This is a genomic window from Enterococcus mundtii (genome assembly GCF_013394305.1).
Lineage (GTDB): Bacteria > Bacillota > Bacilli > Lactobacillales > Enterococcaceae > Enterococcus_B > Enterococcus_B pernyi.
Genome location: NZ_AP019810.1, coordinates 2,543,015 through 2,600,685 on the forward strand (window position 1 = coordinate 2,543,015; position 57,671 = coordinate 2,600,685).

At 36.0% G+C, this 57,671-nt stretch carries 56 protein-coding genes, 1 tRNA gene and 1 riboswitch (2 of these 58 running past the window's edge); of the genes, 50 read left to right on the plus strand and 7 right to left on the minus strand.

Annotated features, from left to right (window positions below):
* The 8 genes from HZ311_RS12240 to HZ311_RS12275 all read left to right on the plus strand — a co-directional run.
* Nucleotides 1–114, plus strand: partial view of a PTS sugar transporter subunit IIB gene (locus HZ311_RS12240; RefSeq protein WP_010735963.1) — the end only. 204 nt of this gene lie to the left of the window's left edge; 114 of the gene's 318 nt are visible here — the last part of the coding sequence; the start codon falls outside the window, past its left edge; its stop codon occupies nucleotides 112–114.
* Between the two features lie 26 nt (nucleotides 115–140).
* The gene (locus tag HZ311_RS12245) at nucleotides 141–461 is read left to right on the plus strand and encodes a PTS lactose/cellobiose transporter subunit IIA (RefSeq protein WP_010735962.1); all 321 of its coding nucleotides are present in this window, start codon (nucleotides 141–143) and stop codon (nucleotides 459–461) included.
* A gap of 109 nt (nucleotides 462–570) precedes the next feature.
* Nucleotides 571–2,031 (plus strand): PTS sugar transporter subunit IIC, encoded by a 1,461-nt coding sequence (locus HZ311_RS12250; RefSeq protein WP_010735961.1) that lies wholly within the window; start codon nucleotides 571–573, stop codon nucleotides 2,029–2,031.
* Between the two features lie 108 nt (nucleotides 2,032–2,139).
* The gene (locus tag HZ311_RS12255; RefSeq protein ID WP_010735960.1) at nucleotides 2,140–2,361 is read left to right on the plus strand and encodes a hypothetical protein; all 222 of its coding nucleotides are present in this window, start codon (nucleotides 2,140–2,142) and stop codon (nucleotides 2,359–2,361) included.
* A gap of 23 nt (nucleotides 2,362–2,384) precedes the next feature.
* Entirely contained in the window at nucleotides 2,385–2,567 is a 183-nt protein-coding gene (locus HZ311_RS12260; protein WP_010735959.1) for a DUF3188 domain-containing protein, read from the plus strand.
* A complete protein-coding gene (locus tag HZ311_RS12265; protein ID WP_010735958.1) occupies nucleotides 2,567–2,980 on the plus strand; it encodes a DUF3284 domain-containing protein in 414 nt (137 codons plus the stop codon). The genes HZ311_RS12260 and HZ311_RS12265 overlap by 1 nt, the downstream gene beginning before the upstream one ends.
* Nucleotides 2,981–3,240: 260 nt before the next feature.
* Nucleotides 3,241–4,419, plus strand: coding sequence for a GNAT family N-acetyltransferase (locus HZ311_RS12270; RefSeq protein ID WP_023519360.1), 1,179 nt, complete (start codon nucleotides 3,241–3,243; stop codon nucleotides 4,417–4,419).
* A 34-nt stretch (nucleotides 4,420–4,453) separates the two neighbouring features.
* Nucleotides 4,454–4,732, plus strand: a complete 279-nt coding sequence (locus HZ311_RS12275) for a zinc ribbon domain-containing protein (RefSeq protein WP_023519361.1) — start codon at nucleotides 4,454–4,456, stop codon at nucleotides 4,730–4,732.
* A 291-nt stretch (nucleotides 4,733–5,023) separates the two neighbouring features.
* Here the strand turns inward: HZ311_RS12275 and HZ311_RS12280 are convergent.
* Nucleotides 5,024–5,097 (minus strand) — tRNA-Arg (locus HZ311_RS12280).
* Nucleotides 5,098–5,219: 122 nt separating this feature from the next.
* Here HZ311_RS12280 and HZ311_RS12285 point away from each other — a divergent pair.
* Nucleotides 5,220–5,384: a hypothetical protein gene (locus HZ311_RS12285; protein WP_010735955.1), complete on the plus strand. Its 165-nt coding sequence runs from the start codon at nucleotides 5,220–5,222 to the stop codon at nucleotides 5,382–5,384.
* Between the two features lie 60 nt (nucleotides 5,385–5,444).
* Here HZ311_RS12285 and HZ311_RS12290 read toward each other — a convergent pair whose 3' ends face one another.
* The gene (locus HZ311_RS12290; protein WP_023519362.1) at nucleotides 5,445–6,677 is read right to left on the minus strand and encodes an aminopeptidase; all 1,233 of its coding nucleotides are present in this window, start codon (nucleotides 6,675–6,677) and stop codon (nucleotides 5,445–5,447) included.
* A gap of 260 nt (nucleotides 6,678–6,937) precedes the next feature.
* Here HZ311_RS12290 and HZ311_RS12295 point away from each other — a divergent pair, with 260 nt between their 5' ends.
* Entirely contained in the window at nucleotides 6,938–7,507 is a 570-nt protein-coding gene (locus HZ311_RS12295; protein ID WP_010735953.1) for a TetR/AcrR family transcriptional regulator, read from the plus strand.
* A 161-nt stretch (nucleotides 7,508–7,668) separates the two neighbouring features.
* On the opposite strand, the gene HZ311_RS12300 is transcribed toward HZ311_RS12295, so the two are convergent.
* Complete coding sequence (locus tag HZ311_RS12300; RefSeq protein ID WP_010734358.1) at nucleotides 7,669–8,964, minus strand: ISL3-like element ISEfa11 family transposase; 1,296 nt, start codon at nucleotides 8,962–8,964, stop codon at nucleotides 7,669–7,671.
* 178 nt (nucleotides 8,965–9,142) lie between these two features.
* Nucleotides 9,143–9,586 carry a flavodoxin gene (locus tag HZ311_RS12305; RefSeq protein ID WP_010735952.1) on the minus strand — a complete coding sequence of 148 codons (444 nt, stop codon included), beginning with the start codon at nucleotides 9,584–9,586 and terminating at the stop codon, nucleotides 9,143–9,145.
* A 162-nt stretch (nucleotides 9,587–9,748) separates the two neighbouring features.
* On the opposite strand from HZ311_RS12305, the gene map reads away from it, so the two are divergent.
* The 27 genes from map to HZ311_RS12440 all read left to right on the plus strand — a co-directional run bounded on the left by map (nucleotide 9,749) and on the right by HZ311_RS12440 (nucleotide 40,867).
* Nucleotides 9,749–10,513 (plus strand): type I methionyl aminopeptidase, encoded by a 765-nt coding sequence (gene map / locus HZ311_RS12310; protein WP_019722607.1) that lies wholly within the window; start codon nucleotides 9,749–9,751, stop codon nucleotides 10,511–10,513.
* A 332-nt stretch (nucleotides 10,514–10,845) separates the two neighbouring features.
* Nucleotides 10,846–11,769 (plus strand): YihY/virulence factor BrkB family protein, encoded by a 924-nt coding sequence (locus HZ311_RS12315; RefSeq protein WP_010735950.1) that lies wholly within the window; start codon nucleotides 10,846–10,848, stop codon nucleotides 11,767–11,769.
* A gap of 77 nt (nucleotides 11,770–11,846) precedes the next feature.
* Nucleotides 11,847–12,977, plus strand: coding sequence for an MraY family glycosyltransferase (locus HZ311_RS12320; RefSeq protein WP_010735949.1), 1,131 nt, complete (start codon nucleotides 11,847–11,849; stop codon nucleotides 12,975–12,977).
* The gene (locus HZ311_RS12325) at nucleotides 12,977–13,777 is read left to right on the plus strand and encodes a glycosyltransferase (RefSeq protein WP_010735948.1); all 801 of its coding nucleotides are present in this window, start codon (nucleotides 12,977–12,979) and stop codon (nucleotides 13,775–13,777) included. Before HZ311_RS12320 ends, HZ311_RS12325 begins: the two co-directional genes overlap by 1 nt.
* Nucleotides 13,777–14,604: a glycosyltransferase gene (locus HZ311_RS12330; RefSeq protein ID WP_023519363.1), complete on the plus strand. Its 828-nt coding sequence runs from the start codon at nucleotides 13,777–13,779 to the stop codon at nucleotides 14,602–14,604. Before HZ311_RS12325 ends, HZ311_RS12330 begins: the two co-directional genes overlap by 1 nt.
* A 4-nt stretch (nucleotides 14,605–14,608) precedes the next feature.
* Entirely contained in the window at nucleotides 14,609–15,319 is a 711-nt protein-coding gene (locus HZ311_RS12335; RefSeq protein WP_023519364.1) for a glycosyltransferase family 2 protein, read from the plus strand.
* Nucleotides 15,320–15,417: 98 nt separating this feature from the next.
* Nucleotides 15,418–16,284: a glucose-1-phosphate thymidylyltransferase RfbA gene (rfbA, locus tag HZ311_RS12340; protein ID WP_010735945.1), complete on the plus strand. Its 867-nt coding sequence runs from the start codon at nucleotides 15,418–15,420 to the stop codon at nucleotides 16,282–16,284.
* A gap of 13 nt (nucleotides 16,285–16,297) precedes the next feature.
* A complete protein-coding gene (gene rfbC, locus HZ311_RS12345; protein ID WP_010735944.1) occupies nucleotides 16,298–16,870 on the plus strand; it encodes a dTDP-4-dehydrorhamnose 3,5-epimerase in 573 nt (190 codons plus the stop codon).
* 23 nt (nucleotides 16,871–16,893) lie between these two features.
* The gene (gene rfbB, locus HZ311_RS12350) at nucleotides 16,894–17,922 is read left to right on the plus strand and encodes a dTDP-glucose 4,6-dehydratase (RefSeq protein WP_010735943.1); all 1,029 of its coding nucleotides are present in this window, start codon (nucleotides 16,894–16,896) and stop codon (nucleotides 17,920–17,922) included.
* Between the two features lie 450 nt (nucleotides 17,923–18,372).
* Nucleotides 18,373–19,224: a dTDP-4-dehydrorhamnose reductase gene (gene rfbD / locus HZ311_RS12355; RefSeq protein ID WP_023519366.1), complete on the plus strand. Its 852-nt coding sequence runs from the start codon at nucleotides 18,373–18,375 to the stop codon at nucleotides 19,222–19,224.
* A 46-nt stretch (nucleotides 19,225–19,270) separates the two neighbouring features.
* On the plus strand, nucleotides 19,271–21,286 hold the full coding sequence (locus tag HZ311_RS12360) for a DUF7657 domain-containing protein (RefSeq protein ID WP_178946729.1): 2,016 nt from the start codon (nucleotides 19,271–19,273) through the stop codon (nucleotides 21,284–21,286).
* Nucleotides 21,287–21,404: 118 nt separating this feature from the next.
* On the plus strand, nucleotides 21,405–22,634 hold the full coding sequence (locus HZ311_RS12365) for an EpaQ family protein (protein WP_178946730.1): 1,230 nt from the start codon (nucleotides 21,405–21,407) through the stop codon (nucleotides 22,632–22,634).
* Between the two features lie 338 nt (nucleotides 22,635–22,972).
* The gene (locus HZ311_RS12370) at nucleotides 22,973–23,779 is read left to right on the plus strand and encodes an ABC transporter permease (protein WP_019722596.1); all 807 of its coding nucleotides are present in this window, start codon (nucleotides 22,973–22,975) and stop codon (nucleotides 23,777–23,779) included.
* Nucleotides 23,780–23,790: 11 nt separating this feature from the next.
* Nucleotides 23,791–25,011: an ABC transporter ATP-binding protein gene (locus HZ311_RS12375; RefSeq protein ID WP_010735938.1), complete on the plus strand. Its 1,221-nt coding sequence runs from the start codon at nucleotides 23,791–23,793 to the stop codon at nucleotides 25,009–25,011.
* Nucleotides 25,001–26,587, plus strand: a complete 1,587-nt coding sequence (locus HZ311_RS12380; RefSeq protein WP_023519369.1) for a class I SAM-dependent methyltransferase — start codon at nucleotides 25,001–25,003, stop codon at nucleotides 26,585–26,587. The genes HZ311_RS12375 and HZ311_RS12380 overlap by 11 nt, the downstream gene beginning before the upstream one ends.
* Before the next feature lie 31 nt (nucleotides 26,588–26,618).
* The gene (locus tag HZ311_RS12385; protein ID WP_023519370.1) at nucleotides 26,619–28,757 is read left to right on the plus strand and encodes a glycosyltransferase family 2 protein; all 2,139 of its coding nucleotides are present in this window, start codon (nucleotides 26,619–26,621) and stop codon (nucleotides 28,755–28,757) included.
* Between the two features lie 212 nt (nucleotides 28,758–28,969).
* Nucleotides 28,970–30,361, plus strand: coding sequence for a sugar transferase (locus tag HZ311_RS12390; RefSeq protein ID WP_137072083.1), 1,392 nt, complete (start codon nucleotides 28,970–28,972; stop codon nucleotides 30,359–30,361).
* 29 nt (nucleotides 30,362–30,390) lie between these two features.
* Nucleotides 30,391–31,215, plus strand: coding sequence for a glycosyltransferase (locus HZ311_RS12395; RefSeq protein WP_023519372.1), 825 nt, complete (start codon nucleotides 30,391–30,393; stop codon nucleotides 31,213–31,215).
* A 33-nt stretch (nucleotides 31,216–31,248) separates the two neighbouring features.
* Nucleotides 31,249–32,103: a LicD family protein gene (locus tag HZ311_RS12400; RefSeq protein ID WP_080674323.1), complete on the plus strand. Its 855-nt coding sequence runs from the start codon at nucleotides 31,249–31,251 to the stop codon at nucleotides 32,101–32,103.
* Nucleotides 32,100–32,801: an IspD/TarI family cytidylyltransferase gene (locus HZ311_RS12405; protein ID WP_023519374.1), complete on the plus strand. Its 702-nt coding sequence runs from the start codon at nucleotides 32,100–32,102 to the stop codon at nucleotides 32,799–32,801. Before HZ311_RS12400 ends, HZ311_RS12405 begins: the two co-directional genes overlap by 4 nt.
* Before the next feature lie 3 nt (nucleotides 32,802–32,804).
* Complete coding sequence (locus tag HZ311_RS12410; protein WP_023519375.1) at nucleotides 32,805–33,866, plus strand: NAD-dependent epimerase/dehydratase family protein; 1,062 nt, start codon at nucleotides 32,805–32,807, stop codon at nucleotides 33,864–33,866.
* Nucleotides 33,867–34,841 (plus strand): glycosyltransferase family 2 protein, encoded by a 975-nt coding sequence (locus HZ311_RS12415; RefSeq protein ID WP_023519376.1) that lies wholly within the window; start codon nucleotides 33,867–33,869, stop codon nucleotides 34,839–34,841. It begins immediately after the preceding gene.
* 56 nt (nucleotides 34,842–34,897) lie between these two features.
* Nucleotides 34,898–36,328: an O-antigen ligase family protein gene (locus HZ311_RS12420; RefSeq protein WP_023519377.1), complete on the plus strand. Its 1,431-nt coding sequence runs from the start codon at nucleotides 34,898–34,900 to the stop codon at nucleotides 36,326–36,328.
* A 34-nt stretch (nucleotides 36,329–36,362) separates the two neighbouring features.
* Complete coding sequence (locus HZ311_RS12425) at nucleotides 36,363–37,187, plus strand: LicD family protein (protein ID WP_023519378.1); 825 nt, start codon at nucleotides 36,363–36,365, stop codon at nucleotides 37,185–37,187.
* A gap of 111 nt (nucleotides 37,188–37,298) precedes the next feature.
* Nucleotides 37,299–38,270 carry a glycosyltransferase gene (locus HZ311_RS12430; protein WP_137072087.1) on the plus strand — a complete coding sequence of 324 codons (972 nt, stop codon included), beginning with the start codon at nucleotides 37,299–37,301 and terminating at the stop codon, nucleotides 38,268–38,270.
* A 10-nt stretch (nucleotides 38,271–38,280) separates the two neighbouring features.
* Nucleotides 38,281–39,705, plus strand: coding sequence for a lipopolysaccharide biosynthesis protein (locus HZ311_RS12435; RefSeq protein ID WP_023519381.1), 1,425 nt, complete (start codon nucleotides 38,281–38,283; stop codon nucleotides 39,703–39,705).
* Between the two features lie 202 nt (nucleotides 39,706–39,907).
* Nucleotides 39,908–40,867 carry an NAD-dependent epimerase/dehydratase family protein gene (locus tag HZ311_RS12440; protein ID WP_023519382.1) on the plus strand — a complete coding sequence of 320 codons (960 nt, stop codon included), beginning with the start codon at nucleotides 39,908–39,910 and terminating at the stop codon, nucleotides 40,865–40,867.
* 111 nt (nucleotides 40,868–40,978) lie between these two features.
* Here HZ311_RS12440 and HZ311_RS12445 read toward each other — a convergent pair whose 3' ends face one another.
* Nucleotides 40,979–42,133 (minus strand): serine hydrolase domain-containing protein, encoded by a 1,155-nt coding sequence (locus HZ311_RS12445; RefSeq protein ID WP_023519383.1) that lies wholly within the window; start codon nucleotides 42,131–42,133, stop codon nucleotides 40,979–40,981.
* 216 nt (nucleotides 42,134–42,349) lie between these two features.
* On the opposite strand from HZ311_RS12445, the gene mltG reads away from it, so the two are divergent.
* The 10 genes from mltG (at nucleotide 42,350) to HZ311_RS12495 (ending at nucleotide 54,255) form a co-directional block, all read left to right on the plus strand.
* Entirely contained in the window at nucleotides 42,350–43,525 is a 1,176-nt protein-coding gene (gene mltG, locus HZ311_RS12450) for an endolytic transglycosylase MltG (RefSeq protein ID WP_010735923.1), read from the plus strand.
* A 139-nt stretch (nucleotides 43,526–43,664) separates the two neighbouring features.
* Nucleotides 43,665–44,144 (plus strand): transcription elongation factor GreA, encoded by a 480-nt coding sequence (gene greA / locus HZ311_RS12455; RefSeq protein ID WP_010735922.1) that lies wholly within the window; start codon nucleotides 43,665–43,667, stop codon nucleotides 44,142–44,144.
* A 180-nt stretch (nucleotides 44,145–44,324) separates the two neighbouring features.
* On the plus strand, nucleotides 44,325–45,056 hold the full coding sequence (liaF, locus tag HZ311_RS12460; RefSeq protein WP_010735921.1) for a cell wall-active antibiotics response protein LiaF: 732 nt from the start codon (nucleotides 44,325–44,327) through the stop codon (nucleotides 45,054–45,056).
* Nucleotides 45,053–46,126, plus strand: a complete 1,074-nt coding sequence (liaS, locus tag HZ311_RS12465; protein ID WP_019723158.1) for a two-component system sensor histidine kinase LiaS — start codon at nucleotides 45,053–45,055, stop codon at nucleotides 46,124–46,126. The genes liaF and liaS overlap by 4 nt, the downstream gene beginning before the upstream one ends.
* Entirely contained in the window at nucleotides 46,123–46,755 is a 633-nt protein-coding gene (locus tag HZ311_RS12470; protein WP_010735919.1) for a response regulator transcription factor, read from the plus strand. Before liaS ends, HZ311_RS12470 begins: the two co-directional genes overlap by 4 nt.
* Nucleotides 46,756–47,044: 289 nt before the next feature.
* Entirely contained in the window at nucleotides 47,045–50,125 is a 3,081-nt protein-coding gene (locus tag HZ311_RS12475) for an N-acetylmuramoyl-L-alanine amidase (protein WP_023519386.1), read from the plus strand.
* Nucleotides 50,126–50,209: 84 nt separating this feature from the next.
* Nucleotides 50,210–50,385: riboswitch (M-box (ykoK) riboswitch) on the plus strand.
* A gap of 144 nt (nucleotides 50,386–50,529) precedes the next feature.
* A complete protein-coding gene (gene mgtE, locus HZ311_RS12480) occupies nucleotides 50,530–51,921 on the plus strand; it encodes a magnesium transporter (RefSeq protein ID WP_023519387.1) in 1,392 nt (463 codons plus the stop codon).
* 186 nt (nucleotides 51,922–52,107) lie between these two features.
* Complete coding sequence (locus tag HZ311_RS12485; protein ID WP_010735916.1) at nucleotides 52,108–52,773, plus strand: potassium channel family protein; 666 nt, start codon at nucleotides 52,108–52,110, stop codon at nucleotides 52,771–52,773.
* A 15-nt stretch (nucleotides 52,774–52,788) separates the two neighbouring features.
* Entirely contained in the window at nucleotides 52,789–53,091 is a 303-nt protein-coding gene (locus HZ311_RS12490; protein ID WP_010735915.1) for a HesB/YadR/YfhF family protein, read from the plus strand.
* A 216-nt stretch (nucleotides 53,092–53,307) separates the two neighbouring features.
* Nucleotides 53,308–54,255, plus strand: coding sequence for a phosphoglycerate dehydrogenase (locus HZ311_RS12495; protein ID WP_041684179.1), 948 nt, complete (start codon nucleotides 53,308–53,310; stop codon nucleotides 54,253–54,255).
* A 55-nt stretch (nucleotides 54,256–54,310) separates the two neighbouring features.
* Here HZ311_RS12495 and HZ311_RS12500 read toward each other — a convergent pair whose 3' ends face one another.
* Nucleotides 54,311–55,117 carry a DUF1189 domain-containing protein gene (locus HZ311_RS12500; RefSeq protein WP_010735913.1) on the minus strand — a complete coding sequence of 269 codons (807 nt, stop codon included), beginning with the start codon at nucleotides 55,115–55,117 and terminating at the stop codon, nucleotides 54,311–54,313.
* A 188-nt stretch (nucleotides 55,118–55,305) separates the two neighbouring features.
* On the opposite strand from HZ311_RS12500, the gene HZ311_RS12505 reads away from it, so the two are divergent.
* From HZ311_RS12505 to HZ311_RS12515, 3 genes are all read left to right on the plus strand, one after another.
* On the plus strand, nucleotides 55,306–55,779 hold the full coding sequence (locus HZ311_RS12505; RefSeq protein ID WP_010735912.1) for a GtrA family protein: 474 nt from the start codon (nucleotides 55,306–55,308) through the stop codon (nucleotides 55,777–55,779).
* A gap of 81 nt (nucleotides 55,780–55,860) precedes the next feature.
* The gene (locus tag HZ311_RS12510) at nucleotides 55,861–56,463 is read left to right on the plus strand and encodes a superoxide dismutase (RefSeq protein ID WP_010735911.1); all 603 of its coding nucleotides are present in this window, start codon (nucleotides 55,861–55,863) and stop codon (nucleotides 56,461–56,463) included.
* Nucleotides 56,464–56,591: 128 nt separating this feature from the next.
* On the plus strand, nucleotides 56,592–56,792 hold the full coding sequence (locus tag HZ311_RS12515) for a cold-shock protein (RefSeq protein WP_010735910.1): 201 nt from the start codon (nucleotides 56,592–56,594) through the stop codon (nucleotides 56,790–56,792).
* 98 nt (nucleotides 56,793–56,890) lie between these two features.
* Here the strand turns inward: HZ311_RS12515 and HZ311_RS12520 are convergent, their stop codons facing one another.
* A protein-coding gene (locus HZ311_RS12520; RefSeq protein ID WP_010735909.1) for a helix-turn-helix domain-containing protein crosses the window boundary here: on the minus strand, nucleotides 56,891–57,671 show its 3' portion. 677 nt of this gene lie beyond the right edge of the window; the window shows 781 of its 1,458 coding nt (coding positions 678–1,458); its start codon lies off the right edge, out of view — the gene reads right to left on this strand; the stop codon is at nucleotides 56,891–56,893.

A 57,671-nucleotide genomic window follows, 5' to 3' on the forward strand; every position in this document is an offset into this window, starting at 1 on the left:
TTTGAACAAAAATTAGCGCCAAAAGGAATTCCATTGGATGTTATCAATATGCAAGATTATGGCATGATGAACGGTGCAAAAGTACTTGAACAAGCTGAAAAATTAATGAAATAATCAATCGTGAAGCTGGAGGTAGAATAGTGGAAGATCAACAAAATCTAGAAGCCATCATGGGATTGATCATGTATGGTGGAAATGCAAAAAGCGATGCAATGGAAGCGATTTCCGCGGCGAAAAAAGGAGATTTTGATTTAGCGGAGCAAAAAATCCGCGATGCTGAAGCCTCTCTGGTAGAAGCGCATCATTCACAAACTCAAATGCTCACGCAAGAAGCACAAGGAAATCATATGCAAGTAACGCTGTTGACTGTGCATAGTCAAGATCACTTGATGACATCGATCGCATTTACAGACCTTGCAAAAGAAATCATTGATTTATATCGTAGAACTTACGTTGAATAACCATAACACTTCTTTTTTGAACGGAAGAAGAAAAAAATTTTTGAACGGATTTTTTTTATTTGGTATAAGGAGTTATTCTTTATATAAAAACTTATAGGAGGAAGTAATAATGAATGGATTAACAAGTTGGATGGAAAAATACATCCTTCCAGTTGCCGGAAGAATCGGCGCGCAAAAGCACTTAGTGGCATTGCGTGACGCTTTTATCGGTACGATGCCTGCAACAATGGCTGGATCAGTAGCTGTAATGATCAACGCAATTATTCGTGATTTACCACAGCAATTTATTAGTACGTATGCTGACAGCTTAGCAGCAGACAAAGGTTTTTTTGCTGTATTGAATGTGATCATCGGCATCAATGGGTTCGTTTGGAATGGTACCTTAGCGATCGCCGGACTGATCTTTGCCTTTTCATGGGGATATAATTTAGCCCGTGCATATGGCGTGAATGATTTAGCAGGAGGGATCGTTGGTTTAGCAACACTGATCCAAGGAATCGCTTTTGGCCCGTCATTATCAGCTGCATTGAATGTCAATGTTCCACAAAATGTGGCAGATGCGATTAATGGCTCGGAAATTGGGGCAACGATTGCTGATGGCACTCTATCAGTTGGTTTGTGGGGATGGTTGAAATTAGATCATTTAAACGGTAACGCCTACTTTACAGTAATGATCATGGGTGCAATCTCTGTTATCATTTTCTGTAAATTGATGCTTGCTAATATCACGATCAAAATGCCTGACTCAGTACCACCCGCAGTTTCTAAAGCATTTGCAGCAATCCTACCAGCAACGATTTCATTATATGTCATCGCTATCATTAATTATGTTGTTGGACGTGTGGCAGATGGTCAACTGATCATTGATTTAGTACAAAAATATATTGCAGAACCTTTCTTAGGCTTATCACAAGGTATTGGTGCTGTATTAATCGTTACGATCTTCGTTCAGATTTTCTGGTTCTTTGGTATCCATGGTCCGAACGTATTAGCACCAGTATTAGAAGGTATTTGGGGTCAAGCACAATTGATCAACATCGATATCTTCCAAAAAGGTTACAATGGCAAAACAGGAACACCTGCAGTATTAGATGCGATTGAAGATGGTAAAGCTTACATGTGGGTACGTGGCTCATTTGATGCGTTTGCATGGTTTGGTGGATCAGGTGGAACAATCGTTCTATTGATCGCTATCTTACTATTATCAAAACGTGCAGACTACTTGACTGTAGCAAAACTTTCGATTGGACCTGGTATCTTCAATATCAATGAACCAGTGATGTTTGGTTTACCAATCGTCTTGAATGCGATCATGTTTATCCCATTCTTGGTTGCGCCGGTTGTTGCAACAACAATTGGTTGGGTAGCTACTTATCTAGGATTAGTCGCACCGGTATCCCAACAAGTGACTTGGGTCGTCCCACCGTTCTTGCTATCGTTCCTTGCAACAGGGGCAGACTGGCGGGCGCCGATTGTCACATTAGTATGTATGGTTGTGACCTTCCTGATCTGGGCACCATTTGTGATGTCAGCAAATAAAATGGATCCAGCAGCAGGAGAACCTAAATAATCAGTTGAAGTAGGGGCTATGGGCGATGACGATCCGTCAAATCCCTAGCCCTCGCTTCATTCGAGTGAAACTAAAAGTAATCAATAAAAAAAGAAAAGAGGAGAACAAATGATTTCAATCGCTAGTGCTATGCAACAAGATGCAATCAAAGAATTATTAGAAGGATACAACGAAGAAGGCATGACCTTTACATTCAAAGAAAAACAAGGAATCAAATTATTCTTTGAAACAAGTGCAGAAGATAAAGAAGCAGCTGCCAAAACAGCAAAAGAATTGATCAAAGCTCAACCATGGGGCACGGTATTATATTTCCAAGCAGCAGCAGTCTAAGAAACAAGATAAGGGTGGTTCAAATGATAAAAAATGGATTGTTTTTGTGTAGTATTGGTTCACTGATCATACTATATAGTTTAAATCCGGGAACACAACAATATGACATTTATAGTATGGTCACTGGGTTGTTTTTTGCAGGACTAGGGATTTACTTCTTTTTAAAAGGTAAGAAAAAAGAAGAAGCAAAGGAGAAAAAGAACTAATGGAAATAATTAAAACACTAAACATTCCGGCATCGTTTTTCTATGATAAAGTGATGGATTCTGTTCTTTTTGATGTCCGCAAAGCCACTGGGAAATCAGTGACACGCAAACAATTAAAGAATCTTGAATACGTCAAACAATTCTCTCAAAATAATCGTGCACGCATTATCATTGAGGAAGTCATTGATAACCAATCTTATAAATTTCGTACCTCAACGACTAAAAATGATTTTGTCGTTCATTATCAAATCAAACCAATTGATGAAAAATCGTGTGAAGTCCACTATACAGAACAAATGGAATCACACGGTATGTTGCAGAAAATGAATGATATGATCTTAGGAACGATGTTGATGTATTTTAAAAAGAGACGTTTTAAAAAGATGCTAGGGATGATTGAAGAATCCTATTAAAAGAGGATGGTAAATCAAATCGTCCATCCAAGAGGATAACTAATGATCAAAATAAGAATAAGTTGTGGAAACAACGTTTGGATCAAAAAAATGAAGCGCTAAAAACCAAAATCGTTTGTTCTATTTTGGCTTTTTAGCGCTATTTTTTGTAAATCATTTTTTGAGAGATACTACTTTGTGAAAGTAATGAAGGTCCGCTTGCTATTATAAAGAAAATAATAGTACAATTGGTATAGATATTTAAAGGGAGAAGGGAAAGTATGACGAATGTTATAAAAGAATTAGGGAACCAAGCGCTAGAAGAAATGTACGCTTTAGCAACCTATGCTTTTAATTCACAAGATACAGACGAACGACGTGAACGATTTAAAATGATTGTTGAGAATTCATGGAACTACGGCTTTTTAGATCCAGAGGGCCATTTGACAAGTCAAGTAATGGCCACACCTTTTTCAGTGGATTTCTATGGAAAAAATTACTTGATGGCTGGGATTGGATACGTTGCTTCCTATCCTGAAGCGCGAGGACAGGGCGGTATCAATCGGATCATGGAAAAAATCCTTGAAGACTGTCGAGAAAGAAATGTCACGCTGTCTTATCTAGCACCATTTTCTTATCCTTTTTATCGTCGCTATGGCTACGAACAATTATTTGATCGAATCAGCTATGAGTTGGCGAGCCGTGATATGCCAGCTGTAAAGAAAACAACTGGTTATATGAAACGGACAAGTTTTGAAGAATCAGTGGATGCCATACGATCCATTTATACAAATATGCCGGAGAGTACGCGAGGCGGTTTGGTCCGAGAAGAATGGTGGTATTCCTACAAGTTTAAACAACGAAAAGAGAATCAATATGCACTGTATTACGACCGTGAGGGGAATGCTACAGGATATGTCGTTTATAAATTAGCCGCCCCTACATTTATCATCGTCGAAATGGGTTATCTGAATCATGAAGCATTGAAAGGATTGATGCGTTTCATTGGTTCGCATAGTGGCGCATTTGATTCGTTTGAGTATACATGTGGTTTTTCTGGCTACAGTAAAAATTATTTATTGGATAATCCATTTGCTAAAACCACGATCACGCCTTATATGATGGGAAGAATCGTAGATGTTGAGAAATTTATGCAGACTTATCCATTCCGACATGCAATCAACTTTTCTATCCATGTGACAGAAGATCCGTATGCAAAATGGAACGAAGGATTTTTTGATATTTCTTATGTCAATGGAGTACTTGAAGTAAAGAAAGTCCAACAGACAGAATTACCTGTGGTCAGTGGAACGATTCAAAGCTTGACACAATTATTGTTAGGATATCAAACAGTTGAAGAGCTTGATTTCCATGAAAAAATCAAAGTAGAAGGCGCATTGGTGGCTGAACTTAGTCAATCACTGCCTAATCAACAACCAATTCTCAATGATTATTTCTGAGTGAAGACAATCAGATGATAGGAGGAACATAGAAATGGAAGCAATGACGAATTGTCAAAGTTGTGGAATGTCACTTGATTCAGTTGAGATTTTAGGGACAAACAAAAACAATAGCAAGAGTGAAGAATATTGCATTTACTGCTACAAAGATGGCGCATTTTTAACTGATTGTACAATGGATGAAATGATTGAAGAGAGTGTCCAGCACATGAATGAATCAGGCATGCTGAAAGAACAAGGCAAGACAAAGGAAGAAGCACGTGAATTCATGCATCAATTTTTCCCAGATTTAAAAAGGTGGAAACATCAATAAAGTTTATTCCAATAGCAAAAAATGGATGCTACCTCATTATCGAATAAAATGACTTCACATAATGTATTTGGTAATAAGTAAAAAATGGAATTTTATTTTTGTCGCTATTTTTTAAAGAGCAGAAATATAATAGGGGATTGTGACTTGAGGGATCTCATGATTATTAAAACTGAATAAACAGTGTCCATAAGAAATAAGCCCGTCCCCCAAAATACAAGAACAAATTTCTGGGGAGCGGGCTTATTTCTCGGAGCTGAACATCACTATCACAAACTCATGATAAGTTTAAGACGTTCCTGACTGGAATCGAACCAGCGACCTATCGCTTAGGAGGCGATCGCTCTATCCTACTGAGCTACAGGAACAAGCATCAATACTATTATTTTAGCGCTTTGAAGGCATACATGCAAGCTGATTTTTAGAGCAAAACGTTTCCAATAAAGGAATCCTGAGTGGTAGAATGAGGGTGATAAAGGGGGTTTTGATTATGTCTGATAAGCCAAAAGAAGAAGTAATTGCAGAACGTTTAGATGAAGCAAAAAGAGAACGTGAAGAAATTACGAAAGAGGCAATCCAAAAACACGAAGAAGAAAAACCTGTAGAAAAAGAAAGTCGCAAATTTACGTTTACTAAAAAAGAAGATTTATTATAAACATATCTATGGAAAAACAAAAAAAGTTCTGGGATTTCCAGATCTTTTTTTGTTTTATTATTACGCCCAGTCGCCATTTCTGAAGATCGGCACGCGTGAGCCATCTTCGCGGATACCATCAATATCCATTTTATCTGAACCAACCATGAAATCCACATGCGTCTGGCTTCGATTCAAGCCTGCAGCTGCCAATTCTTCATCGGTCATTTCTGTTCCACCTTGCACACTAAACGCATAGGCTGAACCAAGTGCTAAATGGTTTGAAGCATTTTCGTCGAATAATGTGTTATAGAAAATGATACCAGATTGTGAAATCGGTGAAGGATCAGGAACTAGAGCAACTTCGCCTAAACGACGTGCACCTTCATCGGTATCTAGTAGTTTTGCCAAGACTTCTTGTCCTTGTTCCGCTGAAAAATCAACGACTTTACCGTCTTTAAATGTAAATTTCATTCCAGTAATGGTCGTTCCTGCATAACTTAAAGGTTTCGTACTTGAGATATACCCATCCACGCGATGACTATCAGGTGCGGTGAAGACTTCTTCTGTTGGCATGTTTGCCATGAATTTTTCATCACGAGCATTATAGCTTCCAGCGCCTTCCCACAAGTGATTTTTCGGCAAGCCAATTACGATATCTGTCCCTGGGGCAGTATAATGTAAAGCTGTAAATTGTTCTTTGTTCAATTCTTCTGCTTTTGTCGCTAGTTTTTCATCGTGATTTTTCCAAGCAATTACAGGATCAGATTCATAAATGCGAGTCGTTTTGAAAATCTCATCCCATAATGCGTCGACTTGTTCTTCCCCTGGTAGATCAGGGAATACTTTTGCTGCCCACTGTTTCCCAGCAGCTGCGACAACTGTCCAACTTACTTTATTTGATTGTGTCGCTTTTCTTAGATTCATCAATGCTTTTCCAACTGCTGATTGATAAGTGGCTACACGATCATTGTCAACTCCTGCGAATGCATCTGGATCAGAAGAAACAACGCTGATTCTGCTCGCACCTTTTTCAATCCAATCATCTGCTTGATCGATTTTATATTGTGGAACTGTAGAGATTCGATCATCTGCAGCGTGAGTCAAGAATTCTTTTTGAATGATATCATCTGTCCATTGAACGATCACCTCATCTGCACCTAATTGGTAAGCCTCTTTCGTGATCAATCGGGCTAATTCCGCTTGCTCTACATTGATTTGTAAGACTACTGTGTGCCCTTTCGATACATTGACCCCTGTTTCTGCAATTAAACGGGCGTATTTTTTTAAATTAACATTAAAATCAGCTAACATAATTAAATTCCTCCTCATCGTATTTTTTGTAATTCCTCATTGTATGATAACATTTTATTAGAAGTGAAACAAATAAACATCTGATAAAATAATCATTTGTTTTTAATTAGAAAACACAAAAAAGCGTTGATATCCGAGTATAATGACAGAAAAATTTGTAAAAAATAAAAAAACAAGTTTTGCTTATTGAAAAAAAATGGTACAATAGTATTAATCAATGGTGGAAGCGTTATAAAAAATTTCAAGGAGATTAGAAAATTATGGCAAGAAAAAAAACGATAACAAAGGAGCAGATTTTGGCAGCCGCCTATGAAGTTGCTGCCAATGAAGGATTTTCAAAATTCACTGCGAGAAACATTGCAAATAAAATGAACTGTTCTACTCAACCAATCTATCTAGAGTTTAAAAATATGGATGATTTGAAACACGCGCTATTTGAGCAAATCTACGATTATCTAAAATACGAAGTCTTTCCTGTAGAACATACCGGCAATACGATTGTCGATCTAGCGTTGAATTACATCCATTTCGCAAATCGTGAAAAGAAATTATATAGCTCACTTTACTTGGAAGAGTATGGCGGCGGAAGAGAGATGCAAAATTTCTCCTATAATTACTTTATGGACGTAGTGAAAGAAGATCCAAAATACATGGACTTGTCAGATGATAAACTAGTCTCGCTTCACAATGGGACTTGGATCATTGCAACAGGTATCGCAGCTTTGATGTCATCGAATATCATCCATCCGACGGATACACAAATCGAGAAGATGATCCAAGATAGCATCAATGCCATTTTAAGCTTAAAAGATCCGATTGAAGTAGACTGATCTGCTTATTTGAAAAATTGATCGACCCCATTTGATAGTAATGCCTTGATTTACAAAACGTAATGCTTCTAAATAAAAAGGCTCTTTGTCAATAAGGACTGATGAGTTGTGCAAAATCAAATCTGGGTCAGAATGAACCTCATTCTGGCTCAGATTTTTTGTTATCTTACTTTGATTAATTGATTGATCAAAAAGATTCTAATTCTCATGTTCTCGAATGATTTAAATCCGTAGGATACTCGTTTCATTGTCTTTATGTGGGTATTCTTCGCTTCTATTTTTCCATTGGAATAAGGATAGATCATTGCGTTGGTGATGCCTTCTTCATAGGTCAGAAGGTTTTGAAGCTTTTCCCGAAAGCTGTCATCCAACGTTTCGGGAAGTTCTGCTAATAAGGAGAAAAATAAGTCAGGGTCTTTGTCTCGAAAGGCTTCAACTAATTCATGAAAAAAGGGATACGCCTCCTTTAGGGGCGTAGAAAACTCAAGCAATCGATCAATCATCATTGCTTCAGTAAGAAATGGGTATTTTGGTGCTCGGAAACTTTTCCATGTTTTGTATTCATAATGGTTGATGTTTGCACGATTTTTTAGCAAAAAGCGCCAGTTCTTTTTCAGTTTTTCTGCCTGGCTTTTCTGTCCTGCTTTACGAAGTTCATTCATTTCACGGATACGCAACTCATTGAACGCTTGATTCATGTGTTTGACAATATGAAACCGATCAATCACTATTTTCGCATTTGGCAGAACACGTTTGGTGAGCTGGAAGTAGGCGGCGTTCATGTCTGTCACCAAGAATTCTACTTCTTCTGGATTGGTACACTTTAAGAAATAGCTTGTTAATCGAGGTAATTTACGCGTAGGCAAAACATCTATTAATTTTCCTGTTTCGCCATCTGCGCAAATAAAGCTCATTTTATCTTCTATGGAAGCATGCGAACGAAATTCATCAACCATCAATACTCTTGGGAGAATCTTCTTAGATTGCTTTGGTAAATAGCTTTTAAACTCTTTCAATGTACGAATAACAGTGGTCAAAGATACCTGACAGCTTTTCGCAATAAAAGATAAAGATACTTTTTCAGTCAGTAAAGAAGCAATTTTATATCTAACATGATTTGCGATTGAATGTCTGGATTGGACAAAATAACTTTGAGCAGTCCAATGGGTTCGGCAGTTTTTACAGGTATAGCGCTGCTTTTTTAGGCGCATAACCAAAGGCATATGATTGTATTGTTCAAAACGGACAATCGTTTCTTTTTTTCCATTTTTCACTATAATTGCTTTCCCGTTTCCATCTACCACAGTAGAACCACAACTTCTACAAGCACGAGGAGTAGGCGAGAGAACAGCATCGACGACCAACGTCTTTTTCTTCTGAAGGGTCTCGTAAGAGACCTCTGTAATCATCAAATCTTTCTCTATTATTCTCAGCATTTTTTTGATAGAATCATTCATATAGCATATCGTCCTCTCAGTTGTTTATTTTGTGGTGATTTAATCATACTAGAGAACGATATGTTTTTTAATACCTAAAATGAAAATGGGACTGAAGAATCAATTCTGATTCATCAGTCCCATAAATTATAGAGCCAATAAAAAGAAGGATGTGGTAAACACATCCTTCTTTTTGTGATTAAGATAACATGGATACAAGAGATTTTGCGAACGCTTCAAGATTTTCAATATCTTCTTCCTCAGCGTTTAAATCAACTTTCACGCTTTCGGCACCTTTAACAGCACCAGTTTTTGCAAAGGCAGCATCAAAATCGTCCACTGACTTACAAAACTCATCATAGAAAGTATCTCCAGAGCCACACACACCGTAGATTTTTCCAGGTAATTCAAGTTCTTGTAAATCTTCATAAAAATCAACGATTTCGTCCGGTAGATCACCGTCATCGTATGTATAAGTAGCAACTACGCAAATATCTGCTTCTTGAAAGTCTTCTGCATCTACTTGTGTGCATTCATTGATTTCAACATCGATATCCATATTTTCCAGAGCCTCTGCAACAATATCGGCGATTTCTTCCGTGTTACCAGTCATACTTGCATAAACGATTTTTGCTAAAGCCATAAGGCGCCTCCTAAATTTTAATGAATAGCATTTCAACAACTACCAATTATACCAAAAGTTTGAGAAAAAGGAAGCAAGATTTATAAAGGTACTATGGGATTTGGCTAAATACTTCCTACTATGTTAAAATAAAAAGGATTTGTAAAAAGGAGACGAGAATAGATGATAACATTAAAATCAGCACGTGAGATCGAAGCAATGGCAGAGTCTGGTGCATTATTAGCAGATGTCCATAAAAATCTGCGAGACTTCATTAAACCAGGAGTAACTAGTTGGGATATCGAAGTATTTGTACGTAATTATATCGAAAGTCATGGCGGAGTCGCTGCCCAAATTGGATTTGAAGGATATGAATATGCGACGTGTATCAGTATCAATGATGAGATCTGTCATGGTTTTCCTCGGAAAAAACCACTTAAAAGTGGCGACTTAGTGAAAGTGGATATGTGTATTGACTTAAAAGGCGGAATCTCTGATTCTTGCTGGGCATATGTGGTGGGTGAATCCACACCTGAAATTGATCGATTGATGGAAGTGACAAAAAAAGCACTATATATCGGCATTGAGCAAGCGCAAGTTGGTAATCGTATTGGGGATATTGGTCATGCGATCCAAACGTACGTCGAAGGAGAAAATCTAGGAATCGTACGAGACTTTGTTGGACATGGAGTAGGACCAACGATCCATGAAGAACCAACTATTCCTCACTATGGTGAACCAGGTAAAGGATTACGTTTAAAAGAAGGTATGGTCATTACGATCGAGCCAATGGTCAATACAGGAACATGGAAAATGAAAATGGACCCAAATGGTTGGACAGCTTATACCAGAGATGGTGGATTATCTTGCCAATATGAACACACATTGGCTATCACCAAAGATGGTCCAAGAATCTTGACTTCTCAAGGTGAAGAAGGAACTTATTAAGTTCTTCTTTCAACGAACAGTTTGCAAACTGTTTAATTAAATGGAGAAAGTTGTGGATGACCTTCTTCTTCAAATAATGGATAAAAGTTGTAGGAAAGCTAGTAACTAAGATAGTAGGGTGGCAATTGGAAAAATATGTCTATTATTTTCTGGTTTGCCACCCTTTTCCTCAGTGTTATTAGCTTTTTTTACAACCTAGATAAACGGTGTTCGAAAAGCTGACCTTCAACATTAAGCTAAAAAATCAAAAAATATGGGGAGCTATTTTCTGATTTTCTATCTTACTGCTCAGGTCAAAGCGCTTTTCTCACAACCTTGAACAGGAGATTACTATGAATATTTTGAATAAAATAAAACAACATAAGAATTTAATGCGTTTTATTGAGACGACGCAAAAGAGGATCGTTGATTCTGAAATGGGAACGACTTCAGTAGTTGTGGCTTATTATTTACTCTTATCTTTGTTTCCATTGATTATTGCGCTTGGAAATATTCTACCGTATCTTCAAATCGATCAAGAAACTGTCTTGACTTATATTCGCCAAGTGATTCCTGAAACGATCTATCAGTTTATTGGACCGGCGGTAAAAAATTTGTTGACACAAAGTTCTGGTAGTTTGTTGTCATTGTCAGCTATTGCAGCTTTATGGTCAGCTAGTCAGAGTATCAATGCATTACAGATTGCCATGAATAAAGCGTATGGAGTTGAAAATAGAGAAAATTTCATCATTGTCCGTTTCTTTTCCTTAATAGTTATCATCTTGTTCATGATTGCGATTAGTGGTGTCACTTTAGTGCTTGGATTAGGACAAATGATTTTAGAGGCGATTCAACCGATCTTTAAAATACCTGTAAACTTTATTGACCAATTCCAAACATTGAAATGGCCGATTACTTTGGTGGCTTTATTTGTGATCATGTTTATGATTTATTGGATTGTACCAAACGCGCAATTGAAATTTAAAGCAGTGATTCCTGGTGCTGTATTTGCAACGACTGGTTGGATGTTGTTGTCACAAGTTTTTGGAATTTATGCTCGTTATTTTGCAACGCGTGTGAGCGGTTATCAAATCATCGGAAGTTTTATCGTTTTGATGCTTTGGTTAAACTTTGCTGCGACGATCATTATTCTTGGTGGAATCATCAATGCTGTTGTGCAAGAGTACATAACAGGAAACGAAATAAAAGAACGAAGAAGCATCACATCAACATGGCTTGGTAAACTAAAAAATAAATTTTCTCAAAAAAAGAATTAGAAACACGAGTTCTTATTGTAAAATAGCGACAGTGTTTTATAATTATTAATGACTCTTTAAATAAAGTAGGTGCCCGTATGCTGGTTTCTTTTAGTATTGTAATAAAGATTTTTTTGACAATTTTATTGTCTTTGATATTGACCCCCATTTTTAAAATAATTTCAGTTCAAACTGGAATGGTCGATAAACCGAATGAACGACGAATAAACAAAGTGCCGATGCCTTCAGCTGGTGGCTTACCTATCTTTGTTTCCTTCGTGATATCTAGTTTGTTTTTATTCAAAGATATCATCCCTAAATTTTATATTCTACCTATATTATTGGCTGCGTCCGTCATCGTATTGACCGGATTACTTGATGACAAATATGAACTTTCACCTAAGCAAAAAAGTATTGGTATTTTATTAGCGGCTTTGATCATCTATTTTGTCGCTGATATCAGGATCGATTCTTTTACCTTACCGTTCTTAGGATATATCCAATTAGGTTGGCTTAGTTTTCCTGTCACCATTTTTTGGATTTTTGGGATCACTAATGCAGTCAATTTGATTGATGGTTTAGATGGCTTAGCAGCAGGGATATCTTTGATTGGCTTGATGACCATTGGTATTATTGGTTACTTTTTTTTACATGCCTCAACAGTTTATATACCTATAGTTATTTTTTGTTTAGTCGCAAGTATCATCGGCTTTTTTCCTTACAATTTTTATCCTGCCAAAATTTATTTAGGGGATACAGGTGCACTTTTCTTAGGCTTTATGATGGCGGTTTTATCATTGCAAGGATTAAAGAATGTTACTTTCGTTTCATCGATTTCTTTGTTGATCATCATGGGGGTACCTGTTACAGATACTTTTTTTGCAATCATTCGTAGAAAAGCGAATCGAGTATCATTTTCTACGGCAGATAAGAAGCATTTGCATCATCGATTGCTCGCTTTAGGCTTTACCCATAAAGGAGCTGTTTTGACGATCTACTCCATCGCTTTGATGTTTTCATTTACTGCAATGATCATGAATTATACGGGAAGTCTTGGAACGATTGCTTTGTTCTTAGTGATGCTATTTGCTGCTATTTTATTATTTGAATTGATCGGATTGATCAATGAAAAATACCAATTCATTCTAAAAACATTACGGTTTTTAGGGAATAAAGAATACCGTACACAAGTGATGCAGAAATACTTTAAGAAATGGAAAAGACCTTAATGGAGAACAATAAAAAAAAGCCGATTTTAATTAGCATTGTGACAGCAAATAGTAAAAAAATATTCCAGACATTAGATACGATCATTGCGACGATCGGTGAAGAACCGGCAATTGAATTTCAAATTTTTGATAATAACTCGACACCTGAATACCAAGAACGATTACGCGAATATTTAAAATATCCGTTCATGAATATTTATTTCAATAATGAAAACCGAGGCTTTGGATTTGGTCATAACCATACCTTGCTCCAAAGCGCTGCAAAATATGCGGTGATTTTTAATCCAGATATTTTAGTAGATGAGCAGACGGTGATCGACCTGGTTGCGCTCTTAGAAACGCATCCTGAATGTGCGATGTTGGCACCTAAAATCTTGAATGAAGATGGGACGACTCAATACTTGATTAGACAGCGTTTAGCTCTATTCGACTATGTACTACGTTTCATTCCTTTCAAATTTGTCAAAAAAATGTTTGATCGGCGATTGAATCGCTTTGAATGTCGTGATTTGCCAGAGGATCGTGATTCTTATGTGCGCATGATTTCTGGTAGTTTTATGGTAGTAGATGTTGCGAAATTTAAATCAATCAATGGGTTTGATACTCGCTACTTTATGTATTTTGAAGATAATGATCTTTGTTTAAGTTTTGAAAAAGCAAACGAAAAGATCCTTTATACGCCACGTTATAGTGCCATCCATCTATATGGAAAAGGGGCGCATCGTAACTTCAAACTTTTTCGAATATTTTTAAATTCAATGATGAAATTCTTCCATAAGTGGGGGTGGACTTTCTTCTAATGACACCAGAAATAGCAGTAGTGATCGTATTGTATCACCAAAAAATCAACCAATCGCCTTCTTACGATTATTTAAAAGCAGCTATCCAAGCTGGGACAGTGGAGTTAGTTATTTTTGATAATAGTCCTGTTGCACATGCTGATGTGCTTTATTCAGAAAAGAACGTCCATTATCATCATGATCCAGCAAATCCAGGCCTAGCGGTTGCTTACAATTATGCAATTGACCACATTTCAGATACGGTACAGACACTTATAACATTAGATCAGGACACTCAGTTAGGTACTGATTATTTGGAAACTGTAGCCGAACTCACTTGGACAAAGGAGCGAGTAGCTGCGGTCCCCTTAGTATTTTCTGGTACAAAACAAATCTCTCCGGTGTGGGCAGACCACTATATCAATCGCCACTTCGAAGTGATCGAAGAGCCAGTAGTAACACGTCAACGGATTATGGCAATCAATTCTGGCGCGGCATTCTCGCTCACATTTTTAAGAGAGATCAATGGCTATAATACAGTGTTCCCACTCGATTTTTTAGATCATTGGCTTTTTTGGCAAATCAAACAATTAAACAAAGAAATTGTAGTTTTAGCCACTAGCATGACTCATGATCTCTCAGTATTAGATTATAAAAAAGTTAACGTAACACGCTATCAGTCGATATTGGCTGCTGAGTCGATCTTTTACCAAGAATACGACCGTCAGCATTTAATGCAACATCGGAAGCAGTTAGTATTAAGAATGACAAAGCAATTTTTGACTGTCAAGAATCGTCAAATCTGGCGAATGACTTTACGTTCGTTTGTTGATAATTGGAAGGTGTGAAATGATGCGATCGGTTTGTATAGCAACCTTTAATGGTGGCGCGTATTTAAAAGAACAATTGGATAGTATCTTAAAGCAACTTTCTCCAGAAGATGAAGTGATTATTTCGGATGATGGTTCAGTCGATGATACTTGGTCGATCTTAACAGAATATGCACATAATGATCCACGTATCAAACTTTTTGAAGGTCCCAAACAAGGTTTGATCAAAAATTTTGGCTTTGCGATTGAACAAGCTCAGGGAGACCTGATATTTTTAGCAGATCAAGATGATGTATGGTTAGATGGGAAAGTAGAGAAAATCACACAATACTTTAGCCTTCATCCAAAACAACTAGTAGTTATTTCAGATTTAGTGATCGTAGATAGCCAGTTGAATGAGATCCATTCCTCATACTTTACCTTTAGGAGATCCAAAGAAGGCTGGTTGACGAATTTGATTCGTAGTAACTATATCGGTGCAGGGATGGCTTTTCGCTCTTCATTAAAAGAGACGATCTTACCGATACCTGACAATGTACCGATGCATGATATGTGGATCGGTTTGCTGGCGGGGAATCATGCGGGCTTTATTCGAGAACCGCTGACTCTTTATCGGCGACACGATTTTAATGCAAGTGAAATTGAAACGAAGAGTAGTTGGCGCCAGAAAATCACTTGGCGGATTCATTTGATCCAAGCACTCATTCAGCGGAAATGGAAAAAATATCCCTAAAAGATATTGTTAAATTCTCAAGAAATCCATGACAAATAGTAGGATTGATGAGATAATAACGAAAGTGAAAATTTAAAGAAAAAGGAGCGCTTATATTCATGAAAGGAATCATCCTTGCGGGAGGAAGCGGAACACGCTTGTATCCACTAACAAAGGCAACCTCGAAACAGTTGATGCCAGTCTACGATAAACCAATGATCTATTATCCAATGTCTATTTTGATGTTGGCAGGTATCAAGGAGATATTGATTATTTCAACACCTCAAGATACCCCACGCTTTAAAGAATTATTTGGAAATGGGCATGATCTAGGTATTCACCTTGAATATGCGGTTCAAGAGAGTCCCGATGGCCTAGCTCAAGCTTTTATCATTGGGGAAGAATTTATTGGCGATGATAGTGTTTGTCTTGTTTTAGGAGATAATATCTACTATGGTGGCGGACTATCAAAAATGTTGCAACGTGCTGCCTCTAGAGAAAGTGGAGCGACTGTTTTCGGGTATCATGTTAATGATCCGGAACGTTTTGGTGTGGTCGAATTTGATGAAAATATGCAAGCTCTCTCTATTGAAGAGAAACCAACAGAACCAAAATCAAATTATGCTGTCACAGGACTTTATTTCTACGACAACGATGTGATTTCAATTGCAAAAGAAATCAAACCATCTGAGCGTGGCGAACTAGAGATCACTGACGTCAACAAAGCATATTTAGAAAGAGGAAAACTTTCTGTAGAGATTATGGGACGTGGTTTTGCTTGGTTAGATACAGGTACGCATGAATCTTTACTTGAAGCCTCTACATTTATTGAAACGATTGAAAAGCGTCAAAACTTAAAAGTTGCTTGTTTAGAAGAGGTGGCTTATCGAATGGGCTATATCGACAAACAACAATTAGCTGTTTTGGCAGAACCACTGAAAAAAAATCAATATGGTCAATATTTATTAAGATTGGCTGCTGAATAAGGAGTTTTTAGTGATGAAAGTGACGGATACTAAATTAACAGATGTTAAAATTATCGAAATGGATGTTTTTGGGGACCATCGTGGTTTCTTTACAGAAAGCTATTCAAAAGCAAAATTTGCGGAACATGGATTAGATTTTGATTTTGTCCAAGACAATCACTCTCTATCTGCTGAAGCCGGAGTGATTCGTGGTTTGCATTTTCAAAAAGGGGCATCCGCTCAAACAAAATTGATCCGTGTCACTTCAGGAGCAGTCTTAGATGTGATCGTCGATATTCGTAAAGGTAGTCCAACCTATGGACAGTGGGAAAGTTATATCTTATCTGAACATAATCATCGTCAATTACTTGTACCCAAGGGATACGCACATGGGTTCGTGACATTGACACCAAATGTGAATTTCCTTTATAAATGCGATAATTATTATGATGCCGCAGCAGACGGTGGGATCGCATTTGACGATCCAGAGTTAGCGATTGATTGGCCAATCGATCTTTCAAAAGCGATCATGTCTGAAAAAGATCATAATCATCCTACACTGAAAGAATTTGAAGCAGAAAACCCATTTGTTTATGGTGAAATCTAACATTTGATGAGGAGAAATATTAAATGAAAAATATCATTGTTACTGGTGGAGCAGGCTTCATTGGATCAAATTTTGTACATTATGTTGTACAAAACCACCCAGAAGTACATGTGACAGTCTTAGATAAATTAACTTATGCAGGAAACAAAGAAAATCTAGCAGGATTGCCAACTGATCGTGTGGAGCTAGTTGTCGGAGATATTGCAGATGCAGAATTAGTCGATCGATTAGTGGAAAAAGCAGATGCAGTGGTTCATTATGCTGCTGAATCACATAATGATAATTCTCTTAAAGATCCGTTTCCGTTTGTACACACGAACATCATTGGTACGTATACATTGCTAGAAGCTTGCCGTAAGTACGATGTTCGTTATCATCATGTTTCTACGGATGAAGTCTATGGTGACCTACCATTACGTGAAGATTTACCAGGTCATGGAGAGGGTGAAGGTGAGAAGTTCACTGCGGAAACACCTTACAACCCGTCCAGCCCCTATTCTTCAACAAAAGCTGGTTCTGATTTATTAGTGAAAGCTTGGGTTCGTTCATTTGGACTAAAGGCGACAATCTCAAATTGTTCCAATAACTATGGACCTTATCAACACATTGAAAAATTCATTCCACGTCAAATCACCAATATTTTAAGTGGTATCCAACCTAAGTTATACGGAGAAGGAAAAAATGTTCGTGATTGGATCCATACGAATGACCACTCTTCTGCCGTATGGTTGATCCTAACCAAAGGGAATATTGGGGAAACCTATTTGATTGGCGCTGATGGCGAGGAAGACAACAAAACCGTATTGGAAATGATCTTAGAAATGATGGGTCAGCCTAAAGATGCCTATGAACATGTCAAAGATCGTGCTGGCCATGATTTGCGTTATGCGATCGACTCAACCAAGCTTCGACAAGAACTTGGTTGGCAACCAGAGTTCACTAATTTCCGTGATGGTTTAGCAGAAACTATCAAGTGGTACGAAGAGAACCAAGAATGGTGGCAAAAAGAGAAAGAAGCAGTTGAAGCAGCTTACGCTAAAAATGGACAATAAGAGGCGAGAAATCGAATTCCCTCGAACAAGCTGCGTAGATAAGAGTCAGAGACTTCCTCTTATCAGATGTTTTTCTTGCTTGAATAGATAGCTTGAGAGACTCAACCTCTTTTTAAATAGTCATTGAAGGGGCACTGCGTTTAACTGACGCTGCCCTTTTTTCATGAAAAATTTTTTAAGAACGCTGGATGGATGCTCATCCTCTCGAAAAGCGAGAACCGATATGGTAGAATAAGCTTGGTTCTTAGAACGTGGTTGGCACATAAGTGTTCTGCCGTTGTTTGGGGATAAGGGGAAATAATGAGACCGTTATTTTTGTCCAATACTCCGAACAAACAGTTGAATGAATCGAACTTCAAAGATAAAGCGTTCATTAAAGACAACATGATAGCTAATGATATTTTTACAAAAAAAAGTTTAAAAATAAATAAATCAAGGAGCGATTGCGTTATGTTTTTATTAACAGGTGGAAATGGTCAACTTGGTACCGAGTTACGTCATTTATTAGATGAGAAAGGGTTAGATTATGTTTCGACTGACGCCCAAGAACTGGATATCACGGATGCAGAAAAAACAATGGCTTATATCACAGACTTAAAGCCTGAAGTCATCTTCCATTGTGCAGCCTATACTGCTGTCGATAAAGCAGAAGACGAAGGAAAAGAATTAGATGAAAAAATCAATGTAGACGGAACGAGAAATGTTGCATTGGCAGCGAAAGCAGTGAATGCAACATTGATTTATATCAGTACCGATTATGTCTTTGATGGTAAAAAAGAAGATGAAGAATATCTAGAAGATGATGCAACGAATCCATTGAATGAATATGGTCGTACAAAACTACTAGGCGAACAAGCAGTGCAGGAAATTTTAGAAGATTATTATATTATTCGTACGTCATGGGTATTTGGTGTATATGGTCATAACTTTGTTTATACGATGCAACGTTTGGCACAAACCCATGATCGATTAACAGTGGTCAATGACCAATTTGGACGTCCGACATGGACACGCACACTGGCCGAATTTATGGTTTATGTAATCGAAGAAAAAGTACCATATGGTGTCTATCATCTATCAAACGAGAATAGTTGTTCATGGTATGAATTCGCAAAAGAAATCTTAAAAGATACAGCAGTAGAAGTAGCTCCTGTTACTTCAGCCGAATATCCACAAAAAGCAACACGTCCACAATATTCAGTGATGAGCCTGAAGAAAACGGAAGATCTTGGTTTTGTTATTCCAACGTGGCAAGAAGCACTTGAACAAATGTTACAAGCTTCTGAAAAATTAAACAAATAAGGTTTTTCCTTAGAAAAAAGAAACAACGAAGAAATTGGAGAATTTTATGGAAAAACAAACAAGAAGTGCAAGGCGAGATAAATCACGAGAACCGGAGACAGAACAGACGAATCTATTTTTAGATATCCTATTGAAATTACGTTATGTGATTGGCTTATTGGTGATCGTTATCGTTGTGACCTTCAACTTGAATGGTAGCTCGATCGGTAGCTGGGATAACTATGTATCCCAAAGAGATGACGGGAAAAAGACGGATGTTATTTTTGGTCAAAATCGAGAAGTTCGTTCAGATGAATGGCTAGTCCAAACGCCTTTTTATTTCTCTCAAGCAGAATCGGGTTATCCGGTCATCAACGAAGATTATTCGTTGAATGGTCAAAATATGATTATTGCCTACAATTCACCAGTAAAAGATATCACTGTTATCGGTAAACCATTTAACTGGGGATTCTTCTTTTTGGGAAGGGATCGAGGATTGTCCTTTTATTGGGCAATGAAACTGGTAGTCATGGTCCTGTTAGGATTTGAACTCCTGATGATCTTAACGAAAAGAAACAAGCCACTTTCGTTGATTGGGTCATTTGCATTGACCTTCTCACCAGCTGTTCAATGGTGGTTCATGCAACACGTTGGCGATTTGATTTTCTTTACAATTGGTTTAATGGTCGCCTTTTATCATTATTTTTATCAACATGAAAAAAAGTGGCTGCGTGCATTGATGATGTTATTAGTGGTCATATTCGGTCTCGGATTTATCTTAGTTATCTATCCGGCCCATCAAGTGATGCTCGCCTATCTATTAGTTTTTTATTTTGTCGGTTTACTGATCTATTACCGCAAAAAAATACAATGGGATTGGTTTGACGCTGTATTGATTACTGCTGCGTTGTTGTTTATTGGTATTGTCATGTGGCATTTTTGGTCAATTTCTAAAGATGCGTTACTCGTCTCTTTGAATACGTTGTATCCTGGGAATCGAGTAAGTACAGGTGGTAAATGGAAATTTAGTGAATTTTTCTATTTCTTAACGAACTGGAAAATCCCATTCGAGGATATCAGTTTCTCAAATAATTCAGAAGTAGCACTATTTTACCATTTCTTCCCAACTGTCTTTTTAGCAAGTCCATTTGTCTTGTTTGGAAAAAAAGACGACGATCAAAAAAATATTGGTCGGATCTTAATGCTCTTTTGTCTCTTCGCGATTTTTTGGATCACCATTGGCTTACCTAGAACGATGGCTCAATTGACCTTGTTATCATTTGTCCCACCATTTCGTGCGATCTTAACTTTCAGCTTTGCTGCCTTTCTATTATCGATTTGGTTTATCGCGTACATTTGGAAACACGATGTCATCCCAACGTGGTATAAATTCGTCTTATTGATTGCTAATGCAGGTATCTATTACTATGCGTTACAAGGTTCCAAGATGGAAGGCTATTTCTCTGGCTTTGAGTTAATCAGTGTGATTGTTTTGGGAACACTCCTTTTAGCATTTGCACTGTTTCGACAACGCGTCTTTTTCTACCTTTCATTTAGTGCATTGATCATTGCTTCTGGTTTCTTTGTGAATCCAGTTGTCCAAGGAACAGGTGCGATTTTTGAAAAAACGTTAGCCAAGGAAATCCAAAAAATCGATCAACAGGATCCAGGTCAAGTATGGTTAACCGAAGATGAGCTCTATAATTTCACACCGGCTTTAGGGGTAAAGGCATTCAATACGGTCCGCTTTTATCCAGACAAAGCTGCATGGCAATTGATTGATCCAGAATGGGAATATGAGCGTTTCTACAATCGTTATGCCCATACTAGAGCTTTTATTGCCAAAGAAGATACAGCCTTCAAGCTAGATCGTCCAGACATGTTCTCAGTGACTTTGAATTTTGATGATGCTGAAAAGTTAGGCATCAAATATGTCGTAACCAAGCGTCCATTAGATGACTATAATCAGCGTAATGAAGCGCAGTTCACTAAATTATATGGACCAGACGACGATGGGCACATGATCTATGAAGTAGCGTATCCAAACTATGCTACTTGGCAAACACAGTCTACTGGTCAATAAAAAACTTTTAGTTTGAAGAAGATGTGTGCAAAAAAAGAGGATATTGGATCAGTTAGAAATCATCGTGATAACGCTGATCCAATGATCCGTTTTTAAAAAGTATTATTTGGAAGAGGAGGTGGAAACCATTCAAACATTTGTCGAAAAATTCATAAATAAAATGAGTACTGGGATCTTGTTAATGATGCTAATCGCTCTTTTTTCTGTCTGGACGATCGGTATAGGCACACCAGCTACTTTATTTTTATATGAACATAGCGCACAGTTCGTCACTTTTGGTGTATTTGTCTTAACAGGACTGAATATCTATAAAGCAAGAGGATTTGACTTTTTTTATCTAGGAGCAGCAGTTGTAATCTTCGGTTTCTATACGTATTTCAGTGGAATACGAGAAGGTTCTTTGGCAGGTAATCTGTTGATCCCGATTTTGATTCTGATTGGATTGAGTGTAAAGTGGATCGAATTTGACAAAGTAGATCGGGGAATTTATTTGCTTGTCTTCTCATTTTTCCTTGCTGTGACGGTATATCGAGTATTTACAGAGATTCAAGTACCTGAAGGACAAAGTATATGGAACCAAGATAATAAATTATCCGATATTTGGATCAATACAAATACGATTGGCAGCTCGTTGATGATGCTTGGACTACTGATCAGTGGTTTCGCCAGTTCATTTGAACGTTGGTATATTCGGATCCTTGGAGTACCAGCGATCATTGCTGCATTTTTAGGAATCTGGGTATGTCAATCACGCTCGGCATTGATTGCGATCATCATTTTTGCTTTATTGGATATCTGGCCTAAAAGATTCTTTAAATTTATTCGTGCCCCTTTTATCGGCTATTTAGCTATTTTTAGCTTGGCGCTACCGATATCCTATTTAGCTGCCAATTCTGAAGAGATCAATCTCTTCACTGGAAGAGAGGGCATATGGCTGAAATTTTATCAAACGATTTCCGAGAGTACAGAGCAACTACTGGTTGGAATGAAGCCTTTTCTTTATTTTCGTGGGAATGAGGTTTTAGGTAATCACAATAGTTATAATTCTATTTTGAATTTATATGGATTGATAGGAATCGCAATTGTAGGGATTTTATTACTTGTTTTTGTTGGAAGACTAACACTGAAAGCTGATTATTCGAATGGACAGCTTACGTTCTTATGGGCATTCATGGCAGTAATGATCCAATCGTTTATGGAAGATACATTGACTTCTTTCCCTTGGGTACCTATCGGCTACTTGTTGTTAGCGATGGCAAGTCATCGTTACGATCAGCCACCAGGTAAGCAAATAAAAATACAAGAGGAAAATCAACTGTCAACTTCAAGACTTGCACGCTATCACTGAATTTGAAAATAAGGGGTGTGAGACAACAGCAACAATTATTTTGTCTGTCACCTTAGAATCGAATAAATGGTGGAAACAGGAGCAAGCACTTCGGAAATAAGGCTATACACTTCTGTCCCAATCTCAATCAAAAAAATAAAAACGTGGGTAAGCCTTTTTTGGCAGGCCCACGTTTTTTGCTTCATTGCAATTAAGTATCATCTTTTGTAAAATAGTAACGTTGACAAAAAGTTTGCTTAATAGAAAATTAAGAAACAACGAATATCGCAGTCCTTGGCTCAATATGTGGTAAAATGGCTGTTGACTGTAATTAATTGAAACTGCTTGGAGGAACACAAATGTTGAAAGATTTGTTTTTATTTATGAAGGATATCTATCAAAATCGAAAGCTATTACTTCAATTCTCGTTAAACGATTTTAAATCGCGTTTTGCGGGTTCATTTTTAGGGATTTTATGGGCGTTCATCAATCCCGTGTTTACGGTTCTCATTTACTGGTTAGTCTTTGGCTTCGGCTTGAAAGCGGCAATGACTGACGGGAAGTATCCGTTTATCGTCTATCTGATCACAGGGATGGTCCCATGGTTCTTTTTCTCAGATGCGTTTACCTCTACAACACTTGTTTTCCGAGAATACACCTATTTAGTGAAAAAAGTGGTATTCAATATCCGTATCTTACCAACAACTAAAATCCTTTCAAACTTGTACTCACATATGTTCTTTATTTTGATTGGTTTAGTCGTAACAATGGGACATGGTATTTTTCCAACGGTCATGTCTTTACAATTGATTTATTATCTATTTTGTATGGTTGCTTTTTTGACCGGATTGACGTGGTTGACCGCATCGATTCAACCTTTTATACCAGATATCATGCAATTTATCACAATTTTGCTACAGCTGATTATGTGGACATTGCCGATTCTTTGGAGTCCTAGTCAATTTAATCCAGCAATCATAAAGATTCTAAAATTAAACCCACTGTATTATGTTGTTCAAGGTTACCGTGAATCATTTTTAAGTCAAGCTTGGTTCTGGGAACATGGTACTTATACAATCTATTTTTGGGTAGTTACATTAATCATGTTCGTAATCGGTTCCTTAGTGTTCCGTAGATTGAAACCACATTTTTCAGATGTGCTGTAAGGAGTATAGTTATGACAGAATACGCAATTAAATTAAACAACATCACTAAATCATACAATATGTATGCGAAACCGACGGATCGTTTTAGAGAAGCTTTGAATCCTTTCAAGAAATCGTACCATGATGTGTTCTATGCATTGAAAAATATTGATGTAGAGATTAAAAAAGGTGAAATGATTGGTTTTGTCGGTGAAAATGGTTCTGGTAAATCAACGATGCTCAAAATCATTACAGGCGTTTTGACTCCAACAAGTGGAACCATGGAGATCGAAGGAAAGATTTCTGCCTTACTTGAATTGGGTTCAGGTTTTAATCCAGAATATTCTGGGTATGAAAATATTTATTTAAATGGAATGGTTCTTGGCTTTTCACGTGAAGAAGTCGATGCGATGGTGGATGACATCATTGATTTCGCAGATATCGGAGACCACGTTTATCAACCAGTTAAAACTTACTCAAGTGGGATGTTCGTACGCTTAGCTTTTGCGGTAGCGATCAATGTCAATCCAGATATTCTGATTGTTGATGAGGCACTCGCAGTAGGTGACTTGGAGTTCCAATTGAAATGTATGGAAAAATTTACGGAAATCAAAAATTCTGGGAAGACGATTTTATTTGTTTCCCATGATATCAGCTCGATCCGTCGTTTCTGCGACCGTTCTTACTGGCTAAAAAATGGTGAAGTTGTAGAATTTGGTGATACGATGGATGTGACAACCAATTACGAAAACTTCTTAAAGAAAAAATCAGTAAAAACAGTAGATCGTAACAAAAATCAAGTGGAGCGCTTTGCTGCCCCAGATATCGTCGATGTGTTAAGTGCTGAGTTACTAGATGAAAACAAGCAACCAATCGATATGTTAGAACAAGGGGAAGATCTTTATGTCAAGGTTACTTATGAAGTGAAAGATGATACCATCAAAAAACCTGTATTAGGGATTGCCCTACGAACGGTCGATAATTTCTATGTCTGTGGCTTGAATACCTTACTGGACGATATCACGATTCCTTGGGAAAAAGGAAAAAACGTCTTTTATCTCAAGTATAAGAAGTTAGGCTTACTTGCTGGCGAATACTATTTCGATGTGGCGGTTTTTGAAGAAAATGCCACTGTTCCATTAGTTTATAAAACGAAGTATATGAACTTATTTGTGACGGGTTCTTATATTGGTGAAGGGATCGTGGTCTTGGATCACCAGTGGAAAGAAGGAGATCAAAACAATGAAGTATGATTTCGAAATGGATTTAGATGAACAAAGTAGCGTAGGTAAGATTGTCGGACAAATTAAACCAGGAAGTAAAGTCTTGGAATTTGGTCCAGGCAATGGACGCATGACGAAACATTTGATCGGTGCAAAAAACTGTGAAGTAAGCATCGTTGAACTGGACAAAGAACTATTTGATTACGTCAATGAAATTGCACAAGATGGTTTTTATGGCGATATTGAAAGTTTTGAATGGGCAAAATATTATGCTGGTCAAACGTTTGATTATATATTATTTGCAGATGTCTTGGAACATTTAGTGGATCCTTTGAAGACATTAAAAAAAGTCAGAGAGTTTCTAAATGAAGAAGGCGAGATTTTGATTACTTTTCCTAATCTCGTGCATAACTCTGTATTGATCCACCTCTTTAATAACGAATTGCCGTGGGCTTCGTTTGGGCTACTAGATGAAACACATAATTCATTTTATACCCACGAAGGCTTTCAAAAAGTATTTGCAAACGCTGATCTGCACATCAACATTGAAGATTATTTATATCTAGCAGTAGGGGATACTGAATTGAAGTCGGCATATACTGACTTACCAGAAGCAGTTCGTTATGATTTCAAAATGCGCCCATTTGGCGAAGTGTATCAATACTTCTTTTCATTGAAAAAACACCCAAATGTGGAAGCTAAAATCAATTCACCGCAAAATTCAAATTATGTCAAAATGATGGAAATCATCAAAAAGAGTACGCAAGAAGAAACATTACAGATCCCGTTCAATAATTATACGGGAGAAAACCAAGTATTGACTTTTCCACTGACAGAAGAACCGGTAAGTTTTATTTTTCAATTTGAAAAGCAACCAAGTTATCTTGAGTTCAGTGTTGAAGTAGACGGAGTAAAGCTTGATTTTATCGCATCGAATGCGGTCATCAAAACAGCGACAGACTGTTATATCTTTGATGGATCAGAAGCACCAAGACTAGAATTGACCGATATAAGTGGAGAAACGATCAAAATCTCTTGCCATTATCGATTCATTGGTGAATTACCAGCAACGATGACTGAAGTCCTTAGAGAAATCAAACCTATGGCTGCTGTTCAAAAAGAACTATCTGCTGAAAACGAGAGATTAACAAAAGAAAACCAGCACTTGCAAATAGAGAATAAAGAGCTGACGAAAGTCTTGAAGACTACGGCTGATCGATATTTTGACTTGTTGCAGCCTAACAATTGGGCAATAAAGCCAAAAGGACGATTAGGGAGACCAAAAGAAACGGCAAAAAAAATCCAAGCCAAAGATCTTTCTCTTTGTATCGACGAAAAAAATTGGGATCCAGAAACAAAATTACTCAAAATCATTGGATGGGGAATTTCAAATGCGGAACGTAAACCTTTATCTTATAAGTTGTCTGTAGATCAATCACCATTCTTCGAGGTTCAGCAGATTGAGCGAGCCGAAGTGAATGAAGCCGAAAAACTTCCTCCCCACACAAAAGCTGGTTTTGAGATACAGATAGCGTGTGAACAAGAAAAATCATTTTTGATTGAATTGATTGCAGAAAATGGGCAGTCTTGGCTAGTTGAAATATAAATAACTTATTAGGTAAAGGAGTACCAAACCAGTGCAAAAAAAAGAAATTGCTGTATTTATCGATAAAATCACTCGTGAGCGGGCGACCGGCGATTTATTGATCGTTGGTTGGGCAATCGATGAAGTAACGAAAGAAATACCGACGATCCAAGTTGAAAAAGAAAATATTATAGCAAAAAATACACCAGTCGTGCGTTTAGATATCAATCATCTTTATGATTTGGATGTAAAAACGCAAAGTGGTTTTAATCTTCGATTATCTGGAAAGATGAAGGGAAAAGCAATTTTAGATTTTCAAACGAAAGATCATCAAAATGGGATAGCCGTCAAATTGAATGGACGCTATCCTTATGATGATGGCATCGAGTCGAGTTTGGAAAAGAAAAAACGATTGTTAAAAAAAGGCTTGAACTATGCTCGAACGCATGGCCTAAAAAAGGCTGTACGTCGTGTGAAAATGGAATTGAAACCAGGTTCGATCGACTATGCACAATGGATCGCTAAGCATGAACAAATCGACGTTGCAGCACAAAAAACAAAAGCGCAAGCCTTTGCCTATCGTCCGTTGATTTCTGTCGTGATGCCAGTTTATAACGTAGAAATCAAATGGCTAGAAAAATGTATCGATTCTGTGATTGCTCAAACATATGACCATTGGGAATTATGTATCAGTGATGATGCCTCTACCGATCCTAAAATCCATAAATGTTTAGAACGTTATCAGCAAAAAGACTCACGGATCAAAGTTGTCTTTCGTGAGGAAAACGGACATATCAGTTTAGCCACGAACTCTGCACTTGAGATCGCTGAAGGGGAATTCATGGCATTACTTGATAATGACGACGAACTTCCTGTCAATGCATTGTTTGAAGTAGTCAATGTCTTGAATGATCGGCCAGAACTTGATTTGATTTATAGTGATGAAGATAAGATCGATGCTGATGGCAATCGCTTCGATCCTCATTTTAAAGCAGACTGGTCACCCAATACTTTGATGGGAAATAACTATATTTCTCATTTAGGCGTCTATCGATTAAGTATCGTCAAAGAACTAGGTGGGTTCCGAAAAGGCTATGAAGGTTCACAAGATTATGACCTAGTTCTTCGTTTTACAGAAAAGATCCCCGCAGATCATATTTATCATATCGATCGTGTCCTTTACCATTGGCGTACGATTCCAGGATCAACAGCTAGTAGTGGAGAAGCTAAAAGTTATATTTACGATTCTGGTGTGAAAGCTTTGACGGATGCATTAGCTCGCAGGAATATCAAAGGCCAAGTGCGTCCAGGAAGAATCTCAGGGTTTTATGAGATCAATTATGATGTCTTACAAGAGGATCTAGTCAGCGTCATCATCCCAACCAAAAATGGGTATGACGATTTGAAAATGTGTATTGATTCGATCATCGAAAAAACGACTTATCCTAACTACGAGATCATTGTAGCTGATAATGGTAGTACTGATCCGAAGATGCAAAATCTTTTCGACTCATATAAGGAACAACTAAAAGAACGCTTTATTGTCGAATTGATCGATATCCCATTCAACTATTCTCGTATCAATAACCTTGCGGCTGAAAAAGCTAGTGGAAAGTATTATTTATTCTTGAACAATGATACGGAAGTGATCGCTCCTAATTGGATGACAACGATGGTCTCATATGCTCAGTTTGATTCAATTGGCTGTGTGGGTGCAAAACTTTACTATCCAGATGATACGACGCAACATGCGGGTGTACTCGTTGGCATTGGTGGCGTCGCTGGTCACGCGTTGAATAATTATGACCGCACACATTGTGGCTATTTCGGACGATTAGTGATCGACGTCGATTATTTAGCAGTGACCGCCGCTTGTATGATGGTCAAAGCGGATGATTTCAAAGCGGTGGATGGCTTCGATGAGACATTACAAGTTGCCTTCAATGATGTAGACTTATGTCTTAAAGTCTATGAACTGGGCAGAAACAATGTGTATGCTCATCAGGTTGAACTATATCACTTTGAGTCAAAATCTCGCGGGTACGAAGATACGCCAGAAAAGCAGAAACGCTTTGCGGGTGAAATCAAAAAAATGCAAGATAAATGGCCCAAATATATCGCACATGATCCTTTCTATAATGACAATTTGACCAAACAAGGAATTGGCGATTTTTCATTACGGCCAGATTAAAGAGTAGTTGATATACCTTAGGAAAGACTTGGAGAATATTCAAGTTTTACTTAAGGTATATTTTTGTATGCCCCATTTTTATAGCAGAATCAAGCACATAAATCTGTCGTGAAAAACTTTGAATTTAGGTTACAATTTGGTTATTCACTATGTTTTTAAAGTGTGCTATGGTAAGATGATAGAGGTATTATTTTGTGGTTAGGAGTGTATACATGAATAAAAATGGAGAATGGAATGTTGCTCGTCGGATATTCATTATCATGCTGGATGTCTTAGTTTACAATGCAGCGATATATATAAGTTTTTTATTGAAATTTCAAGGAGAAATTCCCACACGGAATTTTGAGACCTTTCAACATTCTGCAGTGTTTATATCTATCATCTTTATCGTCTTGAATATTTTATTAGGGGCATACGTCTTCTATAATCGGATGATCAGTGACATTATATTTGTGACTGTAATAGGGCAAGTATTGATGTCTTTAGGTGTAATGGTGGTGACTTTCGCTGGTAGATGGTTTGCCTTTCCACGGGCAGTTATTCTTTTATCTTTGGTAGTAGGAACAGTTTTACTGAGCTTATACCGCATCTTGGTCTACAAATTATATTTGAAAGTCAGTAGAGACAAGAAAGTAGTGATCGTTGGACTTGAAAAAGATGTTGCTCCAGCAATCCAAAATTTCCAATCTAAAAAAAATAATAAACATAAAGTTGAAGCGGTCGTTATCGATAACTATTATGAAAACATCAAGAAGATGATCGATACAATCGATATCGTCTACTTGTCATCACATATTGAAGAAAATGAAAAAATCAAGATTTATCAATTAGTTACTAAGAAGGAAAAAAAATTATTTTTGAATACGACTTTTGAGAATTTAACAATGATCAATCCAAACATTATGAACTTTGAAGATGAAAGTATCATTGAAGCTTCTGGTTTCAAGATACAACCAGAAGATGAATTGTTCAAACGCTTATTCGACATTATCATTTCCTTTATCTTACTGATCCTTGCATCACCTTTCATGTTGCTTACAGCAATACTAGTCAAAGTGACTTCACCAGGACCAGTGATCTATAAACAAGTCCGTATCACTAAAAATCAAAAAGAATTTTCAATCTATAAATTCCGGTCAATGACAGCGACAGCGGAAGCAAAATCAGGACCTGTCTTAGCGAAAAGTAATGATGCTCGAGTAACACCAGTCGGTAAATTTATCCGTGCTGTACGTTTTGATGAATTGCCACAGATTTTTAATGTGTTAAAAGGCGATATGTCGATCGTCGGTCCACGCCCAGAAAGACCTTTCTTTGTGGATCAATTCAATGCAGAAAATCCTTATTATTATTTGAGACATAATGTCCGTGCAGGCATCACCGGCTATGCTCAAGTATATGGGAAATATGTTTCTGACTATAACAGCAAGTTACGCTTTGATTTGTTGTATATCAAAAAATATTCGTTAATGATGGATCTAAAGATCTTATTGCAAACGATCAAGATCCTTTTTGATAAAATGTCTTCCCAAGGGTTAGAAGAGGATGAAAATGCTAGTTCATTAGAAGCAATAGCATTTCCTAAAGATAGAATTTACAATTAAACTAAAAGTAGAAAAATAGGAGAAAACTGTTGAATAATAAAGATATAAGTGTTCTGCTTTCTTTGTACGATAAAGAAAAACCTGATTATTTAAAAGAAGCATTGAGTAGTATTTTTAATCAGACTCTCTTTCCTGATGAAATTGTTTTAGTATATGATGGACCTATAAATAGCGAGTTAGAAGCGATTGTTTCTGAATTCCAAAAAAATTATCCTGATACGATTACAATAATCAAACTACAGGAAAATCAAGGATTAGGAATTGCACTGGCTGAAGGTCTAAAACATGTGAGAAATAACATAGTGGCAAGAATGGATACAGATGATGTAATGGTACCTGATCGCTTAGAAAAGCAGTTTGCTGTATTGGAAAAATATCCAGATGTTGCAATAGTAGGGAGTAATATTAACGAATTTGTTGGGAATCTTGATAACATAATTGGCAAAAGAATCGTACCAGAAAAAAATGACGAAATACGTAATTTTTCAAGAAAAAGAAATCCATTTAATCATATGACAGTTATGTATAATAAAGAAGCTGTATTAAGTGTAGGAAATTATCAGTCTTTGATTGGATTTGAAGATTACTACTTGTGGGTTAGATTACTGAAGGCTGGATATAAAGGTTATAATATCCAAGAACCATTGGTATATGCTAGAGCGGGGAAAGATATGTATGCAAGACGTGGTGGTTTGAAATATTTAGTTCCAGGACTGACAGGCAGATTTTATATTTGGAAAGATGGACTCGGAACGATGAAAGACTTTTTGTTTGTTTCAAGTGTGCATATATTTGTAAGCTTGTTACCAAATAGTTTAAGAGGAAAATTCTATCAAAGCAAATTGAGAAAATAAGGAGTGTTTTCTTTGTATAATAAAGATCCAAAAATGAAGAAATTACAACAAATTACATTGAAAATGGCTCAAGAAATTGTTGATTTTTGTAAAGAAAATCAACTTATTTGTTATTTCTGTGGTGGTGGTGCAATAGGTGCTGTCAGGGAAAAAGGATTCATTCCTTGGGATGACGATTTGGATTTCTTTATGCCAAGAGATGATTATGAAAAATTTTATGAGCTTTGGTACCATTCAGAAAAGCAAATAAACTATCCTATACAAAAGGCTTCAAGAAACTATAATGACCACAATTCTTTTACTACGATAAGAGACAAAAACACCACCTTTATCAAGACTTATCAAAAAGACCTTGATATTGTTCATGGGATAACTATTGATATATTTCCTTTGGATGTTGCTCCTGATTCAACGTTAAGTAGAAAAATACAAAAATCATGGGCTCTTGTTTATGCTCTGTTCTGTTCACAGGTTGTTCCGGAAAATCATGGAGGGATATTAGCACTAGGTAGTCGAACGTTATTGACTATTTTTAAATCAGCAAGAGTTCGTTATGCTATTTGGTCATTTGCTGAAAAGCAAATGACTAAATATAACAATAAACCTACTGATTATATTACTGAGCTGTGTGTAGGACCTAAATATATGGGGAATATTTATTTTGCAGAAGATTTTAAGCAAGCCCAATTCTTAACTTTTGAAAATACTGAAATGCCTGTTCCAATAGGTTACGATAGATATTTAAGATCTGCATTCGGAGATTACATGAAGAGACCATCGAAAGAAAATCAATGTACCATTCATGATTCAGTTTATATAGATCCAGATAATAGTTATAAGCAGTATCGTGGCAAATACTATTTAGTTGAAGGAGAAAATAAATTATGATTACAGCTATAATTATTGCCGGCGGAGTTGGCAAACGTATGGGACAAGATATTCCTAAACAATTTATTAATATTGAAGGGAAACCAATTATCATCTACACATTGGAATCATTTCAGCATCATCCACAAATCGACCGTATTCTAGTTGTATGTAAATCAGGCTGGGAAGAAACCATGTGGGCTTACATCAAAGAATTCAATATCAGTAAAGTAGAGTGGGTAATTACTGGTGGATCAAAAGGACAAGAATCAATCAATAATGGTGTACAGTTTTTAAAAGATCATTCTGATGAAGAAGATACGATTATCATCCATGATGGGATTCGTCCATTAGTTGATGAACTTGTTTTATCGGATGTCATCGTGAAATGCAAGGAGTTTGGGAACGGTGTAACTTCTCTTCCATATAATGAGCAAATTTTTATCAAAAAGACAGAAGAAACAACTGAACAATATGTTGATCGTAACACACTGCGACGTGTTTCAACACCGCAAGCGTATCAATATGGAAAACTACTGGCTGCATACAATCGAGCAATAAAAGAAAACATTGGAATGACAGATTCTTCTTATACAAATACAATGATGGTCGATCTTGGCGAAACATTGTACTTTGCTGCAGGTTCTGATAAGAACATTAAATTAACTACAACAGATGACTTAGAGTTATTCAAAGCATATTTAAAAATGAAAGACTAGGTGATGAATGTGGGTTTAATTGATAATCCGATATACAAAGCTGATTTGCTGAAAGTGATCAACAATAACAAAAAATTGAAAAGCTTAGATGGAAAATCATTATTGATGATCGGAGCTTCAGGCATGATTGGCTCTTTTTTAGTTGATACGTTGATGCTAGCAAATAATCAGTTGAAGATTAATATTAAAGTTTATGCGATGGGAAGAAATAGAAATAAGTTAGAAAAGAGATTTCAATCGTATCTTAATGATTCTAATTTTGAAATAATCGAAGGTGATGTCACTCAACCTTTTCCTTCTTCAGTCAAAGCTGATTATGTGATTCATGGAGCAAGCAATACCCATCCAAAAGCTTATGCAACTGACCCTATCGGAACAATCATGACAAACCTTGCAGGAACCGAACAGGTCTTGAAACATGCAGTTGCTACTAAAACAACTAGAGTCCTTTTTCTTTCAACTGTGGAGATTTATGGAGAAAATCGTGGAGACGTTGAAAAGTTCACTGAGGATTACTGTGGCTATATTGATTGTAATACACTAAGAGCGGGATATCCTGAAGGTAAACGAGTGAGTGAATCTCTCTGCCAAGCATATATTGCTAAACATCTTTTAGATATTGTGATACCAAGATTGTGTCGTGTATTTGGTCCCACTATGCTATTATCAGATACAAAAGCTTCTTCTCAGTTTATTTTAAATGCTGTACGTCAAGAAGATATTGTGTTAAAAAGTGAAGGAAATCAATATTTTTCTTATATCTATGTTGCTGATGCTGTCTCTGCAATTCTGCACTTACTTTTACACGGAGAGAGTGGAGAAGCATATAATATCTCAGATGAGAAATTTGATTTGTATCTCAAAGATCTTGCTAAGAAATTGGCTGAAATCAGTGGGAAGAATCTAAAATTCCAATTGCCTGATGAAATTGAAAGTAAAGGTTTTTCTAAAGCCAATACCGCTATTTTAGATAATGAAAAAATCAAAACGTGTGGTTGGTCAACGGTGTTTACATTGGAAGAAGCATTAAGCCACACAGTTGAATTAGTTAAGGGTGAAATATAAATGTGTGAGATTAGCATCATTGTGCCAGTATATAATGTTGAAAAATATTTAAGAAATTGTGTAGATTCCATCTTAAATCAAACCTTTAAAAATTTTGAACTTATATTGGTTGATGATGGTTCTCTTGATGATAGTGGTAAAATATGCGATGAGTATGTAAAAAAGGATAAACGGGTGCGAGTTCTCCATAAGGAAAATGGTGGATTGAGTAGCGCAAGAAATGCTGGGATTGAATGTGCACAGGGTAGATACTTAGGGTTTATTGATAGTGATGATTATATTGAACCAGATATGTATGAACTTTTGTATAACAATATGGTACATGAAGATGCAGATTTATCTATTTGTGGTATTTATGATGTTTATGAGGGGAAAGTGCCAATAAAAAAAGCACGTATAAAAGAAACAGTGCCTTCTGATGAAGCACTATTACTTATTTTACAAGGAAACATTATTTCTGTTCATGCAGTAAATAAATTGTACAAAAAAGAGTTGTTTAACAATCTACGTTATCCAGTAGGAAAATATCATGAAGATTCCTTTATAATTGTTGATTTATTAGCTAATTGTAAAAAAGTAGCAATTGATTCTACTCAAAAATATTATTATGTGCATCGATTAGGAAGTATAAATACAGAAAATTTTTCAGATAAACAATTTGATTTCATTGAGGCTTGGGAACAAAATGAAATTAAGCTTCAAGATAAAAGTACTGCTATTAAAGAAGCGGCCCACCAACGTGTATGCTTTGCTAATTTTTTAGTGCTTGATAAAATAATTCTAGGTAACAAATTGAATATACCAGAAACAAATCAAATCAAAAATTATCTAAAAAATAATTTTTTCTTTATTATGTCTAATAAAATTTTCACGAAAAGTCGTAAATTTTCAATGATTTTATTAATGATAAGTGTCCATCTTTATGAAATACCTGTAAAATTAAGAAGAGAGCACTTAACCAAAAATAAAGATTGAAAATATATAATAGTTTAAAATATTTATGAAGCTGTTTTTTATTAATGGAGGATAACATGTTAACTAATTTTTCTAATCGATTGTCTAATATAGGACAAAAAATTTCACTTCCCTATATAGTTTTTTTTGAGCTTGTATTAATTTTTAGAATGGTGAGTGTATACTCAACTTTACCATCAAGTATCGATTCAATTTTTACATTATTGATTACGTTGTTTTCTGGTATTCTATTTATTAGTTATTTTCTACCTGTAGTTTTACAGAAAGAAAAAATTAGGATTGAATATTGGCTTATATTATTTATAATAATATTACTAATTACTACTTTTGTTAATCATTCTTATGCATTCTCTGAAAATATAAAATTAATTATATGGCAATGTATCTTTTTTTTCTGTGTATTTGAAGTTGGAAGAAAGAATGATAAAAGAGTATTTGATGCTTTTGAAAGAGTACTAATTTTCACTTGGACAATTCTAGTTGTAGTTGGATTATATTTATTTTTTGCTCGTGTAAATTTTTCTGTTCCTGTAGATTCATTATATTATGGTATGAGAATCGGGTTTTATGAGAATAGACTTTACGGTATTTTCGTGGATCCAAATTATGCATGTACTGTTTCTCTAGTATGTGCTGTGATTACGCTAAAAAAATTATGGAATACACCATATATATGGAAAAAAATATTATTTATTAGTATTTTATTTTTACAACTGAGTTATGTTGCGCTATCTGGATCTAGGTCTGGTACTATTCAATTAGCAGTTGCTACTTTTTTTGGATTGTTTTTCTTATGTTGGTATATTCAAACAAAAAATAATAAATCTAATTTTACAAAAATAGCTAGTGCTGTTTTTGTATCATTGATTTGTTCAAGTATTGCTTTTGCATCTATTGGTGTTATAAAAAATAGTTATGTTCAAGTAGCTAATACTATAGAGATATCTACGCCAAAATTAGTTAGCAACTTTGAAGCAGAGACTAGCAGTAAAAAAGTGTCCGATAAACCATTATCAGCAAAAAGACCAGATGTAGTCGAGAGTAATGATGTTTCAAATAGTCGTTTTGATTTATGGGAAAGCGCAGTAGAATTAATGAGAGAATCGCCTGTTTTTGGTACTACACCTAGGGGATTCGTAGCATTTGCTAAAGATAAGATCCCAAACACTTATATAGCTAAAACTGGACAAACACCACACAGCGCGATTTTTTATTTATTAGCGGCTACTGGAATTACAGGATCAGTTGTTTTTGCAGTATTTATCTTTATAAAAATTTGGAAATCTCTGATTATCTTGTTTGCTGCAAATAAAGATAACTATATTAATTTTCTGATGAATAATCAAATTGTATTAATTATATTAGTCTCAAGTTTATTAATTACTGAAATAGTCCTGACTAGACGTTCAGCTACATTTATTTTCTGGCTTTATTTTGGAAAACTTCAATACGAATTTGACCAAGAACATAAAATAAAGACAAATTAAAATTACGGACTAGTACAATATGGGAGAAATCAATATGAAAAAGTTAACCATGTCTGAAGTTCAGAAAAAAGCTGTCGATATACTAATTTATATTGACAAAATATGTAGAAAAAATAATTTAAAATATAGTATTTTTTATGGTAGTTTAATTGGAGTAGAACGACATAAAGGATTTATACCATGGGATGATGACATCGATATTGTCATGCCAAGAAGTGATTATAATACTTTGATGCATATTTTAAAAGAAGATACGAAATATACATTACTGTCGTTTGAAACAAGAGCACATTATCGCTATCCATTCGCAAAATTAGTTGATTCTAATACAGTGGCAAAATCGAAACAATATTTTGGCGGAGAGGACCCTGATTTAGGAGTTTTTGTTGATATTTTTCCTATAGATGGTATTCCTGAAACAATTAATGAACGTCTGGAACTAAGAAAAATTACTGAAAGCTATCGATTAAATTTAATGGATACTTTAGGTCTCTGTTATGCTAGAAGTTTTAACTTAATAAAAGCTATAGGAAAGCTTTTTCTTCGCTATCCCTATCATCATAAGTTATTAAAAGAAGGAGATGATGGTTACTGGAGGGAGAAGTATCAAGAAATAGCACAAAGTATTAGATTCGGCGAAACTAGTACGTGTGGTTATATCGAATGGATCCATATGAATTGGGGAGTTTTTCCTACAGATTGGTTTCTGGAGTATGAGGATGTAGAATTTGAAGGTTATACAGTGATGGCAATCAAGAATAGAAAAGATTTTTTACATCTTCGATATGAAGATTATATGACAATGCCTCCTGAAAATGAAAGAATAACACATCATCCATACGATTTTTTCGAGAGGTAATTACTGACATCTAAATAAAGATACTTATTTTGAATAAAAATAAAAATATAATTTCATAAGGAAAGAGTGTCTTTTCTTATGAAATATTTTTTAGTAGAAAGAGTGAATTCAATGTCTCAACAATTAAGAACGACCGTTGTAATGGCTACATATAATGGTGAAAAAAATATTTTGGAACAGTTAAATTCTATAAAAAATCAAACAAAAAAGTTAGATGAAGTTTTGATCTGGGATGATTGTTCCACCGACACGACCCCTGAGCTCATTCGTCATTTTATAGATGAAAACAACCTTACAACTACTTGGCATCTAAAAATAAATAAACAGAACATAGGATGGCGGAAAAACTTCTTTGGCTTACTCAATGAGGCCAGTAACGAAATCGTATTTACTTGTGATCAAGATGATATATGGATGTCTACTAAGATTGAAGAAATGAGTCAGGCATTTTATGATTCAAATGTACAAGTGTTAGTCTCGGATTATCAAGAACTTATTGAACCTGGGGGTTTAAAGGAAGAACTTAAGCGCATTGACACCAAAAAAAAAGATAAAAGTACAATTGAACATGTGATCTTTAATGAAAATAATCTCTTCTTAAGACGTCCTGGTTGTGTTTACGCTATACGTAAAAAATTTATAGAAAACGTAAATTTATATGCATCGGATATGGAAAATCCCGTTCATGATATGGCAATGTGGGGAAGTGCTGTCTTAAGCAATGGCTTGTATCTCATGAGAAAACCATTGATCCAATGGAGGAAACATGGGCAAAGTTCTTTTAAAAAAGAAATTGATCAATCAAGTAAAGACAGTGAATATGACAAACGTTTGAAGACACTAAACAGAAGATTGCAACGAGCAAATGCAGCGGGAAACTATCTAGCTAATATAGAAGAAGTGAATGATTATGAAAACAAATATCGAACAATTAATAATTTGATTACAGAGTTACAAATGCGTAATACCTTGTTAGAAAAAGAAAAAATAGCTCCTTTAGTAATGTCTTTCTTTAAGTATAAACATAAATTTTATTATGGTACTGATATCTATCATCTTATGAAGCATAAGTGGAGAAAGTGAGGATATTGGGATGAACAACAAAGCAAAAGCCGTAATAAAAAATCTCTACTATACAGTAGCAGCTAATTTTGCTACGTTGGGGATTTCTGTTCTTCTTAACTTATTTGTCCCCAAGTTACTAGGAATAACAGAATATAGTTATTGGCAACTTTACGTTTTCTATTCTTCTTATGTAGGTTTTTTACATTTGGGATGGATAGATGGTATATATTTAAAAACTGGTGGTGAAGAGTATCATAATATCGATAAGCGGTCATTAGGGTCTCAATTTTGGTACTTAATGATGTTTGAGGTATTCATTTCTAGTTTAGCTGTTGTGTGGGCATACTTCTTTATGCCAAGAGAATACCAAGCTATCATCTTGATGCTGACAGCACTGGTTTCAGTTGTCACGATCACAAAAACATTTATTCTCTATATTTTTCAGTCAACCAATCGAATCAAAGAGTACGCTCAATTATCTAGAAATGATCGCTATCTATATGTCATTTTTATAGGTATATATTTTGCACTTGGTGGTCGAGATTTTTACTGGTTGATCATTATGGATATTTTATCTAAATTGATCATAACCATATGGGGAATGACAAGAATCAAAGATATGCTTTCTGTCAAGCTGATTTCACTCAAAGAGTTAGTACCTGAGATACTAGATAATATCAACATTGGTAGTAAATTGATGCTAAGTAGTATTGCTAGTATGCTGATCATGGGAACGATTCGCTTCTTTGTACAGCAGAAATGGTCTATTGAAACATTTGGTAAATTGTCATTTACGCTTAGTATTTCAAATATGTTTTTAACGTTTATAAATGCCATAGGCATTGTGATGTTTCCTTTATTGAGGAGAACGAATCAAGCAAAATTACCATCATTATTTCGTACGTTACGAGGGGTTTTTGTTCCTCTAACATATGCTATATTACTGTTCTATATCCCAGCGAAAATTCTTTTAGGAATGTGGTTACCTGAATATAAAGAGAGTTTGAACTTTATGGGAATATTGTTTCCTATTGTCATTTATGAAGGACGTATGTCTTTATTGATAAATACGTATCTAAAAACGTTACGTAAAGAAAAAATGATCTTAATGGTTAATGTTCTTACCTTAAGTTTATCGTTAATTCTGTCTCTTATCGTCATATATACAATCGGTAATCTGAACCTAACAGTAGGAATCATTTTACTAAGCTTAGCGTTTCGTTGTAATTTAGCAGAGTATTTTCTTTGTCGAGTAATGGATATTAAAATAAGTAGTAAAATTTTTCTAGAGTCTGTGGTTACAATATTATTTATTTTTAGTAATATTTGGTTTGGCGGAACTATCTTAAGCATGATTACTTACTTTGGTGTTTACATGGTTTATCTAGTGATCATTCATAAAAGTTTTTTGAAAGATTCAAAGAACTTGAGATTATTGATCAAAAAATCATAAGGTGCTATGAAGTCAAATCCGGTATCTGAAGCAACGATTTTGACGGAGTAAATAGAAATAAGATTAAATCAAAAAGCAATCTAAGCAGAAATATGCTTAGGTTGTTTTTCATTGTAGAATCTTTCATATATAGTTTTCTTGTGGTAAACATGTTAAACTTAGAATAATCATTTCAGAAAAAATAGTAAACGGAGTGAATAAAGTGAGTAATATTCTTATTACAGGTGGAGCCGGCTTTATCGGTTCTACATTAGCCAATCATTTGAGTGAAACTAATAAAGTGGTCGTTATTGACGATCTATCTATGGGAAATAAAGAAAATCTTGATTCTACCAAAAACATTGTCTTCGTTGAGGGGGATGTAGCTGATGAAAAAGTAATGGAAGAGCTATTGAACAATCACCAGTTTGACTATATCTTTCATTTAGCTGCTATAGCTAGTGTTGCTGATTCCGTTGAACGGCCGTTGGAAACTCATCGAGTGAATTTTGATAGTGTCTTGATGTTACTTGAGTTGATTCGTAAGTATCAGCCAAATTTAAAGCGTATTGTATTTAGCTCTTCTGCAGCTGTTTATGGAGATGAACCAACACTACCTAAAAAAGAAGAGTCAGTTATTCGACCGTTGACGCCTTATGCTATTGATAAATTTGCCGCTGAACAATATGTACTTGATTATTGCCATTTGTATGATGTGCCAGGAACTGCGGTACGTTTCTTCAACGTATACGGTCCAAATCAAAATCCAAATTCGCCATATAGTGGGGTGATCTCGATTTTAGTGGATCGCTATAAAAAGCAACTTGCTGGTGAAAAAGCGTCATTTACTTTATTCGGCGATGGGAGTCAATCAAGAGATTTTGTCTATGTCGAAGATGTTGTGCAAGCTTTATTACTTGTTTCAAAAGAAGAAAAAGCATTAGGGCAACAATTCAATGTTGGAACGGGAAACAGTACAACTTTACTTGAGTTGATCCAGACAATCAATCAGATTCTTGAAGTTGAATTACTGTTAGATTATCAAGAGGAGAGAGCAGGAGATATCCATGACTCTTTAGCTGATATCACTAAGCTTTCAACCCTTGGTTACCAACCTAAACATAGCATACTAGATGGCATGAGAAAATATTTAGCAACAGAAATAAATATGACAAAATCATAAAATTTCTATATCTAGGGAACAACTGAGAAAACCTTGTATCAAGCCAAATTGCTTATACAAGGTTTTCTTCATTCTTATTCAATTATCACAGATGACAGGTAAGCAAATTGCTTATTCATCATTTCCCATCAATTTATAAATCTGATCTCTAAGATCGGTGGCTGTTGTTTTATATTTTTTATCGGCTTGGATATTACTTTCTAATACAACTGCATCAGAGGTATCTTTTTTCATTGCTAATACCGCATGGAAACGATTGATGTTTCCTTGAGCAAATATGGTATCTCTCCCACTGTAGACCCCGCCGTTATATGGACGTCCATTCAAATTCTTTCCCCAAAGAGAAAAAAGTAAATCTTGTGGAATCAATTTTCCTTTTAATACTTTTGTAAAAAATTCATTCAAGTCATAGACGGACATACTGATATTTCCAGTTCCTAATTCATTACGTATATCTGTTTCAGATTCAGTCAAAGCTTGATGATAATCATCGTCTGGACTCATTTGATAAGAGACTGCGTGTTCTGAAGTGTTTTTGACTTGGTCATAGAAGGTCGTCTGTTTTAATTGTAAAGGAGTGATGATTTGGTCATACACCAACTTTTCGTATGGCTGATGAGTTAATTTCATTAAAATACCTGTTAGTAACGTGAAATTCAATGGTTCATATTTGTAACTTTGATCATTGGTATATTCGAGATGGTCTAGGGCAAACTGGATCACCTCTTGGTCATTCATCGGTACGGTCGGAGAAGCTGTTTTTTTCAATCCTGATCGCATATATAATAAGTCTTTGATCGTGATTTTATTGCTACCGTTGATTTGGGGATAAAATTTATCCAGTTTTGTATCTAGAGAAAGTTTCCCTATATCAACTTGTTTTAGAATCAGTAGTGCAGTCATTGCTTTTTGGATCGAGCCAATTTGATAATACAAAGATGGAGTATTTGGTTGCTGTGCTTCTTCGTTAGCGTATCCGTAGCCCTTTTCAAGGATCACTCGATTGTTTTTACGAATATAGACAGATCCGACATAATCATTTTTTTGTAATAATTGGTCGATTTGATCGGCAAGGACCTGTTCATCTTTGGTCAAATCTAGGGAATCGTTTGCCACTTGAATCGAGGCGGATACTCTTGACTGGGCCATTTCATAGGTAGCCCAAGTGATAATCCCAATAGTGACGACTAAAATGAATAAGCAGATTTTTTGAGAAAAAGAAAAATGGGAAGCTTGTTTTCTTCTTAAATGTTTCCTTGTGTTCATGTACATCAATCCTTCCTGTCAAAGAGCTTAGTGATTTAAATAAGCAGATTATTGTTATTTAGTAAATAAGAATCATTTTATTTTCTATTTTAAGCCGAAGATAATCGATTTACTACTTACAATTTTGACATAAGAATTGTTAAAAATAATTCACCTCCGCCTGAATTTCATGTATAATGAATAAAGTTATGAAGTTGATAGTAAGGAGGAGTTGTTTTGTCAGAAAACAAACAACATCCAGATGAGAAGAGACGACGACAAAAGAATGCAACTGATTCGACAGATGTAGTCAGTAAGCGAAAAGACCTACGTAAAAAAGAAGATAAAATCGTAGGAAAAATTATTTTAGTGATTGCGCTTACGTTGCTAATTATTGGATGTGTATTTGGTTTTACGGTCTATCGCTATATTGATAGTGGCTTAAAACCTTTAGACCCAGAGAATGAACAATTGGTTTCAATCGAAATCCCTAGTGGTTCTTCAAATAAGCAAATCGGAGAGATTTTAGAACAAGACCATATCATCAAGAGCGGTATCGTATTTAATTATTATACAAAATTTAAAAATATGACTGGCTTTCAGGCTGGCTTCTACCAATTAGCCCCTAACATGACGTTAGATGAAATCGGTAAAGAGCTCCAAGAAGGTGGAACCTCAGAACCTACAGAAGTGGCAGATGGGAAGATCACGATACCAGAGGGATTTGATGCAGAGCAGATTGCAGAACGAGTAGCAAAAATCACTGGGAAAGATAAACAGGAATTTTTAGATCTACTAAAAAACGAAGCCTTTTTCACGGAATTGACCCAAAAATATCCTGATTTATTAGAAAGTGCAGCTAAGGCAGAAAACACCAAGTATCGCTTAGAAGGTTACTTATTCCCAGCGACTTATGATTACTATAAAGATATGTCACTCAAAGATCTGATCATTCAGATGGTCGATAAAACGAATACCGTGTTACAACCATACTTCTCAACGATCAAGCAGCAAAATCATACGGTTCAAGAAATCATGACACTTGCTTCATTGATCGAAAAAGAAGGGGTATCTGAATCAGATCGTAAAAATATTGCCAGAGTTTTCTATAATCGGATTGACATAGGGATGCCATTACAATCAGATATTTCTATTTTATATGCGTTAGATGAACACAAAGAATTTGTCTCTTATGAAGATACGGCAGTCGATTCACCATATAATCTTTATACAAATAAGGGATATGGTCCAGGACCGTTCAATAGCCCGAGTGAAGCAGCTATCCAAGCTGTTGTTGAACCAGCAGAGAATGATTATTATTATTTTGTCGCAGATATCTCTACAGGTGAGGTTTATTTTGCAAAAACATATGAAGAGCATATGGAATTAGTACAAAAATACGTAAATAATTAAAATTGAGCGCTGGCTGTAACTTTATTTATTTTTAGAAAAACATTTACATTTTAGAAAAAGCATGGTAATCTTTTTTGGACTGTAGTCCGTAAAAGATTACCTTTTGCGGTATTCCATAGAAAAAGGAGAAGAGTTATACATGGTAGAAAAAGTATATCCTATGACGCTTGAAGGAAAAGCGAAGTTAGAGCAAGAATTAGAAGAATTAAAAACAGTTAAACGGGGAGAAATCATTGAACGAATCAAAATTGCCCGTGGCTTTGGTGATTTATCTGAGAACTCAGAATATGAGGCAGCTAAAGATGAACAAGCTTTCGTAGAAGGACGTATCACGACAATCGAGAATATGATCCGTTTTGCACAGATCATTGACAATGATGGCGTTGATTCGGATGAAGTATCTATTGGTAAAACAGTGACGTTCATTGAGTTACCAGATGGTGAAGAAGAAGAGTATACGATCGTGGGAAGTGCTGAGGCAGATCCTTTCTCAGGAAAAATCTCAAATGATTCACCGATTGCACAAGCTTTGATTGGCAAATATAAAAATGATGAAGTAACAATTTCAACACCTGGTGGCGATATGCAAGTAAAAATCGTCAAGGTTGCGCAAGCATAAGTTGAAATTTAGACACAGATAATCAATTATTGGTTTGTCTATACAAAAAGGTCTGGGATCATGACACAAAGTCCCAGGCCTTTTGCTGTAGAAAGCGATAGTTACATCTAAAGTCCTATAGCATCTCGAAACAAAAATAGGTATGATAAAAAAGAGAATGAAAAGGAAAGGAGAATAGCGATGAATAGCTCTTGGCGCTTTTTTATAGTAGTAGAAGCCTTACTATTGATCTTTGCAGTTTGGCAAATCGTAAATAATGTTGAATTATTACTATTAGTTTTATTTGGTATTTTTAATATCTATCTTGCATTGCGAAAATCACCGAGATCGGGATTTCAGAATTTTCAATTTGTACTAGGTGGACTAGTTATTTTTTTCAGTTTGATCAATAGTCCTGCGCTATGGATAATGGCAGTCTTTGCTGTCTTGTTCATCGGTCTTAAAGGTGTAGAGATTTCTGGGATCGATCTAACCAAAAATGCTTTTTGGCGAAAAAAACAAATCATTATGGTTCAAACAGAGCAAGTGAAGTCCCACAATAATGAACGAAAAAAACAACAATTATTCGGTAACCAGCGAATTGGTAATGATGTGTATGAATGGGATGATATTAATATCTCTCTACTTTCAGGAGACACGATCATCGATTTAGGGAACACCTTGTTACCTAAAGACGATAATATCGTTATCGTCAGAAAAGGAATCGGTCGGACACGCATCTTAGTTCCTTTAGGGATTGCAATCAGTCTCGAACATGCAACGTTAGTAGGAAATGTACAATTTGAAGAAGAACAATTTGCATTGAAGAACGAGTCGATTAAAATCTATAGTAACGATTACGATGAAAATCCACGTCGTTTAAAAATCATTACGAACACATTACTTGGGGATATCGAGGTGATTCGAGCATGATAGAGAAACTTTCTCGACCGATGCTAGCTATTTATGCTTCGATCGCCTCATTTATCGTCATTTTATTTTCTTTTTTTACTTATTTTTACGCAAGTAATCAAACTCATTTTTGGCGTACTTTATTAAGTGCCAGAATTTTATACGTGCCATTGATCTTTCACTTACTAGCAATTTCGTCAGGTGTCGGTTTAATTGTTTTTTTGATTGTCTCTCTTTTACAAAAAGCACGTTATGGGAAAATCGAAGAACAGTTACGGGCAATTTCTTCCGGTAACTATGAAGCAAAAGTTTTAAATGATTCCTTACCAAGTGCATCTGACGATATATATGTTAAAGAAATTGAAAAAGAAATCACTAAAATCAAAGAAAAAATGATCGAAGTGTCAAGTGAACTTCAAATATTGACGAGTCGACCTCAATATGTCGATGGACAAACAAAAGAAGAAATCTTAGAATTAGAAAGACATCGTTTAGCGCGTGAGCTACATGATTCAGTTTCCCAGCAATTATTTGCAGCGATGATGATGATGTCTGCACTGACGGAACAAGCAGAAAAAAGTGATACGCCTGAAATGTTTCGTAAACAACTAAGGATGGTAGCAGATATCATCAATGCTTCACAATCTGAAATGCGTGCGTTGCTACTACATTTGCGACCAGTCAATCTTGAAGAAAAAAGTTTGAAACAAGGGATTGAACAATTATTAAAAGAATTAAAAAACAAGATACAAATTGCATTGAAATGGGATATTGAAGATATCACTTTGTCTGATTCGATTGAAGATCATCTCTTTCGGATCGTTCAAGAACTACTTTCAAATACGTTACGCCATGCAAAAGCAAATGAATTAGAAGTGTATCTGCATAAAATCGATAATAATCTTTTATTACGAGTGATCGATGACGGTACTGGCTTCAATATGAATGAAACAAAAACTGGCAGCTACGGACTAAACAATATTAGAGAACGTGTAGCAGGTATTGGTGGGACAGTAAAAATCATTAGTTTCAAAGGACAAGGGACAAGTGTAGAAATTAAAGTTCCTTTAATAAAGGAGGCGGAAAAATGATAAAAGTATTACTAGTCGATGATCATGAAATGGTACGTTTAGGGGTTTCTTCCTATTTGTCGATCCAAGAAGATATCGAAGTAATCGGAGAAGCAGAAGATGGACGAAAAGGCTACGAAAAAGCCATGGAACTTCGTCCGGACGTGATTCTAATGGATTTAGTCATGGAAGAAATGGACGGGATCGAATCTACAAAAGCAATCCTCAAAGATTGGCCAGAAGCAAAAATCATTATTGTCACGAGTTTTATTGATGATGAGAAAGTATATCCGGCTATTGAAGCTGGCGCAACAGGCTACTTACTTAAAACATCGACAGCCCATGAAATCGCCGATGCGATCCGCGCGACTCAAAGAGGTGAACGTGTGCTTGAACCTGAAGTAACCTCGAAAATGATGGAAAAGATGAGTCGGCGTAATGAGCCAATCTTGCACGATGATTTAACGAATCGTGAAAATGAGATTCTTATGTTGATCTCTGAAGGAAAGAGCAATCAAGAAATCGCAGACGAATTGTTTATTACTTTGAAAACAGTCAAAACACATGTTTCTAATATTTTAGCAAAATTAGAAGTGGAAGATCGTACGCAAGCTGCCATATACGCATTCAAGCATGGATTAGTGAAGTAAGTAGACTTATGACTTATGATCTAAACAGTAAGCATATTTTTGCTAAGTATAAATTGGAACATAAATTATAAAGTATCCATGTTTTCACATTGATAAGGGAAAACAGTACCCTGATCCAAAGCAAAATGTTATTACTTTTGTTTTGGATTTATTTGTGTTTGCTAATTACAAATTACATTGTTTGTTATTTTGAATTCTTTGTTATCATGTTCTTTTCATTTGGGTCTTTTTATAGTTTAATATATTATAGGACAATATAAGTTCGATTTAAAAAATAAAGGAGAATGTCATGAGAAAAAATTGGATAGGCATGTTATTAAGTTTCTTATTACTGTCAGGCTCGATCACGCCAAGTGTCTACGCAGTATCGATAAACGATAGAACAAATACGTCACAAGGAAGTACTTCGCAAACAAACGAAACTACAGCAACATCATCTAATGTCCCTTTGATAGAAAGTACTAATCCCACCACAGAGGAAACCACAGGAACAACAGAAAACTCTGCAGAAAATTCATCTAAAGATATTTCTGTTGATGAAGTTCATTTCCCAGATCAAAATTTCCGTCAAGTATTGATTGAAATGATGGAGAAGAATCATAGTAACGTATTATCCGATGAATTATTGGCTACAACTGAGTTGGATCTTAGTGGTAGAAATATCAAATCATTGGATGGTATCGAATATTTTAAACAGTTAAAAAAACTGGAAGTTCAAAATAATGAGTTAGAACAAGTAGATGTCTCGGCTCTTTCAGAGTTAACTTACCTTGATGTTTCTAAAAATAAACTGTCAACAATTGATTTGTCGATGAATGATCATTTGACTTATTTTAACGGGAAAGAACAATTGATTAATGCAGAAGCATCAAAAGATGATCGTGAATGGGTGATCAATCAAGACAATCTAAAACCGGAATTAAATAAGATCGATATTAACTCAACTAATTGGGAATACAATGGATCCGTTTTTACTACTGTTGAACCTTCGGCACTAAATTATAGTTACCAAGTAGAGTTTTCACAAAAAGCAATTTTAGAAGAAACATCTAATCGCTCACTAGATATCACTGTAGACGTGAAATTTTTAGAACAAAATAGCGTTGAATCAATTATTCCAAAAGAAGAAAAAATAGAAATGGTCCAAGGCGAAACTAAACAACTTGAGTATTCGCTTGTTCCAGAAAATGCTAAAATCGAACAACCCGTTTGGACATCATCAAATGATCAAATTGTGAGTGTTGATAAAAATGGGACAGTCACTGCAAATGAACCAGGTGAAGCTACTGTTAGCTTATTAGATGCTGAAAAAATATTAGGAAGTTTTAAAATTATAGTTAATAACGTATACGATGAATCAACAAGTGAGAGCACAGATTTGACTCAAAAAGAGGATACATTAAAATCATTTGCTAGAATAAGTAATTCTCCAACAGTGTCTTACCAAACTCATGTCAAGAATATTGGTTGGCAAACAAATCAAACAAATGGAAGTGCTGCAGGAACAACTGGACGTAACCTGTGGATGGAAGCTATACGTATTACAACTTCAGGTACGGGAGTTTCTGGAGATATTGAGTATAGTAGTCATGTGAAAAATATAGGTTGGCAAAATTATGTAAAAAATGGAGAAACTTCTGGAACAACTGGCCAAGTTTTGCAAATGGAAGCGATTCGAATTCGCTTGACCGGCGAACTGGCACAAAATTATGATGTCTACTATCGCACACACGTAGCTAATTTTGGTTGGCTAGGTTGGGCAAAAAATGGCGAAGATGCAGGGACAGCTGGTTATGTGTATCAAATGGAAGGAATCCAGATTCAACTAGTCAGAAAAAACCAAGGAAATATCATTACAGGAAATGCTTTCTTTCAAAAAAATGTAAACAATCCGACAGTTTCTTATCAAACTTTTGTCAAAGATCAGGGCTGGCAAGGAATTCGCTCAAATGGAGAAATGTCAGGAACAACTAATCAAAATCGTTGGATTGAAGCTATGCGTATGCAAGTAACGAATACTAGTTTAACTGGCAATATTGAATACAGTAGCCATGTGAAAAATATAGGTTGGATGAATTTTGTCAGCAACAATAATATCTCAGGAACGACCGATCGGTATGCTCAGAGTGAAGCAATCCGAATTCGACTAACAGGGCAACTCAGTCAATTTTACAATGTATATTATCGAGTGCATGCAGCGAATTTCGGTTGGTTAGGTTGGGCAAAAAATGGGGCAGATGCTGGCTCTTCCGGATTTGTTTATCAATTAGAAGCAATAGAAGTCAGGTTAGTTCCGAAAGGTCAATCTTCTCCAGGGGGGGGAGTTCCTTTTTACAATCGGAATACTTTAGCTGATCCAACAATCAATTATCAAGCTCATCTGCGTAATGTGGGATGGCAAGCAACAAAAAGAAATGGTGAGACTTCTGGAACAACTGGACAAAGTAGCCGGGTTGAGGCTATGAGAATCAATGTATCAAATACACCTCTACCTGGTGCAATTGAATATTCAACGCATGTACAGAATATCGGTTGGCAAGGCTATGTAAGAAATAATGACTTAGCAGGTACAACAGGAAGAGCACTTCATGCTGAAGCTATTCGAATCCGTTTGACTGGTCAGCTTAATCAATTTTATGATGTCTACTATCGTGTTCATTCTGCTAACTTTGGTTGGTTAGACTGGGCTAGAAATGACCAATATGCAGGAACAGCAAATCTAAACTTCCCAATGGAAGCCATTCAAGTAATGTTAGTAAGAAAAGGAGCTCCAGCTCCAGGGGCTACAACAACTCCTTACCAAACCTCAATCAATCATCTATTTGTAATGGGACATGGAGCAGGAGATCCAGGGGCTTCATATAACGGTATCAACGAGCGAGACTTTACAAGAAATGAACTTATGCCATATTTACAAAAATGGGCAGGGCGCTTAAAAACAAATCGTATAACCTTTTATGATACAAATGCGGATATGTTCCAAGACACTCGTAGAATGCAGGGTGCGTATACGATTAGTAGTAGTTTTTCTTCTGTAACAGAATTTCATTTAGATGCAGGAGCGATTGGTATTAGTACTGGTGGGCATGTGATTGCGCATCGTAACGGCAACTCATATACGACACAAAATTATGCCATTGCTAATGTGATACGCACACATGTAGGTTTATGGGGCTCTGTTCAAAATACCGGTGGTATCAACTTAAGAAGTGATTTATTGAATTTGAATGTACTACATTCTCGTGGTATCCCTTATCGACTAGCGGAACTAGGATTTATCACCAATACTCGTGATGTAGAAAATATTCGTAGAAACATGGATCAAATTGCTAAAGGGATTGTAGAAGGAGTGACAGGAGAAAGATTGTAAAGTAATCATTTCTGTTTTATCATTTTTTTATCAAATATTAATCCTCTTATTGACAAAAACCAATTTTACCTGTAGGGTTTAATTATAAAAACTTGTTAGGTGAGGCTCCTAAAAGAACACAGGCTACTGCCCTCAAACGTCGAGAGACGCCACAGGGTATAACAGGCAACGTCGGCTTAAGGCGTGCTTAACGTAGCTATCTGGATTATATTTCCAGAATTACGTCTTTTAGTGCTAAAGCTCAGACGAGAAGTTCGTTCAGGTAAACACTGGTACCATTTTGATGGGATCTTATGAGACGGCTTCTTTTGGAGGCCGTCTTTTTTATGTACTTCCTGTTTTTCCAAACGAATCCATCCAACAAGTTTATATCGAAAAAACGATGTAACAAAGGAGAATACGAGATGAGAACATTAAATGATACAAATAACCTAGAAACACAATTGAAGATTCTTAATTATCTTGAGCAAAAAAAGCTTGAAGAATTGAAGAACTATTTAGCAACGATCGAGAAAGTGGAATTGATCCAACTATTTGTTACGTTACCTTTAGATAAGCAAGTACTGGTCTTTCGATTATTATCAAAAGACAAAGCCCTCGAAATCTTTGAAACATTTGAACCGTCTGTCCAACAAGATTTGCTTCGTTCGTTTACGGATGATGGTGTGATTGAATTTGTGAATGAGATGGCTCCAGATGATCGGGTAAGGTTGTTTTACGAACTACCAGCAAGTGTGACTAAAAAACTATTGGCAGAGCTTTCTGAAGAAGAGCGAGCAACAACGAATCGATTGATGGGCTATGAACATGAGACAGCTGGACGGATCATGACGACTGAATTTATTTCAATTAAAAAAGAAATGACTGTTGAAGAAGCACTGCATAAAATCAGAAGATTAGCGAAAGAAATGGAAACAATCTATATTTTGTATGTGACAGATATGGCGAAAAAAATTGAAGGAGTACTATCGTTAAAGGATCTAGTCATTGCAGAAAGTGATCAACGGATTGAAGAAATCATGATCAAGCACGTCGCTTATGTAACCACAGATACAGACCAAGAAGAAACTGCACGATTGTTACAAGAGTTAGATTTGATCGCTATTCCCGTCGTAGATAAAGAAACACGACTAGTAGGTATTGTGACAGTGGATGACGCCATCGATGTCTTAGAGCAAGAAACGACCGAGGATATGTTCAATGCTGCTGGTTTAGCAGACGTCGCCTCTGTAGAAGCTGATCGTAGTACAGTACTGATTAACGGGAATCTTTGGCAAATATGGAAAGTCCGGTTGCCTTTCTTAGCGATCACATTGGTTGCAGGGATGTTAGCTGGTCTAGTAATCGATGAGTTTGAACAAACGTTAGAATCTGTGGCTGCTGTTGCTATTTTTATTCCTTTGATCATGGATATGGGTGGAAATGTAGGGACGCAATCATCGACGGTTTTTGTTCGTGGATTATCTTTAGGGCACATTGATCTCAACACATTTATCAAGCACTTTTTGAAGGAAACAGGGATTGGTCTAAGTTTAGGGATTGTTGTAGGGATCGTATCTGGAATAGTCGCTTCTGTGTGGCAAGGCATACCATTGTTAGGTGTAGCTGTGGGGATCTCTCTGGTCTTTGCAATGACCTTAGCTGCCGCCCTTGGTTTTTTGATTCCTTTTATCTTATTGAAATTGAATATTGATCAAGCTGCTGGATCTGCACCGATTATTACATCGATCAAAGACATTGCTGGGTTGTTTATTTACTTTATTTCAGTTAACGTATTCTTAGGCTACCTATTGTAGGAATAATTAGTAATATAGCCATACCTTTTTAGTAGAAATATCAAGAAATATTCTATGATCTACCATAGTAGGCCTTCTCTTGATCCTCCATTAAAATGAGTCTTTTCCGTAAAGAAAAGCAGGGTTGCTTTTGTTTTTACAGTGGCTTTGCTATACTTGAAATGGAATGGATAAAGGAGGAGAAAAGTGAAACAGAATTTTGCAATCGTAGGACTTGGACGTTTTGGTGGCAGTATCTGTCGTACGTTAGTCGAAGCTGGTCAAGAAGTTTTAGCTATTGATAGCAGTGAAGACCGAGTGAATGAATATATGAATATCGCAACACATGCAGTGGTTGCGAATGCACAAGATGAAATGACTTTACGATCTTTAGGAATCAGAAATTTTGATCATGTGATCGTAGCAATTGGAGAAGATATCCAAGCAAGTATTTTAGTGACACTGATGGTTAAAGAAATGGGCGTTCCGAATATCTTAGCCAAAGCACAAAATGAGTATCATGCTCGTGTTCTTGAAAAGATCGGTGCAGATCGCGTTGTTCATCCTGAGAGAGATATGGGGATACGGATCGCACATAATCTTGTTTCTAAAAATATTTTGGATTATTTAGAGCTGTCAGACAAATTCTCGCTCGCTGAGATTCGGGTATCTAATCCCAAGTTCTTTAATAAAACATTAGCAGAACTAAATTTCAGACAGCGATTTGATTTGACTGTGGTAGCCATCCGACGCTTCGATCGTTCTGTCGTAGTGTCACCAGCCGCAGACGAATATGTACGTGAAAATGATAATTTACTTGTTATCGGAGAAACAGAAGATGTAGATATACTTGATGATAAAATGAATCAATAAAAAGGGGCTCATCACATGCAATTAACAATAACGGACAAAGCAAAAGAATGGTTTCAAGCAGAGGTAGATTTACCTGAAAATTATGGTATCCGTTTTTTTGGGAAAGTATATGGCAAAACAGAAGTACATGAGGGATTTTCAATCGGTATGTCTGTGGAGTTACCAGAACGTCCGATGAAACAAGAAACGATCGATGGTCTATTATTCTTTATTGATGAAGCCGATGATTGGTTCTTCAAAGGATATGATCTGGTTGTTGATTATGATCCACAATTAGAGGAACCAACGTATCATTTCCAAGAAACAGCAGATGTATAAGGTGAGAAATAGTCTTTTATCTTTAGGAAAAAAGCCTGACGAACGAAAAGTAAGTTTTACTTACTTTCGGATTGTTAGGCTTTTTTTTAGACAGTCAAACGCTGATCCACTTTTACTGTGTTCATTATAGGAAAAAGTCATTCAAAGAATGAAGTGCAACATACTTCATTCTTTTGAGGGATTAAGCTAGACTGATAAGTAGAGAGGATGGGTGTGATGACAAAAAAAATAATTTATTCAGTACGTTCATTTCGTGAAGAATTTATCGAAAAGATCAAAGAAATAGCACCAGAATATTCATTTCAAACGGAAGTAGCATCCGACGAACTTTCTGAAATAGCGATCAGTATCGGCTGGAATGGAGATTATCAAGAAGATATATTCGCTTCTGACAGCTTAAAATGGGTCCAATCGATTTCTGCTGGAGTAGATAATCTTCCATTAAACGAATTCGCTGACAAAGATATTTTACTTTCCAATGCGAGTGGTATCCATGTAGAATCGATCAGCGAGCATACCATGGGCATTATTTTAGGCTATTCTCGTGGATTGTTCCAAGCCCAACGAGCGCAGTTCCATAAAGAGTGGCTAGGATCAGATATCCATTATCAAGCATTGGAAGATCAAAAATTACTAATTATAGGAACTGGACATATTGGAAAAAAATTGGCACAACATGCAGCTGTATTTGGTTTAGAATGTATCGGCATCAATACATCTGGACATCCAGTGGAAGGATTCAAAGAGACTTATCCATTAGAGAAATTAAAAGAAATTTTACCGAAAGCAACGATTGTGGTGAATATCTTACCTTTGACAGATCAGACAAAAGGGTTATTTGACGCAAAAGTATTTGAAGCTTTTGATAAAGAAGCGCTATTCATCAATGTAGGACGTGGGCCTTCCGTAAAAACATCTGATTTAATAGCTGCGTTAGACGATGGACAACTGGCTTTTGCGGCTTTAGATGTGTTTGAAGAAGAACCATTAGCAAAAGATAGCCCATTATGGGAAAGAGAAGATGTGTTGATCACCTCTCATATTGCAGGTCAGACACCACATTTCCAAACGAAGTTTATGGATATTTTTCTAACAAACTTAAAATCCTACGTAGACAAAACAGAATTAGAAGTAAATGAAATCGATTTGAATGAAGGCTATTAAATGAAGAAGAATCTCTAGAAGAGGTGTGTAATGACTACCTCTCCCAGAGATTCTTTTATTTTGGTAATTGGATTTTTGGCCAGCCTTTGACTGCTTGAGCAAAAATGAATATGCCCGCAAATGCAATAAACGCTGTTGTATCAAAAGTTGGTGCAAAAATCATCAGGATCGTTGCAATAACAGTGGGTAATGATATCGCATAGATCATTGTTTTTAGACAATCGAGAAAAGTTACTTTAGCTAAACGTAATCTTGCATATACATAAGCCGCAAAATTTGCCATAAGTAAAGTGATGATCAGATTTAAAAAGCTAGGATAAATGGAAATCAAAAATACTAATGCTTTGATCCAAAAAGGGATCGTTGCTTCACTTAATGTACTACGTAAGCTTTCGCCAGTTAGATTTTTTAAAGCATTATTCGTGTACTCAAATTCAAACTGATTATTGTTCAGCAATGCCGAAGTCGTGCCGGTATTCGGTAAAGCTAGAACCAATTTATCCTTTAGCAGACCGACACTTAGGAAATTCCCTATCAAATCTGAAGAGATATCTTCAGGGGTACGTTTTCCTTCGGGGTCAAAGGTAAAGATGATCGAATCCGTTTGATAAATAAAACCTTCATTTGTTGGCGAATCGATTTGTCCATCACGAATCTTAAAATCTGGAATTTCAGCTGCAATTTTTTGACCATCGGACTTGATAGTGTCCAGCACTTGAAAAATTTGGTAAGAAATAGGTAATGCCATTAGTACACTCAAACATAAAAGATAGACTAATGATTTTCCAAATGATACGTTTTTAGCATTTTTAAGCTCGGTGAATCGAGCAAATGAGCTAATGATTAGTTGTTTTGTTGTCATAATTACTCCTTCTGTAGAATTGTCATCACTAGCAATTCTAGCGGAGTATGCTATGAATTACAAGAGTTCTAAAACATTCTCTCACGATAGATAAGGTTATATTCTTATCGATCATTGTTTTCTAGAGATGAAAATTATTAGCAGATAGAGTATGATAGGAAAGAATGATAAATAAGGTAGGTAGAAAAATGAAGATTTATGTTCAATTTAAAAGCTATTTAGAAAGTAAAGGATATTGGGAAGTTTTCATCTATCTATTTTTTGGTGGATTAGCAACAGTTGTCAACTTCGTCAGTTATGCAATCGCGCAACAAATCTTCCAGTTATCGATGCCAGTATCGAATACGATTTCTTGGATTTGTTCTGTTTTATTTGCATTTGTCACCAATAAGGTATGGGTGTTTCAATCCAAATCTCCTAGTTATACGCATTTATTTATCGAATTTGGGAAATTTGTTTTTTACCGAATCGTTTCTTATGGACTAGACATGGGCGCCATGTTCTTGATGATCAAAGGGTTGGAAATGAATGATTATGTCGCTAAAATCATTACACAGATCTTAGTCGTATTGGCAAATTATGTCTTTAGCAAATTATTTATTTTCAACAAGACAGAAATTATCGAAGAACCAGCAGAAACCAGTAAAAAATTGGAAGACTAGGCATAACAATTGAAGAATTTCCCTCACTTTGTTACTCTTTTAGTGTAAAGAGACCCAACAAATTTGAGGAGGAATTTTTTTATGACTTACACATTACCAGATCTACCTTATGCATTTGATGCATTAGAACCATATATCGACGAAGAAACGATGCATTTGCATCATGACAAACATCACAATACTTATGTGACAAACTTAAATGCAGCAATCGAAAAATATCCTGAACTAGGCGAAAAAACAATAGAAGAATTGCTTTCAGACATGGATGCTATTCCATCTGACATTCAAACAGCTGTACGTAATAATGGTGGTGGACATGCGAACCATTCATTCTTCTGGAAAATCATGGCACCAAATGCTGGTGGCGAGCCAACAGGAGCAATCAAAGACGCAATTAACGAAACATTCGGCGATTTTGCAACATTCAAAGAAGAATTCAAAAAAGCAGCGGCAGGACGTTTCGGTTCTGGCTGGGCTTGGTTAGTACTTGAAGATGGTAAACTTGCAATCACTTCTACAGCCAACCAAGACTCACCATTGATGGAAGGCAAGAAACCTGTTCTAGGTTTAGATGTTTGGGAACATGCTTACTACTTGAAATACAAAAATGTACGTCCTGACTACATTGAAGCTTTCTGGAATGTTGTGAATTGGGATGAAGTGAACAAGCATTTCGCAGGCTAAAATAGCGTTCTTCCATTTGCCATGGAATTTAGAAAATTAACGGGGCAATGCTTGCGAGCGTTTTCTAAATTCGGTATAATGTTTTTGCAAGGGTTACTTGCAAGAACTTTTTTGGAGGCTATATATTTATGGAACATGGAACAGTAAAATGGTTCAACAATGAAAAAGGATTTGGGTTTATTACAGTAGACGGTGGAGACGATGTATTCGTACATTTCTCAGCAATCCAAGGCGATGGCTTCAAAAGCTTAGAAGAAGGCCAAGAAGTAGAATTCTCTATCGTTGAAGGTGCGCGTGGTCCTCAAGCTGCTGAAGTATCTAAATTATAAGATCATGTTGACGAAAAAAGAAGATACGGCTTGCCGTATCTTCTTTTTGTTTCTTTATTTTCTCTTTCTGGAAAAAATAGTTTTACAAGAAAAATTAGTTAATTTTGGTTATTGCCAAACATAATTTCTTTGATTTTTTGGACTAAGTGCTTATTATCTGAAGTAGAAAAATCATTGCGGATAGTAATATAAGGAATTTCATTTTCATAGCTGATTATTTTGGTGGGGGCCTCAGTTGTACGAATAATCAATTCAGGATTCAGCAATAATTCATTTGTGAAAAGGACATTCAAATACAAACCTAAATGGTTTTGTAAAACTTTTACATATAATAATTCGATACTTAAAGGATAATCACTTTCTAATTTCACTTTGATCTCTTTATCAAAAAATGTGGGTGGGGCAATAACTAAAAATGCTTCGATCAACGTACTTAATTGAATCCATGGAAAATGTGTTTTTTGCATTTGTTGAGTCCAATCGACCATATTTTGATAGAAATAGGGATAATTTTTTTCGATAAAATCAGTAACTTCTCTTTTTTTGCCAGAAAAAGGACTAAAAAGGTAATCATGGATAGCGTTCGCATATAATGTTGCATCTAATAACTTTTTCTTTGAAGTAATTTCATTGGTTTTTATCCCAACAGATTTCATACAATGATAAAACTGATCGCGAAATTCATTAATCGGTGTCGCATTTTTTTTATGAACCTTTGATGCATGAACCATAATATTTTTATTTACGTAAATGTGAGGGCGTGTTTGTATCCACAATAAAATAAAGTTTAACTCAGAAGAAGGTAATCCATAAGCAGAAATAATCGATTTCAGGTCAGTGGTCACCTCAGAAAGACCGTCTAGCATAGGATCTAAAAAG

Excerpts from the sequence above, each read along its gene's own strand:
- HZ311_RS12250 (WP_010735961.1), top strand. The coding sequence starts at position 571 with ATGAATGGATTAACAAGTTGGATGGAAAAATACATCCTTCCAGTTGCC.
- HZ311_RS12255 (WP_010735960.1), top strand. The coding sequence starts at position 2,140 with ATGATTTCAATCGCTAGTGCTATGCAACAAGATGCAATCAAAGAATTA.
- HZ311_RS12260 (WP_010735959.1), top strand. The coding sequence starts at position 2,385 with ATGATAAAAAATGGATTGTTTTTGTGTAGTATTGGTTCACTGATCATA.
- HZ311_RS12265 (WP_010735958.1), top strand. The coding sequence starts at position 2,567 with ATGGAAATAATTAAAACACTAAACATTCCGGCATCGTTTTTCTATGAT.
- HZ311_RS12270 (WP_023519360.1), top strand. The coding sequence starts at position 3,241 with ATGACGAATGTTATAAAAGAATTAGGGAACCAAGCGCTAGAAGAAATG.
- HZ311_RS12275 (WP_023519361.1), top strand. The coding sequence starts at position 4,454 with ATGGAAGCAATGACGAATTGTCAAAGTTGTGGAATGTCACTTGATTCA.
- HZ311_RS12285 (WP_010735955.1), top strand. The coding sequence starts at position 5,220 with ATGTCTGATAAGCCAAAAGAAGAAGTAATTGCAGAACGTTTAGATGAA.
- HZ311_RS12290 (WP_023519362.1), bottom strand. The coding sequence starts at position 6,677 with ATGTTAGCTGATTTTAATGTTAATTTAAAAAAATACGCCCGTTTAATT.
- HZ311_RS12295 (WP_010735953.1), top strand. The coding sequence starts at position 6,938 with ATGGCAAGAAAAAAAACGATAACAAAGGAGCAGATTTTGGCAGCCGCC.
- HZ311_RS12300 (WP_010734358.1), bottom strand. The coding sequence starts at position 8,964 with ATGAATGATTCTATCAAAAAAATGCTGAGAATAATAGAGAAAGATTTG.
- HZ311_RS12305 (WP_010735952.1), bottom strand. The coding sequence starts at position 9,586 with ATGGCTTTAGCAAAAATCGTTTATGCAAGTATGACTGGTAACACGGAA.
- map (WP_019722607.1), top strand. The coding sequence starts at position 9,749 with ATGATAACATTAAAATCAGCACGTGAGATCGAAGCAATGGCAGAGTCT.
- HZ311_RS12315 (WP_010735950.1), top strand. The coding sequence starts at position 10,846 with ATGAATATTTTGAATAAAATAAAACAACATAAGAATTTAATGCGTTTT.
- HZ311_RS12320 (WP_010735949.1), top strand. The coding sequence starts at position 11,847 with ATGCTGGTTTCTTTTAGTATTGTAATAAAGATTTTTTTGACAATTTTA.
- HZ311_RS12325 (WP_010735948.1), top strand. The coding sequence starts at position 12,977 with ATGGAGAACAATAAAAAAAAGCCGATTTTAATTAGCATTGTGACAGCA.
- HZ311_RS12330 (WP_023519363.1), top strand. The coding sequence starts at position 13,777 with ATGACACCAGAAATAGCAGTAGTGATCGTATTGTATCACCAAAAAATC.
- HZ311_RS12335 (WP_023519364.1), top strand. The coding sequence starts at position 14,609 with ATGCGATCGGTTTGTATAGCAACCTTTAATGGTGGCGCGTATTTAAAA.
- rfbA (WP_010735945.1), top strand. The coding sequence starts at position 15,418 with ATGAAAGGAATCATCCTTGCGGGAGGAAGCGGAACACGCTTGTATCCA.
- rfbC (WP_010735944.1), top strand. The coding sequence starts at position 16,298 with ATGAAAGTGACGGATACTAAATTAACAGATGTTAAAATTATCGAAATG.
- rfbB (WP_010735943.1), top strand. The coding sequence starts at position 16,894 with ATGAAAAATATCATTGTTACTGGTGGAGCAGGCTTCATTGGATCAAAT.
- rfbD (WP_023519366.1), top strand. The coding sequence starts at position 18,373 with ATGTTTTTATTAACAGGTGGAAATGGTCAACTTGGTACCGAGTTACGT.
- HZ311_RS12360 (WP_178946729.1), top strand. The coding sequence starts at position 19,271 with ATGGAAAAACAAACAAGAAGTGCAAGGCGAGATAAATCACGAGAACCG.
- HZ311_RS12370 (WP_019722596.1), top strand. The coding sequence starts at position 22,973 with ATGTTGAAAGATTTGTTTTTATTTATGAAGGATATCTATCAAAATCGA.
- HZ311_RS12375 (WP_010735938.1), top strand. The coding sequence starts at position 23,791 with ATGACAGAATACGCAATTAAATTAAACAACATCACTAAATCATACAAT.
- HZ311_RS12380 (WP_023519369.1), top strand. The coding sequence starts at position 25,001 with ATGAAGTATGATTTCGAAATGGATTTAGATGAACAAAGTAGCGTAGGT.
- HZ311_RS12390 (WP_137072083.1), top strand. The coding sequence starts at position 28,970 with ATGAATAAAAATGGAGAATGGAATGTTGCTCGTCGGATATTCATTATC.
- HZ311_RS12400 (WP_080674323.1), top strand. The coding sequence starts at position 31,249 with ATGAAGAAATTACAACAAATTACATTGAAAATGGCTCAAGAAATTGTT.
- HZ311_RS12405 (WP_023519374.1), top strand. The coding sequence starts at position 32,100 with ATGATTACAGCTATAATTATTGCCGGCGGAGTTGGCAAACGTATGGGA.
- HZ311_RS12410 (WP_023519375.1), top strand. The coding sequence starts at position 32,805 with ATGAATGTGGGTTTAATTGATAATCCGATATACAAAGCTGATTTGCTG.
- HZ311_RS12415 (WP_023519376.1), top strand. The coding sequence starts at position 33,867 with ATGTGTGAGATTAGCATCATTGTGCCAGTATATAATGTTGAAAAATAT.
- HZ311_RS12420 (WP_023519377.1), top strand. The coding sequence starts at position 34,898 with ATGTTAACTAATTTTTCTAATCGATTGTCTAATATAGGACAAAAAATT.
- HZ311_RS12425 (WP_023519378.1), top strand. The coding sequence starts at position 36,363 with ATGAAAAAGTTAACCATGTCTGAAGTTCAGAAAAAAGCTGTCGATATA.
- HZ311_RS12430 (WP_137072087.1), top strand. The coding sequence starts at position 37,299 with ATGTCTCAACAATTAAGAACGACCGTTGTAATGGCTACATATAATGGT.
- HZ311_RS12435 (WP_023519381.1), top strand. The coding sequence starts at position 38,281 with ATGAACAACAAAGCAAAAGCCGTAATAAAAAATCTCTACTATACAGTA.
- HZ311_RS12445 (WP_023519383.1), bottom strand. The coding sequence starts at position 42,133 with ATGAACACAAGGAAACATTTAAGAAGAAAACAAGCTTCCCATTTTTCT.
- greA (WP_010735922.1), top strand. The coding sequence starts at position 43,665 with ATGGTAGAAAAAGTATATCCTATGACGCTTGAAGGAAAAGCGAAGTTA.
- liaF (WP_010735921.1), top strand. The coding sequence starts at position 44,325 with ATGAATAGCTCTTGGCGCTTTTTTATAGTAGTAGAAGCCTTACTATTG.
- liaS (WP_019723158.1), top strand. The coding sequence starts at position 45,053 with ATGATAGAGAAACTTTCTCGACCGATGCTAGCTATTTATGCTTCGATC.
- HZ311_RS12470 (WP_010735919.1), top strand. The coding sequence starts at position 46,123 with ATGATAAAAGTATTACTAGTCGATGATCATGAAATGGTACGTTTAGGG.
- HZ311_RS12475 (WP_023519386.1), top strand. The coding sequence starts at position 47,045 with ATGAGAAAAAATTGGATAGGCATGTTATTAAGTTTCTTATTACTGTCA.
- mgtE (WP_023519387.1), top strand. The coding sequence starts at position 50,530 with ATGAGAACATTAAATGATACAAATAACCTAGAAACACAATTGAAGATT.
- HZ311_RS12490 (WP_010735915.1), top strand. The coding sequence starts at position 52,789 with ATGCAATTAACAATAACGGACAAAGCAAAAGAATGGTTTCAAGCAGAG.
- HZ311_RS12495 (WP_041684179.1), top strand. The coding sequence starts at position 53,308 with ATGACAAAAAAAATAATTTATTCAGTACGTTCATTTCGTGAAGAATTT.
- HZ311_RS12500 (WP_010735913.1), bottom strand. The coding sequence starts at position 55,117 with ATGACAACAAAACAACTAATCATTAGCTCATTTGCTCGATTCACCGAG.
- HZ311_RS12505 (WP_010735912.1), top strand. The coding sequence starts at position 55,306 with ATGAAGATTTATGTTCAATTTAAAAGCTATTTAGAAAGTAAAGGATAT.
- HZ311_RS12510 (WP_010735911.1), top strand. The coding sequence starts at position 55,861 with ATGACTTACACATTACCAGATCTACCTTATGCATTTGATGCATTAGAA.
- HZ311_RS12515 (WP_010735910.1), top strand. The coding sequence starts at position 56,592 with ATGGAACATGGAACAGTAAAATGGTTCAACAATGAAAAAGGATTTGGG.